The 57,671-nt window shown below is 51.4% G+C and carries 43 protein-coding genes (2 of these 43 cut by a window edge); 21 read left to right on the forward strand and 22 right to left on the reverse strand.

Going from position 1 to position 57,671, the window contains the following annotated elements; all coding sequences use genetic code 11:
* From B5D63_RS25810 to B5D63_RS25840, 7 genes are all read left to right on the forward strand, one after another.
* Window positions 1-66: the 3' end of a hypothetical protein gene (locus B5D63_RS25810; protein ID WP_078671743.1), read on the forward strand. Its footprint begins 132 nt before the window's first position; the window shows 66 of its 198 coding nt (coding positions 133-198); the start codon falls outside the window, past its left edge; the stop codon is at window positions 64-66.
* A gap of 205 nt (window positions 67-271) precedes the next feature.
* Window positions 272-817, forward strand: a complete 546-nt coding sequence (locus B5D63_RS25815; RefSeq protein ID WP_078671744.1) for an RNA polymerase sigma factor — start codon at window positions 272-274, stop codon at window positions 815-817.
* A gap of 42 nt (window positions 818-859) precedes the next feature.
* A complete protein-coding gene (locus B5D63_RS25820; RefSeq protein WP_078671745.1) occupies window positions 860-1,873 on the forward strand; it encodes a FecR family protein in 1,014 nt (337 codons plus the stop codon).
* 24 nt (window positions 1,874-1,897) lie between these two features.
* Window positions 1,898-5,401, forward strand: coding sequence for a SusC/RagA family TonB-linked outer membrane protein (locus B5D63_RS25825; protein ID WP_078671746.1), 3,504 nt, complete (start codon window positions 1,898-1,900; stop codon window positions 5,399-5,401).
* Between the two features lie 20 nt (window positions 5,402-5,421).
* Complete coding sequence (locus tag B5D63_RS25830; RefSeq protein ID WP_078671747.1) at window positions 5,422-6,801, forward strand: RagB/SusD family nutrient uptake outer membrane protein; 1,380 nt, start codon at window positions 5,422-5,424, stop codon at window positions 6,799-6,801.
* Between the two features lie 72 nt (window positions 6,802-6,873).
* Complete coding sequence (locus B5D63_RS25835; protein WP_159456165.1) at window positions 6,874-7,932, forward strand: TlpA family protein disulfide reductase; 1,059 nt, start codon at window positions 6,874-6,876, stop codon at window positions 7,930-7,932.
* Between the two features lie 5 nt (window positions 7,933-7,937).
* Window positions 7,938-9,194, forward strand: a complete 1,257-nt coding sequence (locus B5D63_RS25840) for an amidohydrolase family protein (protein ID WP_078671749.1) — start codon at window positions 7,938-7,940, stop codon at window positions 9,192-9,194.
* Between the two features lie 7 nt (window positions 9,195-9,201).
* Here the strand turns inward: B5D63_RS25840 and B5D63_RS25845 are convergent, their stop codons facing one another.
* The gene (locus tag B5D63_RS25845) at window positions 9,202-10,014 is read right to left on the reverse strand and encodes an AraC family transcriptional regulator (RefSeq protein ID WP_078671750.1); all 813 of its coding nucleotides are present in this window, start codon (window positions 10,012-10,014) and stop codon (window positions 9,202-9,204) included.
* 186 nt (window positions 10,015-10,200) lie between these two features.
* On the opposite strand from B5D63_RS25845, the gene B5D63_RS25850 reads away from it, so the two are divergent.
* On the forward strand, window positions 10,201-10,488 hold the full coding sequence (locus B5D63_RS25850; RefSeq protein ID WP_159456166.1) for a hypothetical protein: 288 nt from the start codon (window positions 10,201-10,203) through the stop codon (window positions 10,486-10,488).
* A 29-nt stretch (window positions 10,489-10,517) separates the two neighbouring features.
* Here B5D63_RS25850 and B5D63_RS25855 read toward each other — a convergent pair whose 3' ends face one another.
* On the reverse strand, window positions 10,518-12,323 hold the full coding sequence (locus B5D63_RS25855; RefSeq protein WP_078671752.1) for an AMP-dependent synthetase/ligase: 1,806 nt from the start codon (window positions 12,321-12,323) through the stop codon (window positions 10,518-10,520).
* 485 nt (window positions 12,324-12,808) lie between these two features.
* On the opposite strand from B5D63_RS25855, the gene nagA reads away from it, so the two are divergent.
* Both nagA and B5D63_RS25865 read left to right on the forward strand, forming a co-directional pair.
* Entirely contained in the window at window positions 12,809-13,912 is a 1,104-nt protein-coding gene (gene nagA / locus B5D63_RS25860; protein ID WP_078671753.1) for an N-acetylglucosamine-6-phosphate deacetylase, read from the forward strand.
* 27 nt (window positions 13,913-13,939) lie between these two features.
* On the forward strand, window positions 13,940-16,456 hold the full coding sequence (locus tag B5D63_RS25865) for a bifunctional glycoside hydrolase family 9 protein/polysaccharide deacetylase (protein WP_078671754.1): 2,517 nt from the start codon (window positions 13,940-13,942) through the stop codon (window positions 16,454-16,456).
* Window positions 16,457-16,492: 36 nt separating this feature from the next.
* Here the strand turns inward: B5D63_RS25865 and B5D63_RS25870 are convergent, their stop codons facing one another.
* The 3 genes from B5D63_RS25870 to B5D63_RS25880 all read right to left on the reverse strand — a co-directional run bounded on the left by B5D63_RS25870 (window position 16,493) and on the right by B5D63_RS25880 (window position 22,147).
* On the reverse strand, window positions 16,493-17,158 hold the full coding sequence (locus B5D63_RS25870; RefSeq protein ID WP_078671755.1) for a DNA-3-methyladenine glycosylase: 666 nt from the start codon (window positions 17,156-17,158) through the stop codon (window positions 16,493-16,495).
* A gap of 344 nt (window positions 17,159-17,502) precedes the next feature.
* Window positions 17,503-19,005 (reverse strand): RagB/SusD family nutrient uptake outer membrane protein, encoded by a 1,503-nt coding sequence (locus B5D63_RS25875; protein ID WP_159456167.1) that lies wholly within the window; start codon window positions 19,003-19,005, stop codon window positions 17,503-17,505.
* Between the two features lie 16 nt (window positions 19,006-19,021).
* Window positions 19,022-22,147, reverse strand: coding sequence for a SusC/RagA family TonB-linked outer membrane protein (locus tag B5D63_RS25880; protein WP_078671757.1), 3,126 nt, complete (start codon window positions 22,145-22,147; stop codon window positions 19,022-19,024).
* Window positions 22,148-22,627: 480 nt separating this feature from the next.
* On the opposite strand from B5D63_RS25880, the gene B5D63_RS25885 reads away from it, so the two are divergent.
* Entirely contained in the window at window positions 22,628-23,251 is a 624-nt protein-coding gene (locus tag B5D63_RS25885) for a hypothetical protein (RefSeq protein ID WP_078671758.1), read from the forward strand.
* Here B5D63_RS25885 and B5D63_RS25890 read toward each other — a convergent pair.
* From B5D63_RS25890 to B5D63_RS25910, 5 genes are all read right to left on the reverse strand, one after another.
* On the reverse strand, window positions 23,235-24,470 hold the full coding sequence (locus B5D63_RS25890; RefSeq protein ID WP_078671822.1) for an RNA polymerase sigma factor: 1,236 nt from the start codon (window positions 24,468-24,470) through the stop codon (window positions 23,235-23,237). The genes B5D63_RS25885 and B5D63_RS25890 overlap by 17 nt on opposite strands.
* Before the next feature lie 64 nt (window positions 24,471-24,534).
* A complete protein-coding gene (locus B5D63_RS25895; protein WP_078671759.1) occupies window positions 24,535-24,876 on the reverse strand; it encodes a YciI family protein in 342 nt (113 codons plus the stop codon).
* A gap of 142 nt (window positions 24,877-25,018) precedes the next feature.
* Window positions 25,019-25,384, reverse strand: coding sequence for a VOC family protein (locus tag B5D63_RS25900; protein WP_159456168.1), 366 nt, complete (start codon window positions 25,382-25,384; stop codon window positions 25,019-25,021).
* A gap of 110 nt (window positions 25,385-25,494) precedes the next feature.
* Complete coding sequence (locus B5D63_RS25905) at window positions 25,495-26,847, reverse strand: alpha/beta hydrolase family protein (protein ID WP_159456169.1); 1,353 nt, start codon at window positions 26,845-26,847, stop codon at window positions 25,495-25,497.
* Window positions 26,848-26,866: 19 nt separating this feature from the next.
* Complete coding sequence (locus tag B5D63_RS25910) at window positions 26,867-27,376, reverse strand: GNAT family N-acetyltransferase (protein WP_078671762.1); 510 nt, start codon at window positions 27,374-27,376, stop codon at window positions 26,867-26,869.
* A gap of 78 nt (window positions 27,377-27,454) precedes the next feature.
* On the opposite strand from B5D63_RS25910, the gene B5D63_RS25915 reads away from it, so the two are divergent.
* The 3 genes from B5D63_RS25915 (at window position 27,455) to B5D63_RS25925 (ending at window position 30,764) form a co-directional block, all read left to right on the forward strand.
* Window positions 27,455-28,879 carry an aminotransferase-like domain-containing protein gene (locus B5D63_RS25915; RefSeq protein WP_078671763.1) on the forward strand — a complete coding sequence of 475 codons (1,425 nt, stop codon included), beginning with the start codon at window positions 27,455-27,457 and terminating at the stop codon, window positions 28,877-28,879.
* 99 nt (window positions 28,880-28,978) lie between these two features.
* A complete protein-coding gene (locus tag B5D63_RS25920) occupies window positions 28,979-29,959 on the forward strand; it encodes a GlxA family transcriptional regulator (RefSeq protein ID WP_078671764.1) in 981 nt (326 codons plus the stop codon).
* Window positions 29,960-30,038: 79 nt separating this feature from the next.
* The gene (locus tag B5D63_RS25925; RefSeq protein ID WP_078671765.1) at window positions 30,039-30,764 is read left to right on the forward strand and encodes a metallophosphoesterase family protein; all 726 of its coding nucleotides are present in this window, start codon (window positions 30,039-30,041) and stop codon (window positions 30,762-30,764) included.
* Between the two features lie 5 nt (window positions 30,765-30,769).
* On the opposite strand, the gene msrB is transcribed toward B5D63_RS25925, so the two are convergent.
* Window positions 30,770-31,288 carry a peptide-methionine (R)-S-oxide reductase MsrB gene (msrB, locus tag B5D63_RS25930; RefSeq protein ID WP_078671766.1) on the reverse strand — a complete coding sequence of 173 codons (519 nt, stop codon included), beginning with the start codon at window positions 31,286-31,288 and terminating at the stop codon, window positions 30,770-30,772.
* Between the two features lie 56 nt (window positions 31,289-31,344).
* A complete protein-coding gene (locus B5D63_RS25935) occupies window positions 31,345-32,595 on the reverse strand; it encodes a Na+/H+ antiporter (protein ID WP_078671767.1) in 1,251 nt (416 codons plus the stop codon).
* Between the two features lie 517 nt (window positions 32,596-33,112).
* Between B5D63_RS25935 and B5D63_RS25945 the strand changes: the two genes are divergently transcribed.
* From B5D63_RS25945 to B5D63_RS25965, 5 genes are all read left to right on the forward strand, one after another.
* Entirely contained in the window at window positions 33,113-33,796 is a 684-nt protein-coding gene (locus B5D63_RS25945; RefSeq protein WP_078671769.1) for a response regulator transcription factor, read from the forward strand.
* Entirely contained in the window at window positions 33,793-35,103 is a 1,311-nt protein-coding gene (locus B5D63_RS25950; RefSeq protein WP_078671770.1) for a sensor histidine kinase, read from the forward strand. Before B5D63_RS25945 ends, B5D63_RS25950 begins: the two co-directional genes overlap by 4 nt.
* A 179-nt stretch (window positions 35,104-35,282) precedes the next feature.
* The gene (locus tag B5D63_RS25955; RefSeq protein ID WP_078671771.1) at window positions 35,283-36,677 is read left to right on the forward strand and encodes a TolC family protein; all 1,395 of its coding nucleotides are present in this window, start codon (window positions 35,283-35,285) and stop codon (window positions 36,675-36,677) included.
* Between the two features lie 66 nt (window positions 36,678-36,743).
* Complete coding sequence (locus B5D63_RS25960) at window positions 36,744-40,016, forward strand: efflux RND transporter permease subunit (protein ID WP_078671772.1); 3,273 nt, start codon at window positions 36,744-36,746, stop codon at window positions 40,014-40,016.
* A gap of 61 nt (window positions 40,017-40,077) precedes the next feature.
* Complete coding sequence (locus tag B5D63_RS25965; RefSeq protein WP_078671823.1) at window positions 40,078-41,214, forward strand: efflux RND transporter periplasmic adaptor subunit; 1,137 nt, start codon at window positions 40,078-40,080, stop codon at window positions 41,212-41,214.
* Window positions 41,215-42,107: 893 nt separating this feature from the next.
* On the opposite strand, the gene B5D63_RS25975 is transcribed toward B5D63_RS25965, so the two are convergent.
* Window positions 42,108-42,653, reverse strand: a complete 546-nt coding sequence (locus B5D63_RS25975) for a glycosyltransferase family protein (RefSeq protein ID WP_078671774.1) — start codon at window positions 42,651-42,653, stop codon at window positions 42,108-42,110.
* A 728-nt stretch (window positions 42,654-43,381) separates the two neighbouring features.
* On the opposite strand from B5D63_RS25975, the gene B5D63_RS25985 reads away from it, so the two are divergent.
* Complete coding sequence (locus B5D63_RS25985) at window positions 43,382-45,193, forward strand: type VI secretion system Vgr family protein (RefSeq protein ID WP_078671776.1); 1,812 nt, start codon at window positions 43,382-43,384, stop codon at window positions 45,191-45,193.
* A gap of 78 nt (window positions 45,194-45,271) precedes the next feature.
* On the opposite strand, the gene B5D63_RS25990 is transcribed toward B5D63_RS25985, so the two are convergent.
* The 4 genes from B5D63_RS25990 to B5D63_RS26005 all read right to left on the reverse strand — a co-directional run bounded on the left by B5D63_RS25990 (window position 45,272) and on the right by B5D63_RS26005 (window position 50,070).
* Window positions 45,272-45,763, reverse strand: a complete 492-nt coding sequence (locus B5D63_RS25990; RefSeq protein WP_078671777.1) for a MarR family winged helix-turn-helix transcriptional regulator — start codon at window positions 45,761-45,763, stop codon at window positions 45,272-45,274.
* Between the two features lie 19 nt (window positions 45,764-45,782).
* Window positions 45,783-48,230, reverse strand: a complete 2,448-nt coding sequence (locus B5D63_RS25995; protein ID WP_078671778.1) for a TonB-dependent receptor domain-containing protein — start codon at window positions 48,228-48,230, stop codon at window positions 45,783-45,785.
* Between the two features lie 161 nt (window positions 48,231-48,391).
* Window positions 48,392-48,862: a hypothetical protein gene (locus B5D63_RS26000; RefSeq protein ID WP_078671779.1), complete on the reverse strand. Its 471-nt coding sequence runs from the start codon at window positions 48,860-48,862 to the stop codon at window positions 48,392-48,394.
* Window positions 48,863-49,104: 242 nt separating this feature from the next.
* Complete coding sequence (locus B5D63_RS26005; protein WP_078671780.1) at window positions 49,105-50,070, reverse strand: tetratricopeptide repeat protein; 966 nt, start codon at window positions 50,068-50,070, stop codon at window positions 49,105-49,107.
* Window positions 50,071-50,398: 328 nt separating this feature from the next.
* Here B5D63_RS26005 and B5D63_RS26010 point away from each other — a divergent pair, with 328 nt between their 5' ends.
* On the forward strand, window positions 50,399-51,535 hold the full coding sequence (locus tag B5D63_RS26010; protein ID WP_159456170.1) for a cytochrome P450: 1,137 nt from the start codon (window positions 50,399-50,401) through the stop codon (window positions 51,533-51,535).
* On the opposite strand, the gene B5D63_RS26015 is transcribed toward B5D63_RS26010, so the two are convergent.
* From B5D63_RS26015 to B5D63_RS26035, 5 genes are all read right to left on the reverse strand, one after another.
* On the reverse strand, window positions 51,529-52,506 hold the full coding sequence (locus tag B5D63_RS26015) for a terpene synthase family protein (protein WP_143313099.1): 978 nt from the start codon (window positions 52,504-52,506) through the stop codon (window positions 51,529-51,531). The genes B5D63_RS26010 and B5D63_RS26015 overlap by 7 nt on opposite strands.
* A 95-nt stretch (window positions 52,507-52,601) precedes the next feature.
* Complete coding sequence (locus tag B5D63_RS26020; RefSeq protein WP_078671783.1) at window positions 52,602-54,419, reverse strand: hybrid sensor histidine kinase/response regulator; 1,818 nt, start codon at window positions 54,417-54,419, stop codon at window positions 52,602-52,604.
* Between the two features lie 518 nt (window positions 54,420-54,937).
* Window positions 54,938-55,735, reverse strand: coding sequence for a PhzF family phenazine biosynthesis protein (locus B5D63_RS26025; RefSeq protein ID WP_078671784.1), 798 nt, complete (start codon window positions 55,733-55,735; stop codon window positions 54,938-54,940).
* 28 nt (window positions 55,736-55,763) lie between these two features.
* Window positions 55,764-56,549, reverse strand: coding sequence for a hypothetical protein (locus tag B5D63_RS26030; protein ID WP_078671785.1), 786 nt, complete (start codon window positions 56,547-56,549; stop codon window positions 55,764-55,766).
* A gap of 288 nt (window positions 56,550-56,837) precedes the next feature.
* Window positions 56,838-57,671: the end of a tetratricopeptide repeat-containing sensor histidine kinase gene (locus tag B5D63_RS26035; RefSeq protein ID WP_078671786.1), read on the reverse strand. It continues 1,065 nt past the right edge of the window; only the last 834 of its 1,899 coding nucleotides appear in the window; its start codon lies beyond the right edge, outside the window; its stop codon occupies window positions 56,838-56,840.

Consider the following 57,671-nt stretch of genomic DNA (forward strand, 5'->3'; position numbering starts at 1 on the left):
CGAAGGGAGTGCAACAGGATTTCCTTTAACTCCTGGATCGCCGCTTCGAAGCTCCTTCTTACCTGATATTAAAAATTGACTTTAGATGTAAGGCTGGCATATCTTTGCCAGCCTTTTTTGTGATAAAAAAAGTATCATAATGACACCCGTTTTCTCTCCCGGGTGGAAGAATGGTAAACGTATAAGCGTCATAAAAACCGTTTTCTTTATTTCTTTAAATTAATATCTTTGGGCGCAACCAACTAATGATCGGCCGGGGCTTCCGGCTAATATGTCTGACGATAACGAAATCTGGAAACAATTTTGTGCGGGTGAACAGAGCGCATTCCGTGAATTATACGACCGGTATTATTCGCGCATGTTCGTATGGGGATGCCGCTGGCTGGAAGGAGAAACGGCCTTTGTGAAAGATCATTTGCATGATTTTTTTATTTATCTGTGGGAAAAAAGAGCGAATCTCGCGCGGGAGGTCCAGGTGTCGGCCTACCTGCTGACAGCCTTCAAACGGCGGCTGATAGAGCAGTGGGGCCGGGAGAAACGCCTGAAGGATCTCGGTGCCATGATCAGCCCCGTGGAGGATCAGCAGGAAGATATAGATCTTTTTACCCGGCAGTTCAACCGGATACAGGCCGCTCTGCAGTCACTCACTCCTGCCCAGCGGGAGGTAATAGAGATGCGTTTTTTGCAGAATATGTCCCTGCAACAGATCGCCACCGCCAAAAATACCAGTCTGCGGACGGTCTATAACCTTACCCATCGTGCCATTACACAGCTCCGCCAGGAAGTGGGCAAAATTTTTTTTTTATTTCTGTGGTAAATCTGTTTCATCGGTCCCTCTGTATAGTAAAAGTGCCTGCGGATGGATGAAATTTCGGTCGAGAAGTTAATAGGAGAGCCTTCTTTCATTAATTACTGCTTTCGCAACGGCGAGGTGGATACCGCTTATTGGGAAGCCTGGCAACAGGCTCATCCAGAGCATCAGTCTGTTATCCGGGAGGCTGCTGCGGCGGTGAAAATGGCCTCCTGGCTGCTACAGGCGGAAAAAGCGAAGCCTGCCGCCATGGAGGCACTGGATGAGTGGTTGTTGCAGGCCACACAACCCCGTGTCCGCCGTCGTTCATGGTATTATGCTGCCGCCGCTGCATTGCTGTTGCTTTTAGCTATAGCATGGTTCTTCCGGCCGTCGCCTTCTTCCCCACCGGCAGTGGCGGTTCGTCAGGATGCTCCCCGACTGCATTTCAGCACCGTGGGGCAGCCCAGGACAGGCTTCCGTTTGCCGGATAACAGCTATGTGCTGCTGGAAAGTAATTCAGTACTGGACCTTGACAGCGCTTTCGGTCAACAACACCGCCACCTGCGGCTTCGGGGCACAGCATGGTTTAAGGTGCAGCCCGACCGCCGGCGGTCTTTCGAAGTACAGGGCCAGGATTATTTTGTGACCGCTCTGGGAACCGCTTTCCGTATGACTGCGGCCAAGGGGAAAATACAGGTGTTGCTGGAAGAAGGAAAAGTGAAAGTGGAAAAACAGCTGTCCGGAGAAAGAAAGCTGTTGGCAATATTACAGCCTTCCGAAAGTCTGCTGATAGACCCCGTTGCGCCGGCCCATACAAAGAAGTCCATCTTCCCGCAGGAGGAACTGGGCGCCTGGAAAGCGGAGGAGATCGTCTTCGACCATACACCACTTCCGGAAGTAATACAGCAACTGGAGGCTTGTTACAATATACGTATCACCATCGCCGGTAACAATCTGCAGCAGGAAACATTTACCGGGAAGTTTAAACACGATGCGCTGCCCGCAGTGCTGGACATACTTTGTTTCACTTTAAATAAACAGTACCGATTCACTGATTCAACCAACGTCTTAATTCAGTAACCAACCAAAACAGGACCATTATTTATGCATGTATTCTCTTGCCGGTTGTCCCTGGGGACAACGATCAGGCACGCTATTGCCCTTACTGTAACGACGCTGCTGATGACTGCCGCAACACTCCGCGCACAGGAAAAGAAAAATGTCGCGATGGAGAAAGTCCCCGTCGAAAAAGCATTTAAGCAACTGGAAGGTATCTTCCATGTCCGCTTCTTTTACTCCGGGTCCGCGATGGACAAACAACAAACAATTAGCATTCCCGCGGATACAAGAACGCTGGACGACGTGTTGCAATACCTGGCCGACCGATACCGGTACGCTTTCCGGCAGCAGGATAACATGATCAGCGTGAGCCTGCGCCCCGCTGCCACCAAAGAAAACACCATCCAGGGACGCATCGGCCTCTACGAAGAGGATAACATCGTTTACAATGCCGGAGTGACCATCCGTGAGGATAATACTACCAACGCCGCCATCACGGACGGCAAAGGGTATTTTGCACTGAAGCTCTCCCGGCCCAACAGCCGCATTCATGTCACCTGTGTGGGATATGAACATACAGAACTGGAGGTGAACGCCAACACCATGGTGAACCTTACATTACAGCAATCACTGAAGTCCATCCCGGAAGTGGTCATCTCCACCGGTTACCAGCGCCTGGCCCGCAAAAACACCACCGGCGCCTATGGCAGTATCTCCTCCCGTGAAGTGGAACGCAGAAGCAGCCAGTCTATTACCGCTGTGCTGGAGGGAAGTGTTCCCGGTCTTACACTGGCCACCGGCTATGCCGGTACCTCTAAAAATCGCTACCAGAGCGGTATCAATTTACAAATCCGCGGCGGCAGCTCCATCGGTACCGACCGGGCAGCACCGCTGATCATCCTCGACGGTTTCCCGGTGAACCAGCTGCCGGACAACCTCAACGATGTGGACAAAATAGACGTGCTTAAAGACGCCGCAGCAGCTGCCGTTTGGGGCGCCCGCGCTGCCAACGGGGTAGTGGTGATCACCACCAAAAGAGGTAAAGAAGGTAAGATGCGCATCAACTACGCCAGTAACCTGTACTTCACCCAACGCCCGGATTTCTCCCGCCTCGACAGGGCCACCGGCCGGGACCTGCTGGACTTCGACAAGGAATCATACGATAAAGGATTCGTGGACCCCCTGTTTTTCGAAGGCTCTCCGGGCGGTTATTCCCCTTCCTATGATATCTTATTCCGCCTGAAGAAAGGCGAAATATCTCAACAGGAGTTCGACCGTAAACAGGATTCCCTCGGCGCCCTTTCAAATTCCTCCCAGGTCCGCGACCTGCTGATGCAGACAGGCCTCCGGCAGAATCACTACCTGTCCCTCGCCGGCGGCAGCGGTAAATACCGTTTTATGATTTCCGGATCGTACGACCATAATCAGTCCACCTATATCGCCGATAAATCACAGCTGCTGCAAATCAATATGCGCAATGACCTGGAAATCAGCAGCCGCCTGCGTTTTAGTCTCGATATGAACGGTACGTTCCAGGACTACCGGACAGGCCCCGCCCTCAATTCCGGTATCCTGCTAACACCACCTTATCAGCTCTTGCTCGATGGCGACGGTAAATACCTGTACGACTACAGCACATTCAACAAAGCGGAAAATGACCGCCTGCTGGCCAGCGGTTATTCTGACAATGGCCGTAACCTGCTGGAAGAAGCCCGGCTGGCAGACAACCGTCAGAAGAACTTTGGCCTGCGGACTAAAGTCGGTGGGGAATGGAAGATCCTCAAAGGCCTGACACTGAATGCTGATTTTCTCTATGACAAAATGAAACAAAGCGGCCGGAACCTGATCGTGGCCCAGTCCTACGACAGCCGTAACTTCGTGAATCAGTATGTGACGCTGGATGCCAACAACCAGGCGGTGTTTAACATCCCGAAAGGCGGAATCCTTAAAACCATGGAAAATACGGCGGCCAACTGGGCCCTCCGTTCCCAGCTCAATTACACCAACGTATTCCGCTCAGTACACTTCGTGAACTTCGCTGCCGGTATCGAAGTGAAAAAATATGTGACCGATGGCGCCACTGCCGCTAAATTCGGCTATGACGATGCACTGATGATTTTTCAGCCCATCGATCAGAAAACATTGCTCAAAGGCGGACAGACCGGCTGGAGCGGCCGTCCGATACCGCGCTTTGATCAATCGCTTTATGACAGGTTCTCCTTCAGCGACACCAGGGAACAGTCGTACTACGGTATGGCAACCTACACCTACGACGACCGCTATACCATTACTGCCAGCTATCGGGTTGACAAATCGAATCTCTTTGGTGTAGACCCTAAGTATCGCAATAACCCTTTGTGGTCGGTAGGCGGAGCCTGGGACATTGCACGGGAGAAATTCTTTCATGCCGATAAAATCAGTCTGCTAAAGCTCCGCGCTACGGTAGGGCTGACAGGCAACTACGATCCCACCACCACGCCACTGCTGGTAGCGAGAAAAATGTACCAGGCTGTGCTGGGAGATTACAACGCAAGGGTCACCAGCTATAACCCCAAACTGCGCTGGGAAAGAACACGCACTATGAACATGGGGGTGGACCTTGGGCTGTTTGACAACAGGTTACAGCTCTCCGCCGATATATACCGCAAATACGGTTATGACCTGTATGGCAATACCATCCTCGATCCTACAGTAGGGATGGCCACCATGAAGATCAATGCTGCAAAGATGCGTAACAACGGTGTGGAACTGGCAGTTCAGGGCACCGTGCTGGATACCCGCGGTTTCAGATGGACCAGCCGCCTGAATGCAGCCTACAACCATAATATCATTACAGAGAACAGGATACAGGACGGTAACCCGGAAATCAACCGGCCTTCCGGTACCACACAATATGTAGAAGGTTATGCCAGAGAAGCACTGTGGAGCTATCGCTGGGCCGGACTGGACAACAAAGGTAATCCGACCGTATATGGTGATAAAGAGGAGAAGGTGAAAGTACCGGTACTGTCTTCGTTGGTGTATAGCGGTACTTACCGGGCGCCGTACTCCGGTGGGTTCACCAATATCTTCTACTATAAAAATTTCTTCGCCAGCGTGATGACGGTATTCAACTTCGGCAATGTGCTCCGCCGGGAAATGCCTTCCATGAACGCCCTGGATTTTTCCAATGCTATGAACTACCAGATCCGGAACCGCTGGCGCAAACCGGGAGATGAAGCATCTACCGATATCGCGGGCATGACGCAGTCTTTTGAACCGGATGATTTTTATGACGGAAGAGAACGTGCTATGCAGTTTTCTACCAACAGCGTGATTCCCGGAGATTATATCCGCCTGCGGGAAATACAACTGGGGTATAATTTCCCCGCTAAGATGCTCAAAGGCTCTTTCCTCAAAGGCCTGCATATCATCGGTCAGATGAATAATGTGGCGCTCTGGAAGAAAAACAAATATGGTATCGATCCGGAAGCCATCGATCCGGTAAGCGGCAGCTACTATTTGCCGGAACCGAGGGTAACAACACTGACAGTAAGAGTGGAACTGTAAATTCTAAAAATGCGAAAGTCATGAAAAAACTGATAATATATTGCCTGGCAGGGGCAGCCATGCTCGGCACCGGCTGCAAAAAATTTATGGACGTTACGCCTAAAGGAGTATTCATCCCCAGGACAGTAGCGGAATACGAACTCTTTTTAAATGATGTGTTGCTGGCAGATGCGAGCTACGCTTACTGTGAATTGATGACGGATGATCTGGCCTTTACTGATGCACGGCTGGCCGCGGATAACCGCACCACCCGTTCCTATCTCTGGAAACAGGACCTGCTGAAGGCAACAGAAGACGACGGGGAATGGAACAACATGTACCGCAATATCTATAACTGCAACCTTGTCCTGGCCAATCTTTCTGCTGCGACAGAAGGTACTGCCGCGGAGGTGAACCGCCTCTCGGCAGAAGCCAAAATACAACGCGCTTATTTTTACTTCAACCTGGTGAACCTGTATGGCGCCGGCTATCAGGCTGCTTCTGCTGCTTCAGACCCCGGCGTGCCGCTGCTGCTGGCGCCCGACCTCGAAGCAAAGACAGTACGTGCCTCCGTTCAGGCGGTGTACGATCAGATCCTGAAAGATCTGCAGGAGGCGCTTGCCGTTAATGAGCTGCCGGTGACCGGAAAAACGTATGTGCATCCGGGTAAGGCCGCCGCTCATGCGTTGCTGGCAAGGGTATACCTGTATATGGGTAATTATGCCGGCGCACAACAGTCGGCAGAAGCAGCGCTGTCCCTGAAGAACACGCTGCTGGATTACAATACCTTCAGTTTCGTGAACCCTGCCCGCCCGCCTATTGGCGTCAACGGCAGGCCGGTGCCTGAAAACAACCCGGAAAACATCTTCTCTAAAACCAACGGTGGCAACGGTATGCTGTCCCGTTTTATGATCAGTCCCGATCTGCTGAATGTGCTCGGCGAAAAAGACCTGCGTTATGTATATACGTTTAGCCGCCTCGATAATAAAGGGCAGCCTGTTACCAGTCCATTTCCGGAATACTTTGCCAACAGTGTGAACTATAGCATCGGCGTACCGGAAATGATGCTGATCAAAGCGGAATGCCTTGCACGCAATAATCATCCTGCAGCAGCGGTGACATTGCTCAATACCCTCCGGCAGAAGCGCTTCAAACCGGCAGATTATGTGGCGCTGACGGCCACCTCCGGTGCTGAGGCGCTGGACCTGGTACTGCGCGAGAGAAGACTGGAGCTGCTTTATCATGGACTCCGCTGGTTGGACCTTAAGCGGTTGAACCGCGAACCCCGTTTTCAGAAAACACTGACCCGCACGTTTCAAAACAATACCTATACGTTGCCTCCTAATGATCCGCTTTACCTGTTGCAGATAGCACCCAAGATCATCGGTATAAATCCTGGTATCGTGCAAAACCCACGCTGAGTAAATCTTTTAAACCAATCATGCTAACAACGGGAGCGCCTGTACGGCGTTCCCGTTATCAAAAAGATGCATATGAAATCAATATCATTTATTATGATGGCAGCCTTGTTGCCGGCAGCCGCCGGCGCACAGCAGCTGAAACTCACTTCCGCCGTACATGCAGATCAGGGGAAAGTAACTATCTACCAGGAGTGGCCTGAACGCAGGGTGGTAGATACCCCGCGTCTCTCCGGTCACCAGGTGTCCTGCCAGCTGCCGCAGGCTGCGGCGGTCTACCGTGTGTCCCTCAGAAAACCATTTGCCGATGCTACGGTGCTGGCAGAAGAAGGGAAGCCCGTGACCATTACCATCACGAAAGATAGCCAGGTGGTAGTGCGGGGTGGTGTTCTCCAGCAGCGCTGGGACGATTTCCTGCAGTCCGTCGCCCCCGATGAAGCGGCATGGAGCGATGTAGGCCGCAGATATGAAAAGGCCACCGACCTGGACGCCAAATTGAAGATCGCCCGGGAAATGGACCATTACTCAGGATCGGTACAACAGGCACGGCTACACTTTGCCGTGCAGAACGCCGGTAATCTCGCCGGCGCCTGGATGGCCTATTCCTATGCTTTCGCCTGGACGCCGGAGTCGCTGAAGAAACTAACGCCCCTGTTCCGGCAACAGCCGGCTGCCAGCGCTACATATGCGGTATTGAAGGAGAAGCAGGCCGCTGCAGCGGCCGTCAGCATGACAGGCAAACAGGCGCCGGTATTCACCCTCAGCGCTATCGACGGTCAACAGGTGGCATTGGACAGCTTTATCCGTCAGCATCAATACGTTTTGCTGGATGTATGGGCGTCCTGGTGTACACCCTGCCGGGCAGGCAATCGTGCACTGGCCGCGCACTATGAAGAGCTGCAACAGAAAGGGATCGGCTTTATCTCCGTTTCTGTTGATGAAAACAAGGATCTCTGGAAAAAGGCTGTGGTGGCGGATAAGATACCGTGGACGCAATTGGTGAGCCCTCACGGGATGAAAAGTGATTTTGTCAATGCTTACAAGGTACAGTCACTGCCGGCTACTTTCCTGATCAACCGGGAGGGCACAATTATTCAGCAGCATATCGAGATCGAAGACCTGAAAAAACTATAATACACATGAAGAAGATTTACTGGATAGTAGGCCTGCTGGCTTGTGTTATCCATGGAAACGCGCAGCACAGCCGCACCCTGTTGCTGAAAAATGCCACCATCATCGATGGCGATGCCAGCGTTGCACCGCGCAAAGGCAATGTGTTGCTACGGCAGGGGATGATTGCAGGGGTGCTGTATGACAGTACTGTGGCGGCCGACAGCGTGATCGACTGCACCGGGAAATTCATTACGCCCGGACTGATGGACGCCCATGTGCACCTTGCCACAATGGGTATGGACCACCAGCAGGCGGCAGAACGGACCACCGATAGTATATTGCAGAACATGCTCCGTCACGGTATTACAACTGTCCGTGATATGGCGGGAGATGCCGTTTTCCTGGCCCGTTACAGCAGGCTGGCGGCTACCGGTCAACTGCTGTCGCCGGATATTTTTTACGCTGCACAATTCGCTGGTCCCGGTTATTTTGAACTGGTAGGCAAAGGCTCCCGTGAATCTGCCGATCTGGGCACTACCCCCTGGTACTGCGCCATCACCCCGCAAACAGACCTGCGGCTGGCCGTGGCGGCAGCCAAAGGCGCCGGGGTGACGGGCATTAAAGTATATGCTGATCTCTCCCGGGAGCAAATAGCCGCTATTACGCAGGAAGCGCACCGGCAAGGGATACAGGTATGGAGCCATGGCGCCGTGTTCCCGGCCAAACCGGCGGATGCAGTAGCGGCAGGGGCCAACAGCCTGTCTCATGCAAATGATCTCTGTTTTCAGCAGCTGCCGGGAGATACGCTGGAGATCTCCGGCGCATGGCAGCAGCTCTACAAAGGTTTCGTGCTGGATACCAGCGTACAGATCTCATTGCTGAAACAAATGAAGGAGAAAGGTATTTTTCTCGATCCGACCGTCTTCCACGCAGGTAATAATAAAATGGAAAACGCTTTTATCATCACCCGGCTGGCGCACCGTTTAGGTGTTTCCGTAGTAGCGGGCACCGATTGGATCTATCCCGCAAAAGCGGAGCCGGTGCCGCTCATGGAAGAAATGAAATTACTGGTAGCCCGTTGTGGCATGTCGCCTGCGCAGGTGCTGCAGTGTGCCACACTGAACGGTGCGCTGGTAACAGGACTGAAAGACCGTGGCCTGGTACGGGCTGATAAAAAAGCGGACCTGCTCATTCTCGACGCTGATCCATTAAAAGATGTGACGCGGCTGTTCTCACCGAAGATCGTCATCAAACATGGTATAGTGCTGAAAATACAGCCATAAGAAAGGGTTATACTTTAGCGAGACAAATATCTTCCTGGAATTTCAGGTACTGTTTAGGGCTGAGATGCAGATAATGTTGAAAGTCATGAATCAGCTGGCTCTGATCATAATAGCCACAGGCTTCAATCTGGTCAAACCAGTCGATAGGAGCGCCGGCAGCCACCTGTTGCTGTACCATCTGGACTGCTTTCAGAAACCGTTGGTACCGCTGGCGCTCCTTCATCGTATAACCGAACTGTTTTTTCTGGTGCAGCTGAACATTGCGCTCACTCTGGCCCGTAGCGTCGGCAATGGTTTTGACGGGATTCAGGTTTTCATCTTCGAAATTGGCCAGCTGTGCAGAAAGCAGATGCCTGTCCTGCAGATAAGGCCGGCAAAAATCGAGGATATGCATCACCTGCGCGCCGGGCGCAGGGATATGCTGCAGCGATTCCCACAGTGCTGTGAAGCAGTTGTCTTTCACCAGCTCATCCGGATGCCCCACCATGGTCGCACGTCCAAAAAAACGATAAAAAGCATCATCCTTGAAATTGGCCACCAGTATACTGGTCCCGGCCGGTAACGTGTAATCGAATGCCTGTTTCACCGGGCCCAGGACCATACACTGCGCAACCTCCAGCAGCGTTTCCTGCGCTGAATGCAGAACGCCTTTCCCGCCAAATACAAATACCATGATTGTCTGATAGGTAGGCAGCAGGGTTTTCGTTACCGAAGCACCGGTATTATTGACAGCATGATAAAAATAGGAGAATACAGCTTCATACTCCGCCGGAACAGGCAGGCGTGATTGCTGGTACCCCTGGTGAGTGTCCTGGTTCATGTGTCAAAGATACCTTAAATCAGGGTTAGATGTTAATCATTGCATTTTCACATTTGTGATAAACTAATGAGATAGGGATGGGGTAGTTTTGCTAAAGCCTGATCCAACGCCATAAATTTTCTTATATTCACGACGTTGCACTGTAACGGGAAACCTGGCAGCTATTCACTTTTTAATTATTCAATGATGACGACCCAGTTTTTTTACCTGGTGCTTAACCCAACAGAAAAGAAACTACCTTACTTGTATAGCCATGTTTTTAAGATCACCTACCGGCATCTGAAGGACCTGGTGGCACAACAGCAGCAACTGGAAGCAGCATTCAGAGAACATAATCGCCACCCGGAAGATTATAAAGCAGAATGGTCGGTGGGAGTGGACGGGGAGCCACAGGCGGCGGCGGATAGAAATGATGAGATACGGGCCTGGCAGATGGATGAAACGAAAGTTGTCCGAACGATCAATTGGCCCTGACAGCCATCGGCTGTCAGGGCCCGGGAATATTATTCGTGCTCGTTTTGGTAGATCTTGTCTATAGCACTTTTGTATTTTTCAAGCACCACTTTTCTTTTCAGGCTCAGCTTAGGCGTCATTTCACCGCCGGCAATGCTCCATTCTTCGGGCATCAGCTCAAAGCGTTTGATCTGCTCCACATGATTGAAGTGCTGGTTGTATTCATCGATCACTTTCTGATAGGCTTCCTGCACCTCCGGACGGGCAATGGCTTCTGCCTGCGTCGTGAAGGGGATATTCTGCCGGTTCATCCAATACTTCAGATACGGGAACGCAGGTACGATCAGCGCGCCGGTAAACTTATGGCCTTCACCCACCACCATGATCTGTTCAATGAACGGACTTTCCTTGAACTTGTTTTCAATGGGTTGTGGCGCCACGTACTTGCCGCCGCTGGTTTTGAAGAGTTCTTTTTTACGATCGGTGATTTTGATAAATTTTTTATCTACCCAGATACCGATGTCGCCGGTGTGTAACCAGCCATCCACAACGGTTTCAGCGGTGAGATCAGGACGTTTGTAATAGCCTTTCATCACCGTAGGGCCTTTCACGCAGATTTCGCCGTCTTCCTCCAGTTTAACTTCGATGCCATCGATAGGGGGACCTACCGTGCCAAATTTGGTGCCGCCGGGCTTCCTGCGGTTGACGCAGATCACCGGGCTGTTTTCGGTAGGGCCATAACCTTCGTATACCGGTATCTGCGCGGCGTTGAAGATACGCAGCAGTTTCTCCTGGCAGGCCGCGCCGCCAGTGACGATATAGCTGATATTTCCTCCCAGCGCTGCGCGCCATTTGCTGAAGACCAGCTTATTGGCGATGGATAACTGGAGGTTGTACCAAGCACCGCCGCTGATATTGTTGTCATATTTGCCGGCCAGGGATACCGCCCAGAAAAACAGCCGGCGTTTGATGCCGGTGAGACTGTTGCCGGTGGCCATAATTTTCTCAAATACTTTTTCCAGCAGCCGCGGTACGGTGGTAAATCCATCAGGGCATACCTCTTTCAGGTTCTCGCTAAGCGTGTCCAGACTTTCTGCATAGTAAATACCGATAGCACTGAAAAGATAGATGTAGGTAACCGTCTTTTCGAAGATGTGGTTCAGCGGCAGAAAACTCAGTACTTTCTGCTGTGGCGCATCATCAAAAGGGAAGCTCACCTTGGAATACATCACGTTGGAGGATATATTGGCATGCGTGAGCATCACGCCTTTGGGCGTACCGGTGGTACCGGAGGTATAGATAATGGTGGCCAGGTGTTCCGGATCAATCCCCGCTTTAATGGCTTCTACCTGCTCCAGCAGCGCAGGGGTGGCCATGTCCGGAATGGTGCTCCAGTGGGTGGCGCCGGGTATCTCGTCAAAGGAATAGATCTCCTTCAGCGTAGGAACGCCGCTCCGGAGAGCCTGGATTTTTTCCAGCATCTCTTTGCTGCTGACGAAGATATACTTCACGGCAGCGTCGTTCAGGATAAATTGTATTTCAGCCGGGTTGGTAGTGGGGTACAGGGGCACCAGCACGGCGCCGGTCTGCTGTACCGCCAGATCTGTAAACACCCATTCCGGCCGGTTGTTACTGATAATAGCGATTTTGTCAGCGCCTTCAGGCGTAAAATCATTGCCGCCCACGCCCAGCTGTAACAAGCCGGCGGAAAAGCGGTTCACTGTTTCACTGACACTGGCAGTACTGAATGTCTTCCAGCTGCCATTGATCTTGGCGGCCAGCATGTCCTGTTTGGGGAATTTCTCCAGCTGAAACTTTACTGCGTCGAATAGCCTGTGCCTCGGGAGCGTACTCATAAGGTAGATTTAGTGATGTAATAGGTACCAGTTCGTATTAAATATACTAAAAAATATATGTCAGTAAAACTGAAATTATTGGCAGCGGATCAACGCCCGAAACGCTCGCCGGCCCCACGAGCGGCCGATGCGCATAAACACTGTCTTTCCACGTGAAGACAATGTAGCCGATATGTTGCACAGCCAGCTTTTCCGTGATGAAATAGGTGTCGATATTCCTGTCCCGGGAGAGGCTTACCTTTTAGGGGAGCTGTATCGTCTCCTGTGCAAAAGAAGGCGCCTCCATCATCGTCCATGCATGTAGTAACAGGGATTCTGGCATATGGGTTATTGGTTCTGTTCCCTACAATATAGTCAATTTTCAGGCGTGATAAACACCGGGAATGTTAAAGTTATTAGCGCTGTGCGTTGCTTTTATGCTGATCTTTTCCTATTTTTTCTGCTTTACCGGACCATAAACGGCCAACCGGCCTTAAAATATAATTATGCTTACTGCGCTAACAAACGGAACGATCTACACCGGTGCACAGGTGATCAGGGATAAGACACTTTTAACAGAACAAGGAAAAATCACCGCGCTGGTCAGCCCCGCGGAAGTCCCGGCAGATGCTACGGTCGTAGACTGCGCCGGAAGTATCATCGCACCCGGACTGCTGGACCTTCAGATCTATGGCGGCGGCGGGTACCTTTTCTCCGCTAAACGTTCACCGGAAGCGCTCAACGCCATGGCGCAGGCGCTGGTTAAAAACGGTACGACCGGCTTTCTGCTTACCCTGGCGACCGACAGCCTGGAAGTGTTTGATGAGTGTATCCGTATTGTGCGCGACCACCCGCATCCGGCACTGCTGGGCATGCACCTGGAAGGGCCCTATATCAACCCCGCCAAAAAAGGCGCGCATCCTGTACAGCATATCAGGCGCCCGGTGCGCGAAGAGGTGGAAAACCTGCTGGCCGCCGCCGGTGGTGTGGTGAAGATGATCACCGTGGCCCCGGAAATGTGTGATCCGGCTATCCTGCGCTGGCTCGATGAGCAGGGTATCGTCCTCTCCGCGGGCCATAGCAACGCCACCTTCGCAGAAGCGATGGAAGGTTTCCAGAACGGGGTGCGGGCAGTAACACACCTGTTCAATGCCATGTCGTCCCTGCATCACCGCGATACCGGCCTCCCCGGCGCCACCTTCCGCAACGGCAGCGTGTATGCCAGCATCATCGCCGATAATATCCACGTGGATGACAACGCGCTGATCATCAGTAAACAAGCAATGGGCCATCGTTTGTTCCTGATCACCGATGCAGTGGAAGCCAACGACACCTGGCCGGCGCATCATGTGGCACAGGAAGACCGCTTTACGTTGCCCGACGGTACCCTCTCCGGATCGCGGCTGACACTCCTGCGCGCAGTACAGCGCTGTGTGGAATATGCCGGTATTCCGCTGGAAGAAGCTCTGCGCATGGCTACCGTATACCCGGCCACGCTCATGGGCCTTAAAGACCGCGGCCGTATTGAACCAGGCTGCCGGGCAGACCTGGTGGTGTTTGATCATCAGTATAAAGTGCAAAAAGTATTTGTCGCTGGCGCACAACAGTGAGCTGCAGGAAAATGTTAATACAGGAAGATGAAAAACAACTGTCTGACTATCATAACCACCTTGTGGCTGACCGCTCTCTGCGCGTCCGATGCCATAGCGGCCACGGAATCCTGGATACGGATCAACCAGCTCGGGTATCTGCCCGGAGGCGTTAAAGCGGCCGTATGGGCCAGTAAACATACAGCCATACCCATGAAGTTTCAACTGGTGGACTCCGCCAGCGGTAAGCCGGTCTTTACCGGTACCGTCAAACCTTTCGGACAATACGGTCCTTTCAGGACCACCGCCCGGCTCGACTTCAGCAGCTGGAAGCAAACAGGTACCTTTTACCTGGTGGCAGGAGAGGCGAAGTCGCCTTATTTTCGTATAGCCCCCAACGTATATGCCGGCGCGGCGGACTTCGCACTGCGGTATATGCGCCAGCAAAGGTCGTTTTTTAATCCCTTTCTGAAAGATTCCTGTCATACCCATGACGGCTATACGTTATATGGGCCAATGCCCGACAGCACCCGCATCGATGTGGCCGGCGGATGGCACGATGCGAGCGACTACCTCCAGTATTCCACTACATCGGCCAACGCTACCTACCATCTGCTGGCGGCCTACCGCGATTTCCCGCAGGTGTTCGGCGACCGGTACGCGGCCAACGGCCTGGAAGGCAGTAACCATGTGCCGGATATCCTCGATGAAGCACGCTGGGGGCTCGACTGGCTGTCGAAAATGCATCCGCGTGACAACTGGATGTTCAATCAGATCGCTGATGACCGTGACCACAACGGCATGCGGCTGCCTAAAGAAGATCCTTTTTATGGCAAGGGCTTCGAGCGGCCGGTATATTTCTGTTCCGGCCAACCACAGGTGCGGGGTAAATTCATGAACCAGACCACCGGCGTGGCTTCCACAGCGGGCAAATTTGCCAGCGCTTTCGCACTGGGATATGACCTGCTGAAAGACAAAGATGCCGCTTACGCCGGTATCCTGCGCCGAAAAGCACTCACTGCTTACAGTATGGGCCGCCGGCAACCGGGTGTCTGCCAGACCGCCTCGGTAAAGTCGCCCTATATCTATGCGGAAGACAACTGGGTGGATGACATGGAACTGGCTGCTGCCTCACTGTACCGGTTATACGGAAAGGATAGTTGCCGGCAACAGGCACTGGACTATGCCGGGCAGGAGAAGATAACACCCTGGCTGGGGAAGGATACCGCCTATCACTACCAGTGGTATCCATTTATTAACCTGGGGCACTATGAACTGGCGCGGCAACTAAAAGGCGCCGCCCGCCAAACCATCACCGGCTACTACCAACAAGGTATTGATCAAGTATGGCAACAGGCAAAAAACAATGCCTTCTACCGTTATATTCCTTTTATCTGGTGCAGTAATAACCTCACCACCGCCTTCGCCATCCAATGTTACTGGTACCGGCAGCTGACCGGCAGTAATGCCTATGCCGCACTGGAACAGGCTAATTTCGACTGGCTCTTTGGCTGCAACCCGTGGGGCACCAGTATGGTGTATGGTTTACCCGCTGCCGGCGACACACCGGAAGATCCGCACTCGGCCTTTACCCATCTGGGCCACTACCCGGTAGATGGGGCGCTGGTAGACGGTCCCGTATATACGAATATCTACAAAAACCTGATCGGGATACAACTGTCTAAACCAGACGCCTATGCGGCGTTTCAAAGCGACCTCGCCGTGTACCACGACGATTTCGGGGACTACAGCACCAATGAACCTACGATGGACGGAACAGCTTCGCTGATCTACCTGCTGGCTGCCATGGACCATGAAGGCGGTAACCATCCCGCTGCTGCTACGCCGGCTAACAGCAGCGCATATACGTACGCCGCCGGCGCCGTTATCCGCGGCGATACCAGCCGTAAGACGCTGACGCTCGTTTTTACCGGCGATGAGTTTGCTGACGGGGGACGGACAATACGCCGCGTGCTGCAGCAACAAAAAGTGCCGGCGGCCTTCTTCCTTACCGGGAAGTTCTATGCCAATCCTGCTTTTCAGCCGCTGGTCAAACAACTCAAAGCTGATGGCCACTACCTCGGCCCGCATTCCGATCAGCATCCGCTGTATTGCGACTGGCAAAAACGGGACAGCCTTCTCATCACTCGCGACGCTTTCGATAAAGATCTCGCTGCCAACTACCGCAGGATGAAGACCCTCGGCATCTCCCAAAGCGCGGCATCCTATTTTCTGCCGCCCTACGAGTGGTACAATGACACCATCGCTGCATGGACGAAGGCGGCAGGTCTGCAACTGGTGAACTTTACACCGGGAACACGTTCCAATGCAGATTACACCACACCGGCTATGAAAAGCTACCGCTCTTCGGAAGAAATTTACAAGTCCATACTGCAGTATGCGGACACGCAGCCGGCCGGACTGAATGGCTTTATGCTGCTGCTGCACATCGGCACAGACCCGGCACGCACAGATAAATTCTACAACCGCCTGCATGAACTGATCACAGACCTGAAAAAGAGAGGGTACCGCTTTGTAACCATCAACCAGCTACTGCATACATAAATAGAAAATCCCCGGGCAGAAGCCCGGGGAGCTGTATTACCACAATCTGCCGCTCGCGTATGCATCGTACTCAACAGGCGATAGGGGATCTTCCGGGTGATGTATCAGGTACCGGCGCGCTTTCTCGCTCTCCTTATGCGGCAGGTAGAGGAAGCTGAGAAAACGGTATGGACGGCCGCAAAAAATTTCTTCAGGGTCTTTGGCGGAGTTCAATGCCACACGGGGCACAGCAAACAACCGCGCTCTATCGATGCTGTTATGCGTTTTGACGGAAGATATGTTTTCCAATCCAAAATATAACGGCTCTTCCCTGAGCACACTGCCGAATTGTTTAAATACCTCACTGCATACTTTCAAAGGACCGGCTATGGTGCGCGTCCGGGAGGGAAGCTGCTGGCTGTCCGCCACCGGTGCAATGCCGCGGATCAATATGCCGCCGAAGGTCTGATCGGTGGAAAGGGTGATATCCATCCCTGTGCCATGAAAATACCATTCCCCGCTGCTGCTTTGGATACGCTCGCGCGCATGGGCATAAGGGTCGTTGTGGGTATCACTGCAATAATAAAACTCACAGTCTACTATCCGGTAACGATTGTCGCCTGCCCGCAGCAAATGATCGTTCATGATCGTGTCCGCAATCTTTCGGAAAGAAGTGATACAGGCGTCGCTATCCCTGTCGTCTATGTAAAGGAAGTCTGTCATGTCTTCTTTTAATGCAAAGAAAATGCACAAAAACAAACGATGGGCATCTATCAGAAATATCGATGTGAATCAGATTGTAATGATGATAGGGAGGGTGCTACAGGAGATTTTTACAATGTAATTATGATATTTGATTTGTAAGCAATCCTAACTTTATTGTTGATGTCTGGCAACGTTCTTAGAGGTTTATTGTCAGCTGTTGTGTCCAATCCCCGAAGCCATCGCCAACTATTTCAATAAAATTTTTATTGACCGGGGATATACATGGACTGTTTCTGCTATCGTTATTCCGCAACGGAAAATGAACCGGTTGACAGGCCTTTCCTGCCAACCGGTTTCAGCATTTATGGATTCTGGTCTTCCGGGTTGATTTTATCGTTCGCATCAATTTCTGAAAGCGGTATCTGTACCAGCCAGCGGGGATCAGCCGCTGGAACGTTCAGTATATAAGGATGATTACCGGTACGTACCAGGTCACGCTGATAACGTTTCAGGTCAAAATAATAGACGCCCGCTTCTCCGTACATTTCCTTACGACGTTCCAGCAGTATCAGGTTGATCAGGTTGTCTTTACCGATGGACGCCTGCGGTTTCACGGCGGACGGGTCGCGCAGGCCCTGGATGGCGAACAGCACATCGATGGCTTCCTGCAGTTTTCCCTGCTGCGCAAGGCCTTCCGCTTCTATGAGATACATCTCTGCTGCGCGCATGACCAGGATGTCGCCGGTAATGGAGGTGGTCAGCCTTGATCTGTATTTGCGGCTACCCCATTTACGGGCCGGCGCCGCCGGATTATCGCCAAAGTCGGTGAACAGTGCCCGGCGGGTATCGGTAGCGCTGTATTTGCCCACAAAATCAGCGTTGTAGTAGATATTACGGTAATAACCGCCGGAGAGGTCCATGAAGCTGTATTGCGAATAGTAGGTAAGGCTCTGGTCTTCCGGTACAGGGAAACCCCACATCCATTCGGCATTGCCCAGGTCGTTGAACCCGGCGGCATAACTGGTGTTGGTCATCAGCGGGAAGCCGTTGCGGGCGGCTTTGGCGTTGTCGATCGCTTTCTGCCACAGGGTACCGTCGGCCATGGCTAGTTCCTGGTAAACTTCTGCCAGGATGCCTTGTGCCACGTTCCGGTTGATACGGAATTTGCCGCTCCGCTCATCGGTCAGTTTGGTAGTAGCTTCTTCAAGGTCAGACAGGATCAGCTGGTACACGTCTTTGAGGGGCGCCCGCGGGTTGCCCTTGCTGTCTTTGGAGGCAGGCTCGGTATACAGCGGCACGCCGCGTGCATTGGGATTTTTGGCATAGGTGTACTGGTAGGACCTGGCCAGCCAGAAATAGGAATAGGCGCGGATCGCTTTCGCTTCGGCTATCAGCGCTGCTTTCTCTGCGTCAGAAGCGCCGGTGATAGCTGGCGTGTATTTGATAATAGCGTTGGCATTGTTGATTGCTTTGTAAAACATATCCCATATCTGCCGGGTACGGCTCCCATTCTGGATACGGCCGTTGGCGTTTTCTTCCCACGCGGTTTCCCAGCGCCACCAGGAACGCAACGCTTCAAAAACATCGTTGCCTCTCACTTCAAAGAAAAACATGGTCGTTTGTAGTCCTCTGCAGGTGAGGTTGCCACTGTTGTTGGGGTCGCCGCCGTAACCATTGTAGTTTTCAGAACGGAATATCCAGTAAATGCCGGTCATCGCACTCTCTGCGCCGGCCTTACTGGAGAAGATAATATTATCGGTCAGGTTGCCGTCTTCCGGAGACGGTGTATTAAGAAAGTCCTTCTTACAGGCGGAAAATACCAGTAATGCAAGGATCGCAGGCAGGATGATTCGAGATAATTTCATGATCATGGTTTTAGATTTACAGCCCTACATTGATACCGATGGAGAATATTTTGCTGGCGGTGGTATTGTTGCCACTGGTGGCGGCATTGATACCGGCTTCAGGGTCCGCGCCTTTAGGGCCGCCAAAGAGGGTGAAAGCGTTCTGGAGGTCTGCAAAAAAGCGGGCATTGCTGATATGGGCGCGTTTCAACAGCCGCTCTGGCACACGGTATCCCAGGGTGATGTTACGGATACGCATATAGCTCAGGTCATACAGAAAACGGCTGGAAACGGAGCTGCCATTGTCGGCGGTAGTGCTCAGCTTCGGCGTAAGGCCGTCGCCGGGATTTTCAGGGCTCTGCCATCTTTTATAGATGTCTGTGCTGGCGTTGTTGCCGAAGTTAACCATGCCGTTACGCAGCCCGGCATAATCAGCATCATAGAATTTACCGCCAAGCGCAAAAGACGCCAGTACCGTGAAATCGAACTGACCGTAACGAAGCGTGTTGGTGATACCGCCGGTATAGTCCGATAATCTGTTGCCCAGATGATAACGGGTGGCTTCACTGTACTTTTTGGTGGTCACCTTATGCCCGGCGTTGGCTGGGTCGTCTTTATACCACATCGGTTTGCCGTCGGATGCATCTACGCCGGCATATTCCTGTATGAACCATTCATACCAGCTGCCGCCAACGATTTGGTTGGTGCCCGGTGCCGCTTCGGTGATAACATTTTTCAGCCTGGTCACGTTAACGGACGTACGCCATTCCAGTTTTGAGGTACGGATGTTCACGGTGTTCAGCTCTATTTCAAACCCGGTATTTTTAACACCACCCACGTTGTCTGCAATGGAATTAATGCCGGTAGAATTGGGCAGGGGCCTGTTAAATAACAGGTCGGCGGACTTCCTGTCGAAATACACAAAGGAGCCCATGATGCGGTCTTTCAGCACGCCGAATTCCACGCCAAGGTCCAGTTGCTTTTGTGTTTCCCAGCTGAGTGATGGGTTGGCGACGGTATTGATAACGGAGCCGGGTGTAGAGCCTACATTGGCGCCGGCGGAATAGGTGCCCAGGTAAGGGAAACTGCCGGGCAACGCCTGGTTGCCGCTGGTACCGTAACTGGCCTTTAGTTTGAGCTGACTGAGGAAGTCTACGTTTTGCATAAACTGTTCCTTGTCCAGGTTCCAGGAGGCACCTGCTGCATAGAACACGCCCCAGCGTACATCTTTGGCAAAGCGGGTGGCGCCGTCGGTACGGACGGAAAGGCTCAGGTGATATTTATCGGCCAGGTCATAGGCAGCGCGTGCAAAATAACTCTGCAGCCGGAACACTTCCTTATAACCGTCAGCGGTGGAAGTAGTGCCATAGCTGGGCTGCGTAGGACGTGCGTAGGTGAAGCCGGTACGCTGGGAGGAAGTGACTTCACTCACCCGGCGGAAAGCTTCCGTACCGGCGACTACGTTTACGTGATGCTGCCCGAAGGTATTGTCGTACGTAAAGGCATTGCTGAAGTTCTGGGCATACAGCAGGGTGACGGCGCGGTAGCTCAAACCACCACTGGTAGTGCCATCACCATAGAAAGGGTTCCAGAAGGTGTTGTTATCTACCTGGTTGTAGTCGATAGAATACTGTGACCTGAAGCTGAGCCCCTTGAAAAGGTCAACGCCTGCATAGGCGTTACCGTTGGCTGTCAGCCGCTCATAGGTAATAGGATTGATACTGGTAGTACCGGAAGGGTTCTGGCCCTGGTTGAAAAGCCTGTTCTGCGCCGCAGGACGCAGCACGCCCAGCTCCGTGGTGTTGTTGCCGTAGTCGAACACCTTATTGCCGGCGCCATCCAGCAGGAAATCGCCGGTCTTCCAGTCACGCAGGTATACCGGATAGATCGGTGCAATGGTACGGGCAAACCCGATGCCGTTGGATGCGGCGGCGTTGCCCTGGTAGGGGTAGTTCTGACTGGAGTAGGCGAGGCTGCTGTTAACACCCACCTGCAGCCATTTTACGGGCGTTGCATCTATCTTGGCCCGGCCGGAATACCGTTTGAATTCAGACTCTTTCTGGATACCCTGGTCCTGGATGTAACCACCGGAAAGGTAATACCGGATAGTGTTGGCGGGATCGCTGCCGGACACGTTCATATTGAGGTCGTGCCGGACGCCGGTGCGGGTCATCTCGTCCATCCAGTTGTCGTTCCACAGCATCGTGGCGTTAGGGTCCAACTTACCGTTTTCACCGACGGGAGCCGCTACGTTGAACGGATTGTACACCAGCCGCGGTACCACCTGCTTGCTGGCATAAGCTTCCGGCGTAGGCACGTTGAACTGTGTCAGCAGGGCGGGGTTGTCGCGGGCGTCGTTGCGCAGCGCTTCCCATGCCATTTCATAGTACTGGGAGGCATTGAGCGTAGGATATTCTTTCACGGCCCTGCGGGAGAAACCGGTCAGACCGGAAAATTCGAAATGACTTTTGCCTTTGCCTCTTTTAGTGGTGATCTGAATGATGCCATTGGCGGCGCGGGAGCCATAGATAGAGGTGGAGGAGGCGTCTTTCAGGATGGTGATGGTCTCCACATCGCCGGGGTTGATACTGTTGATACTGCCGCTGTACGGTGTGCCGTCCAGCAGTATCAACGGATCGTTGCTGGCGTTGAATGAACCGATGCCGCGGATGCGGATGGTCGGGTTTTCACCCGGCTGGCCGCTGGAGTTGATCGCCAGTACACCGCTGGCATTACCCTGCAGCACACCGGTAACGGTAGACACCTGCAGGTCTTTGAATTTTTCGTTGCTGATTACGGCGGCTGTACCGGTGAACGCCTGTTTCTTTGTGGCGCCATAGGCAGTGATCACCACCTCGTTCAACTGTTTGTCTTTGTTCTTTAACCGTACAATAATACTGTCCTGCGCCCCGGTACGTACCTGTTGCGGTTCGTAGCCGATGGCGTAAAATTCCAGCAGCGCACCGGAGGTAACGGCAATGGTAAAACGTCCCTGTACGTCGGTGGGTACGGCTTTACCGCCTGGTTGTCGGACAGATACGCCGGCCAGCGGGTGACCGTCATCAGCATCCCTGACGGTCCCGGATATGTTTTTTGTCTGAGCGATGGCCCCTGTGCACAGACACACAAGGAAAGCCAGCATGAATAGGCATTTTCTTTTCATGAGCTATGAGGATTTGTTCGGGAATACACTACAGGTAAGGGCTCCGTGACGGCCATAACATCCCCGGAACACCGGTAGCGGTGCTCGTGACAGGTGTGGTATGAAGACATGCGGGTGCCGTTTCGTTACTGGTTGTAACGTAATAACGGTAACCCTTATACGGGAATTAGCAGCCGTAATTTCCGGAAGCCCGTGGTTGTTCTATAGCCCTGTACAGCCGGCTTTTCGGCCGCAACGGGGTGGTGGTACGATAACTGATTTTGATTGATAATTATAGGTTATACAGGTGCTTGTTCCATTGTTCTGTCGTATATATCGTTGTTGCTCATCGAGGTGGAACTACAGACACTCTACAGATCAAGTATACAATATTTTGAGAAGGATGTATCCGACGGGACAATATTTGTACGCATTCAGACAATAATGATTAAATGTGTGATAAGTTGAGGTACGCGTGAAATACGTTTACTTTGTATAACGATGGACCACGAAGAACAATTAAAACAATTACGGGAACAGGTGCCTGTAGGTCTGCGCCACGCGGCGCTCTTGCTGGAAAAAGCCGGGGGTGATGTAATAGCCGCCCGGCAGTTATTTATACAGGAGGTGCAGGCTATTATGCTGAGTAAAACAACAGCGCCGCGTGAAATGGTACTGCAACTGCTGGAACAGCATCACTATGATATACCACGCACACTGACCGCCATAGAAGCGGCATTGTATACAATAACGGAAAGGATACTACGAAAAATAGGAAACAATCCGGAGGCGGTTATTGACAAAGTAGCCCTGGCGGTGGAGACAGCTACGCCACTGCACAGGAACTACTGGCTCCCGCTGGACACCATGGCGCTTCCCAATTCCTGTCAGCAGACTTTTATGGTGGTGCATGAATGGCTTTCCTATGAAGGCTATGAGGGGTTTGACAGTGCACTGTATTTTTACCGGGAGCTGGCCGGTACTACCCTTCGGGACAGACTATCGTGCGCTGAAGCAGCCGCCGCCATCCGGGAGGGCGACGCCGCTGCTTTTGACCTGCACCGTGAATCGGTGATACAACAATTGTATCAACTGGTGGTGAACAATATCAGTCAGTTTCCGTAAGCTGTTGTATTTTCTGAGTGATAATTTTTTTGTCGGCCGCCGAATGGCTTAGTGCCATCGCTTTTTCAAGTGAACTGCGGGCAGCACGATTGTCAACCCCGGCATATAATTCCCCCAGCAACAGGTGGTACTGGTAATGGTCATTGAGGGACAGCTTTTTTGCTTCCTGCAAAGCGGCCTCTTTACCGTTGGCCCTCGACAGGGCGTAAGTCCTGTTGAGCGCGGCAACAGGAGAATACTCCACGGTCAGCAGCAGGTTATAGAGCTGCAGAATATTTTCCCATTTCTCCGGCGTGTCTGCCTTGATGGTATGCCAGTAAGCTATACCGGCTTCATAATGATATTTGGAGGCAACGGTCCCTTTGGAGGCAAGGTTCAGGAAATACTCCCCTTGCTGCACCAGGTCGTTATCCCACAGCCCCGTGTCCTGGTCGTCGTATAAAATGGTGTCTCCGCTGGCGTCGGTACGTGCTTCAAACCGGGAAGCCTGAAAACTCATCAGTGCTATCAGTGCATTCACGGCCGGGGTATTGGTAGCCTCGTATTCGGTCAGCAGAAAAGTGAGCCGCATGGCTTCCAGGCAAAGGTCCTTACGGAGGGAATGGTCATGGCTGGCGGAGAAATAGCCTTCGTTGAACAGCAGGTAAAGGGTACGCAGCACTGCTTCCAGCCGGTTAGGAATTTCGCCGGTGGCTGGAAATGCGATGGCGATATTTTCTTCGCGCAGCCTTTCCTTGGCCCTCAGCAACCGTTTGTTGATCGTATCCTTGCTGGTAAGAAAAGCATCCGCGATTTCTTCAATGCCAAAGCCGCACAATACCCGCAGCGCCAGCCCTATCTGCGATTCCAGGGAAATAGCAGGGTGGCAGACGGCAAACATCATCTGCAGCTGGCTGTCCTTAATGTTCCGGGCAGACAGGTCCAGCTCCGGCAATTCGCTGGTCGCAGCCTGACTTAATTGAACGGATACCTTTTGCTGAAAAACGGCCCGGTGTTTCAGATGGTTCTTCGCTTTGTTCTTCGCCACGGTATACAACCAGGCGGCAGGGTTTTCCGGCAGTCCTTTCAGGCCCCATAGCTCAGAGGCCGACAGAAAGGTCTCGCTGGCGATGTCTTCTGCAATATCCAGGTGTTCGAACCCCAGCAGCTTACACAATACAGCCGTAATTTTGCTGTATTCCGTTCTGAACAGGTGGGGGAGCAGTTCTTTTTCTTCCATAATATAAAAGCCTATGTAATACTGCAATATTACATAGGCTCTGTGATTTTATCCCTTGGGGAGATTATAAAACGCTGATTTCCCTGATTTCCACATTACCGCCAAATGCCAGTATCGGACAGCCCTGCGCCAGTTCAGCGGCTTCTTCCAGCGAGCTGGCCTGAATCACGGTATAGCCACCGAGTGTTTCCTTGATTTCTGTAAAAGGACCGTCGGTTACCACATTATTGGGCCTTACTACCTTGCCGGCCTGTTCCAGGCGGTTGCCGCGGTCGGCCAGTTTGTTCTGCGCAGCTATACCACCGATCCAGTCCATCCACATTTTTGTGTTGTTCTGCATTTCTTCCGGAGAACGCTGAGCTGCGGAAGAGAAATCTGATCTGTAGAGAAATAAGAAATTTTTCATGGCAATAAATTTAGTTGTTTATAACTGAATAACAACTATGCTGTCGGGAATAAGACAATTTTTGGCCAAAATTGCTGATTTTTTTATAAGATATTTAAAACCAGTATTTTGGGAGATGATTGAGCGGCCTTTGGACCTGCTTTTAATAGCTGAACTGATGGATGCTTAACCCATTAAGATCAGGGTCCTGCAAAAAGAACACCTTTCCGAAAGCGGATTCGCTGATGGCTGAAACGGCAACCCCTTCCTGGTGTAACCGGTCCCTTTCCCTGATAATATTGTCTGTTTCCAGCACCAGCCCCTGTAAGGCGCCTGCCTGCATCCGGCCGTAGGGCCATTGCCGCACCAGCGAAATGGTGGTGACCTGGTTCCGGAATCCCAGCTGTATCCAGATGTCGCCGTCAGGCATCGTCACTTCTGCCAGCAGCTCAAAGCCCAGGAGCAGATAAAATTGTTTGGACAGCTGTTGATTGGTGACTGGTACGGCAATGTTTTCAATGGCTCTCATAGAAATGAACACTTGCAGCAAAGGTACCCCCACGGGCATAAACAGCAGGGTAGGGCTGCGACAATCGCCAAGGGGTATTCCGACAATTCACCTCACCCTCGGCCCCTCCGTCAGCCACGCTTAAACTCCGCTAACGATTGCCCGTCGCTGTACCGTTTACTGACCTGGCGATGCAGGATCCAGTCGCGCAGCAGGTCAAAGTAGCCGGCGGAATACCGCAGCAGTACCGGGCCGTCCGGACCATGCGGACCGTCCTGCACATCAATGATGCCATGGTCTGCATGGGGGAAAATTACGACGTCAATATTTTTTCGGGTAACGACGGCCTTTTTTAACACATCGATAGTGCCGCCATTGGGAGCTTCGGTATCCTTCCCGGCAATCACCCACAGCATAGGCGCTTTTACGCGACGGAACGTTGGCACGGGATCGTAATCCAGCGGAATATCCGTCGGGAAAATCTGTTTCAGGGTGTCCAGTTGCGCACGGCTGGCCTCCAGTATCGGGCCGGTATAATCTCCCTGTAATGCCTTAAACCACGGTTCTTTGCCATACAGCGCCTTAAGAGCGTCAACGGCCTCCATGCCGCCATTGAAGCCGGTCCGCACCACCTGGTCGGTAGCCGCTACCACCTGCATGGCTTTCGCGATGTCTGCTTCGCTGTAATGTCCTTCCTCCAGATCATGCAACGCTTCCTGCCGGTTCTCTTCCCGCGGCGGGATGAGCAGGCTGTAGCTGGCGATAACAAAATCAACCGGCGTCAGGGTGGCGGTCAGTGGTACAATCCACCCGCCCTGGCTTTCGCCCATCAGGCCTGTAGGAATGCCCTGTACGGCGGGCTGCTTTTTTACAGCTTTTACGATGGTCGCCATATCTTCGGCCAACAGGTGAAAATTGGCAGACAGTTTCCCGGTAGATTTACCCGTGCCTCTTTTATCATATACCAGTACAGCGATATGGTTGAGCGGCAGCATATACTGGAGAAAGTGCGTAGCTACGGCAGAAGCGCCCCCTGAGCCAAAATGCAGTACCACCAATGCCTGCGGCCTGCGGTCTGCAGGCAGGAACAGCTCTCCGTACACCGACGCTTCCTTCACGTCGAACCGGAGCGGGATAACGGGGAGGGGTATACGTTTACCGGTAAGCGTTTTACCATCCTGCCGGAAAACCAGCGCCGCCTCAGCGCACCCACTAAAACGCGCGAATATATTGGGGTCTTTGGCGTTGGCCCAGCCGGGGCCCGACAGGTAAGTGCTGTCGGCCTGTAAGTACAGGCGGCCGGTAGTGCCGTCCAGGCGGCGGTAACGGAGGTCGTTGTCCATGGAAGGACTGATGATCAGCTGGCTGCCGTCGCTCATGGCATAAGCGCCGTTCCTGCAGTTGGAAGGAGCTGCTGTGTGCTGGGCGGAAGCGGTGCCGGTAATAAAGGCAACCATGAGCAGCGATAGGAGATGTGTTTTCATATAGTCGTTAAGGTAGATGTCAAAGGATAAGCTCAAAAGTAGCAAAGCCGCCATCGCGGTAGTGGGCAGGCAATCCCTCCGGATCGGGAATGGAAACCACGCCTAGATAGGTAAAGCCGCAGCTGACGTAATAGTTGTTCAGCTTTTCATTACCGGCGCCGGTGTCCAACCGCAGATACCGCCGGCCGTTTTCCCTTCCGTACTGTTTGGCCCAGTCAACGATCTGTTTCACAAATCCACGGCCCCGGTATGCCGGATGGGTGGCAATACGATGAAGATAGAGGGAAGGTTCGTGGTCCTTTTCTCCCCATATCAACGGATCACTGAAGGTAGTGACAAATACGCAAACCGTCTTGTTGTCCACCACCACTTTCCACTGCCGGTTTTCTCCGATTTCCTGTTCCACTACAGACCGCTCAAATCCTTTCCAGTAACGGTTCGTTCCCTGCTGTCGCTGATATTTGGTGCCTTCGTCATATAGGTAAAAGATATCGTCTATGTCTGCAACGGTGCTGTTGATTATTTCCATGGCGCAATTGTTTCTTCAAAATTATTTACTTTGCGGGTACTGTAACAGATACAGATTTTGAATATTTTAGTGTAACAGATGAAGGACTTTCAATACATAGAGATAGCGAACCGGATAGAGGCCATGATCAACAATGAGACTTATCCGCTGGGCGAGAAGCTGCCCTCGCTGCGTGCTGTGAGTGAACATTTCGGGGTGAGTGTGGGCACTTCGTTAAAAGCCTACTCTTTATTGATAGATAAGGGGTTGCTGGTTTCCCGGGAAAAATCGGGCTATGTGCCCCTGCGCAAATCGATGGGGCATACGGAGCAGCCGGTGGCCACCACAGCAGCCCCTGCCATCCGCGAGGTCAATGTGAGCCGCATCATCAGCAAAATGCCCGTAGACGCGGGACCTTATCCACCGGGGTTTATCTCCTTTTTTAATGCTTCGCTGGAAACACATATGGTGCCGTTTAACGCGGTGCGGCGCAGTTTACAGAAAGCTTCCCGCGATCTTACCGGGGCGCATCTGCAATATGAATCTACGCTGGGCAATGGACTGCTGCGGGAACAGATTGCGCGGCTCTCTTTTTACTGGAACGGCAGCCTCTCGGCCAACGATATACTGGTCACCAACGGCACCCTCGAAGCACTGAGCCTGTGCCTGCGGGCTGTCACCAATCCCGGCGATGCGGTCGTGGTGGTATCTCCCTGCTACTACGGCATCCTGCAATGCCTCGAGCAGCTGAAGCTGAAAGTGATAGAACTGCCCTGCGACCCGGAAGACGGCATCAGCCTCCGCCAGCTGGAAGAAACCGTCGATACCTACGAGATCGCCGCCTGCCTGTTCATCTCTAACTTCAATAACCCCAACGGGGTCGTGTTGTCGGACGAAAAGAAAAAATGGATTGCTGAACTGGCCTGGAAAAGGCAGCTGCCGGTCATCGAAGACGATGTCTATGGTGAACTGCATTTCGGTCCTACCAGGCCCTCTACCATAAAAACATATGACAGGTACGGCTGGGTAATGTTATGTACATCATTCTCCAAAACGGTAGCTTCAGGCTTCCGCGTTGGCTGGTGCGCCCCGGGGCGCTTCATGGAAAAAGTAGCGCAGCTGAAAGCGACCACCAATGTGGCCACCGCTTCGGTGCTGCAACTCTCACTGGCCGACCTGCTGGCCAGCGGCACCTATCAGCGGCATCTCCGCAAACTGCGGCCGCTGATACATAAACAGGTACTGCTGACCACCCAATACATCGAACAATATTTCCCCTCCGGCATAAGGATCAGTCAGCCCGACGGCGGTATGGTGCTCTGGGTGGAACTGCCCAGGCAGGTAGATGCCCTGAAGCTGCAGAAACTGGCACTGGAACATCATATCAATATCGCACCGGGCCCGCTTTTTTCCAGCACCGGCGGCTACCGTAACTATATCCGTATCAGTTGCAATAAGCACTGGAACAGGCAGGTGGAGCAGGCGGTACGTAAACTGGGAAACCTGGTCAGAAGCATGTGCTGACGGCCGCTCGCTGTCCGGGGGAACAGGGCTTTCATCATTCTGATAAATATTTTATCTTGTGATGGAATGAGAAACCTGCAAACTTTATAACGCTGTCTTATGAAGCACGTATCTATTGTGATTCCACTCGGTGCCGCTATGACCGGTATTGAAGTCGCCCGCCATGTCTTTACAGAAGTGAATGATTTTCTCATCAGCCAGGGCAAAGCTCCTTTGTTCCACGTGCAGCTCGTAGGCGCCTGGCGCGCTGTTCAGCTGAACAACGGGCTGTTTACCATCCAGACGGATGCAGTTGTTCACGAGTTGCACAAAACGGACCTGGTTATTATTCCTGCATTACATAAAAATGTGGAGGACAACCTGGCAAGAAACGGGGAGCTGGTAGCCTGGATACGTGAACAATATGAGAAAGGCGCAGAAGTGGCCAGTCTCTGTATCGGTGCCTTCCTGCTGGCGCAGACGGGGCTGCTGATCGGAAAAAAATGTACCACGCACTGGAAAGCAGCGGCGCTGTTCCGCGATATGTTCCCTGAAGTAAATCTTGTCAAGGAAAAAGTCATTACCGACGAAAACGGTATCTACTCCAGCGGTGGCGGCCTTTCGCTGGTGAACCTGCTGGTATATCTCGTGGAGAAATACGCCGGCCGCGACGCGGCTATTTACAGCGCGAAGTTTTTTCAGGTGGACCTGGAACGCTCTGCCCAGTTGCCTTTTATCATTTTTCAGGCGCAGAAGGAACATGATGACGAGCCGGTGAAACAGGCACAGGAATTTATCGAGAACAACTTCCAGCAAAAAATCAGGGTAGACGCGCTCGCCGAAATGCTGGCCATTGGCCGCAGAAGCCTGGAACGGCGCTTCAAGAAAGCTACCTCCAATACCATGAATGAATATATCCAGCGTGTGAAAATTGAGGCTGCCAAAAAACACCTGGAAGACGGCGACCGTAAAATAAATGACATCATGTACGACGTAGGATATTCTGACACCAAAACGTTTCGCAATTCCTTCAAACTGGTGACGGGCCTGTTACCACATGAATACCGCAACCGGTACAATAAAAAGATGGCTGAAATATAGCAACGTATAACCGTTGCCGTATTTTGACATACAGGTGACCGGATAATGCGCTATATTCAGCAGTAAAACTTACCTCAATATGACCCGTTCATTCGCTTTTGTCACCGATATGCATCTGGATGATGCTTTTACCCGCGGCCAACAGGTGCCTGCGCGCGAAAATCTGCTATTGCTTTTACAGGAAATTGCCGGCAAAGGTATCCGGGAAGTGGTAATAGGAGGGGATATCGGAGAACCGTCTGCACATGCTTTCCTTTTTGATGCATTAAAACAATATACGCCGGAGTACAATATCATACTGGGTAATTTCGACAAACTGGAAGATGTGCGGCAGCACTATCCGCCACCGGGGCTGGTTGACGGGACGATGTGTTACAGCGCAGACAGAGATGGTTTCCGGTATATTTTCCTGGACACCGCCAGCGAGGCGATCACCGATGCGCAGCTGCAGTGGCTGGAAGCGGAACTGAAAACGGCGGGTAAGGTGTTGTTGTTCCTGCATCATCCGGTGGTGGAAATACCGGTGTTCCTGGATGGCCTGCAACCGCTGCAGGGAAGGGAAAAAGTAAAAGCGTTGTTATTGGACCATCCGCACGCCGTATACATTTTTTGCGGGCATCTTCATGTCACCGACCAGCGGGAGGAGAAAAATATACATCAGACGGTAACGCCAGCCACCGGCGCACAGTTTGTGAAAGAAGCGACCGAGGTGCAGGTAGACCTGTCTTATTTTGGATATAGTATCGTTACCATCACCGGCGAGGAGGTGAAGGCAGAAGTGATACGTCATGAGCGTGACCGCTGACAGGATTACTGCAGCGGTTCAAAATCGAGCGATACGGAGTTCATGCAGAAGCGTTTATGCGTAGGTGGCGGACCATCGTCGAAGATGTGGCCGAGATGTGATTCACATCTGCCGCACAGTACTTCTGTCCGGTGCATACCATAGGAATTATCTTCCTTATAGATAACGCTGGCCGCCCGGATAGGCTCGAAGAAGCTGGGCCACCCGCAGCTGCTGGCAAACTTGGCGTCAGAGCGGAACAGCGCGTTGCCACATACGGCACAATAGTAGGCGCCTTTGGTGTCGGCATCCCAGTATTTTCCCGTAAAAGGCCTTTCTGTAGCCGCCTCCCGTGCCACCGCATACAGTTCCGGCGGCAGTACCTTTTTCCATTCGGCATTCGTGACATGCAGTTTCTCGGTGTCTGTCCGTGAATAATACGGATTGGCGGGCGCATCGCTTGTCATAGGCTGCTGTTTTTTCTGCTGGCTCTGACAGGCAGAACCGGTGATCAATATCGCCAATAAAAAAGTCAGTGCTTTCATATCAGTGTTTTCGTAGTTGTAAGTTACGAATAACCGGCGACATCACCGGACATCCGTTATTTACTGAATTTCCGGACCACCCAGGGCAGCGACAGCCCCTGGCCCAGCAGGGAGAATAATACCACGGCGATGGAAAGAAAGATGATCTCGTTGCGCATCGGGAAGGGACTCCCGCTTTCCAATACCGTCGGCAAGCCCAGCGCGATGGCCAGCGAAACAATTCCCCGCATGCCCGACCAGGTAATAATAAAACTTGTCTTCGAATCAAACAACGCATGCTGGCTGACACGGCGCTTACCCTTACCCTTGCCCAGAAAAGCCTTTTGAAGGTTGAACTGCTGCAGGTACACCCGCACCAGCCGGATACCCAGCGCCACCACCGCAATAATGGCGGCGTAACCGATATAGGGCCATACTTCCGCCTCCTGCATCTTTTTTAGTACCAGCGGAAACTGCAATCCAATCAGCAAAAAAATCAGGCCATTCAGCAGGAAAATGATCACATCCCAGAAATGTTTTGACTGATCGCGGAGCGCTTCCGGCAGCTTCATCCTGCTCAGCCTTGACATTCCCAGCCCCAGCGTCACCACGGCGATCACTCCGGATACCGCAAAGTGCTCAGCGACCACGTAGGTGACAAAGGGCATCAGCAGCATCAGGCAGATAACCACCATATCGTTGGTACGGAAGAAACGCAGCACGATGCCCAGCAGCTTCGCCAATATCACGCCGATCACAAAACCGCCGCCCAGCACCAGGCCAAACTGCAACAGCGCTTTCCAGGTAACGAAAGCCACGCCTGTTACCGCCGCTACGGCAAACCGGTAGGCTACCAGCGCAGAAGCATCGTTGACCAGGCTTTCTCCTTCGAGGATGGTGACCGTGTTATGCGGCAACCCCAGTCCCTTGGTGATACCGATGGCGGCCACCGCATCGGTGGCTGAAAGAATAGCGCCCAACACAAAAGCCAGCGGCCATGTCATGCCGGGTATCAGATAGTAGGCCACCACGGCAATACCGCCGGTGGTGATAAAAACCAACCCGATGGCCAACGTGCCGATGGTGTTGATATTGAGCCGGAATTCCCGAAAGGAAATGTTAAACGCCGCATCATACAGCAACGGCGGCAGGAACAGCAGCATGATAATTTCCGGGTTCAGCTCAATGCCAGGCATACTGGGCAGAAAACCAATCGCAATACCTGTTGCCAGCAGCAACACGGGAATAGGCAGTTTTATCTTTTCCGCAATACCGGATACACCAATCATGATCGCCATGATCACTAACAGGACGGTATAATTTTCCATCAGTAGATAATTAAAAGTTAGATACTATGCAATCGACCCTGATGGGAACATTAAAAAAATCAACTGCACCGTTTTGGGCTCATCAACATTCATATGAAAGAAAGATAAGTCTGCAATACTTCGACAAGAAAATAAAAATATGGGTTCTTATCCTAAATAACAATTCAGGTGGACGCTCGTGCGTATACCATAAATATTTTGTACCTAAAACCGATGCCACAAAAATTCAATTCCCCCTGCATCGTGATGGTCATGATTGTTACCTTAGCGCTCGCTATTGACCATAAAATTGCGTTAATTTTGCCCTTCGTTTCGCTTCATTTCAACATGGCTAATATATTGTTTTATTAATTAAATATAATATTTATTGATGTGTTTTGGATTGAAAGGTAATATTTAATAAAGATAAACAGGGGGTGATCACCCGTTGATCTTCCTGGATCAGGATCGTCAGTTACAATCCTGTACATCAGCGGTTCAAGATTGCTTCAAAATTTGCCTATACATTAGCTTTTATATGAAAGTGTTAGTAGTAGAAGATAGTAAAGAAATTGCCAGCAGCATTCATGATTTTCTCTTCAGGGAAGGGTACATCTGTGAGCTGGCCTATAGTTTTGATGAAGCGCAGGAGAAGTTATTGCTGTATTCATATGACTGTGTATTGCTTGATATCATGTTGCCCGATGGGAACGGGCTGGAACTGTTGAAATTTATGAAGGAACAGGGCATCCAGAGCGGCGTGTTGATCATCTCCGCCAAAGATGCCATGGACGATAAGATCAGGGGCCTGGAGGGCGGGGGAGACGACTATATCACCAAACCCTTTCATCTGCCGGAATTGCATGCCCGCCTCAGAGCGATCTACCGGCGTAAAAAGCTGTCCGGCAGTAACATCATCACCTTTAACGAGATCACGCTCAATACCGATACGCTGGAAGCTTCTATCAATGGGCTATTGCTGGACATCACCCGCAAGGAGTTTGACCTGCTGCTGTACCTGGTGGTCAACAAAAACAGGGTGCTCTCCCGGCAGTCGATAGCTACCCACCTGTGGGGCGACTATACCGATAATTTAGCTAATTTTGATTTCGTATATCAGCATATCAAAAACCTTCGTAAGAAAATCAGCGCGGCAAACGGAGCGGATTACATAGATACGGTGTATGGACTGGGTTATAAATTTAATGCTTCCAAAGTATGAAACTGGTTGATAAATTTACATTGTGGTTTATTGGCGTGATTGTGGTCACCACACCCATCACTTCCTATATCTGTTTGAATAATATAGAAAGAAAGATAGATGATGTGGAGATTGCCCGCCTGAAAACGGTCAACATAAAGGCCGCCGCCCGTATGACCGATGGTTCGTCGGTCAACATACCACGGGACGCTTCCTTTACGACCTTCACTTCATTACCGGTCCTGCCGGCGGACAGCTTCCGTATCCGGAAAGACCCCGACCCCGACGGCAACCACAAAAGCCTGGAGAGCCGCCTCACCGTCAGTACCTTCATGACGATTAACGGTAAGGCCTATGAAGTAACTACTTCCAGCTACGTCCCGGCATCCCGGCAGATCCTCAACGCCATCCTCGATACCGTGGCCTGGAAACTGCTGCTCATCATTATCTGTGTGGCGGTGTCCGCGCGTTTCCTGTCGCAGCACATCCTGCATACACTGCGGCTCACCATGAAGAAAATCCACAACTTCGACCTGAAGAAAAAGATCACTTTCCCACAGACCAATACAACGGAATTCAAAGAACTGAATACCTTCCTGAAAAAAATGACTGACCAGGCAGTGGAAGAATACACGGCGGTAAAACAGTTCAGCGAAAATGCTTCCCATGAGCTGCAAACCCCGCTGGCAGTGATCCGCGGTAAACTGGAACTGCTCAGTGAAACCAATATTGATGAATGCCAGGCCACCTTGCTGGCTGATATGCATCACGCTATCGAAAAGCTGTCGAAGATCAACCGCTCACTTATCCTCCTCTCTAAAATGGAGAACAATGAATTTGCGGTGACGGAACACATCAAATTCTGCCGTGTAGCCAAAGACGTGCTGGCGGCATACGAAGACAGGCTGGAGATGAAAAATATTGAAGTCAAAAGAGAACTGGACAAAAATATCCAGCTCAGGATACATCCCGTACTGGCAGACATGTTGATGAACAACCTGCTGGGCAATGCTATCCGTCACAACGTACAGGACGGCATGATCCACATCATTCTGAAACAACAAAAGCTGGTGATCAAAAATACCGGTCTTCCACCGGAAACCCCGCCGGAAGAGCTGTTCGAACGTTTTCGCAAAAGTAACCAGTGCAGCGATAGCGTAGGTCTCGGGCTGGCTATCGTAAAACAGATCTGCGAAGTATGTGACTTTAAAGTGTCTTACCGGTACAAAGCCCCGCTGCATATTTTGCAGGTAGACTTTTGTCCGGAAAGTGTCATTAACGAGGCGGAACAGGATAAATTTGAAACAGCAGCGGTAGTGACCGCATAATAACAGTATCCCACGGATACGCTGAAACCTTTTAGGGGCAAGACTTCTCGTCTTGCCTTTTTTTATTTTCCCCGGCAGGAGAAAAAAATGACTACTTCAAAATTGCTTCAAAATGATGGCGTCTTTTTGTATCCGGATTAACAACTTTAGTTCATACCATGCTGCAAAATTCTCCCTACATGATTGGAAATAAATACTGGCTGATCCTTCTTTTTCTGATTGGTGTTCATTCAACTTCCGTGAAAGCCCAGCAGGTACTTACATTGAAAGATGCTATTCAAACAGCGATTAATAATTACGGTACCATCAAGGCGAAATCCAACTATGCTGCTGCTTCCAAAACGAGCATAGACCAGGCAAAGAGAGATTATCTGCCTAACCTTAACGTCTCCGCGCAACAGGACTACGGTACCATTAATGGTCAGAATGGTCCGATGTACGGCTTTGGCGGCCTTGCAGCCGCTTCCTCCGGCGCTCCGCTGCCGGAACAGAACTGGAACGCTGCTTTCGGTGGTCTGTACCTCACTAACATTAACTGGGACTTCTTTGCTTTTGGCCGCGCCAAAGAAAAAATAAAAACAGCACAAGCAGTTGCCGCCCGGGATAACAAAGACTGGCAACAAGAGATTTTTCAGCACGAAGTAAAGGTGGCAGCTGCTTATTTAAATCTCGTGGCCGCGCAGAAACTGACATTGTCCTATCAGAAGAATCTGAACAGGGCAGATACTTTCCGACAAGTGGTGGTGACCCGCGTTAAAAACGGCCTGAGCGCCGGTGTGGACTCTTCACAGGCCAACGCTGAAGTGTCCGGCGCCAGGATCGCCCTCACCAAGGCCATAGATTTTGAACAAACCCAGTCCAACCTGCTGGCCCAGCTGATGGGCGTACCTGCAGGCCACTTTGCACTGGATACTTTCCTCGTGTCCCGTGTGCCGGCAATGCTCAACGATACTGCCGCTGTTGAAAGCCACCCGCTGCTGCAGTGGTACAAGAGCCGTATCGCCCTGAGCGATGAGCAGTCCAGATACTACCGCACCCTGATGTACCCTGCCTTTTCACTGGTGGGCGTACTGCAGACCAGAGGTTCCGGTTTTGATGCCTCCTATGGCGCACAAAACCTTAACGCCTATACGCACGCATACTGGGATGGCGTAAAACCTACCCGTACCAACTACCTGATCGGTGTGGGCGTTACGTGGAACCTTACGCAGCCGCTGCGTATCTCCCGGCAGGTGAAAGCACAACAACAGATCAGTACAGGCTTACAGGCCGAATATGATCTGGCGGACCAACAGCTGCGTGCCCAGCTGCAACTGTCGGACACTAAAATCGCCAACGCGCTGGACAACTACCACGAGGTGCCGGCACAGGTGAAAGCCGCTTCTGACGCCTATCTTCAGAAGTCGGTCCTGTACCGCAACGGCCTCACCAACCTGGTGGACGTGACACAGGCGCTGTATGCGCTCATCAGGGCGGAGACAGACCGCGACATCGCCTACAGCAACGTATGGCAGGCGCTGTTGCTCAAAGCCTCCGCTTCCGGCGACTTTAACATGTTTGCAAAAGAACTCTAACGGATGGATATAGGTGGCCGGCCGGTAACGGCCAGCCACTCAGAACAATGACATTAAACAGATAGTATGAACCTGATTCGTTTCGCACTTCGTAAACCAATCACCATCATGGTGCTGGTTGCCGGCTTATTCTTCTTCGGTATCAAAGCGGTCACCACGATCAAAATTGATATCTTCCCGAAGCTGGACATGCCGGTGATCTATCTTTCACACCCATTTGGCGGATATACCTCCACCCAGATGGAATCCTTTTTCGGTAAACAATACATTAATATCCTCCTGTTCGTGAACGGGGTGAAAAGTGTGGAAACAAAGAACATTCAGGGGTTGACACTCATCAAGATCAACTTCTATCCCGGTACCAATATGGCGCAGGCAGCCGCAGAAGTGAGCGCCTTCTCCAACCGTATCCAGGCCATCTTTCCGCCCGGGTCCAACCCGCCTTTTATCATCCGTTTCGACGCCTCTACACTGCCGGTAGGACAGCTCGTCCTCAGCAGCGATAAACGCAGTAACAACCAACTGCTCGACCTGGCCAACGTATACGTGCGTTCTTCCTTTACTTCCATTCCAGGTCTTGTAGGCTCCACGCCGTTCGGCGGTAACATGCGTACCGTGGTGATCAAAGCGGACCCCGAACTGCTGCGCTCTCATAATATGACACCTGACCAGCTGGTGGAAGCCCTCCGGCTCAACAACCAGACGGCGCCCTCCGGTAACGTTCGTATCGGTGATAAAAACTATCTCACGCCTGCCAACACCACGATCAAGACCATCAGGGACTTTGAAGATATTCCGCTGTTCAAAAGCGGCGTGCAGAACCTCTACCTCCGCGATGTGGCCACCGTGGAAGACGGTGCGGACGTAAGCACCAGCTATGCGCTGATCAACGGCAAACGTTCCGTATACGTGAGTATCGCGAAAGCGGCCGACGCCTCTACCTGGGAAGTGGTGCAGAACCTGAAGAAAGCTTTGCCCAGGATTCAGGCCCAGCTGCCGGAAGACGTAAAACTGAGTTATGAATTTGACCAGTCCACCTATGTGATCAATTCCGTTAAAAGCCTGTTGTCTGAAGGAGCGATCGGCGCCATCCTTACCGGTCTGATGGTATTGCTGTTCCTCGGCGATGCCCGCGGGGCGCTGATCGTGATCCTCACCATTCCCACTTCCATTATCTCCGGCATCCTGTTTTTGAGCTTGTTCGGACAGACCATCAACATTATGACGCTGAGCGGTCTGGCGCTGGCCATCGGTATCCTCGTGGACGAAAGTACGGTGACGATTGAAAACATCCACCAGCACTTCGATCTGGGCAAGCCCAAATCGCTCGCCATCTGGGATGCCTGTAAGGAGATCGCTTTCCCGAAACTGCTCATCCTGTTTTGTATCCTCGCCGTGTTCGCCCCTGCCTTTACGATGGGCGGCATCCCCGGCTCCTTGTTCCTCCCGCTGGCCCTGGCCATCGGTTTCAGCATGATCGTGTCTTATTTCCTGGCACAAACATTCGTGCCGGTGATGGCCAACTGGATCATGAAATCCAAACACCACCATAAAAAAGACGGCAGCGTGATGACAGATGCCGAGGAGTTTGCCGCCGCCGGCCTCAACCCACATGGTGAAGGCAATACCTGGGAACAGAAAAAAGCACTTGTAGAAAGGGAAGACAGTAACCGTGACGGTAAAATCAGTCGTTTTGAAAAAATCCGCCAGCGTTATCTGCGCTTTATCGACCGCATGATGCCTTACCGTAAAGTGATTGTGACGGCTTATCTCGTTATCAGCGCGCTCATTGTGGCGCTCCAGATGAACATCATCGGCCGCGACGTACTGCCGAAGGTGAACAGCGGCCAGTTCCAGGTAAGGCTCCGCCAGCCGGACGGCACCCGTATCGAACAAACGGAAAAGAAAACCATCGCGGTGATCAACGCCGTCAATGATATCGTCGGTAAAGAAAACGTGTCTATCACGTCCGCTTTCGTGGGCACCCATCCGCAGCTGTTCTCCACCGCGCCTATCTTCCTCTGGATGGCCGGTCCGCAGGAATCTGTATTGCAGGTGGCGCTCAAGGAGGGCTACCATGTGAACCTCGATGAGCTGAAAGATAAAATCCGCGACCGTGTAAAACAGATCGATCCGGTGATGAAATTATCTTTCGAACCGATTGAACTGACCGATAAAATCCTCAGCCAGGGTTCCCCCACACCGATAGAGGTGCGTTTTTCCGGCAGAAATAAAAAACTGAACCTGGAATACGCGATGAAGATGATCGATAAACTCAAACAGGTCCCTTACCTGCGGGATGTGCAACTGGGCCAGTCGGTTAACTATCCGGCGCTGAACATCAATATCGACAGGGTGAGAGCAGCGCAACTGGGGGTAGACGTGGGAGACATCTCCCGGTCCCTGATCGCCAGTACCTCTTCTTCCCGTCTGACAGAAAAAAATATATGGGTGGATGAAAAAGCAGGCATCAGCTATAACGTACAGGTGCAGATACCAGAAAGCAAACTGGCTTCCCAGAATGACATTGGTGAAATACCTTTGCTGAAAAATTCGTCCAGGCCTATCCTTAGCGACGTGGCCACTATTACCCCCGAGAGCACCTACGGAGAGAACGACAACCTCGGGGCAATGCCCATGCTAACGGTTACGGCTAACCTGAACAACACTGACCTGGGCACTGCTTCCACGGAAGTGAAGAAAGCCATTAGCTCCCTCGGAGAGCTGCCGCGCGGGCTGAACGTAGACCTGATTGGTCTCAGCAGCACCCTCATTGATACGCTGGGTAGTTTGCAAAACGGTCTGCTGGTAGCTGTAGTGGTGATCTTCCTGATGCTGGCGGCCAACTTCCAGTCTTTCAAAGTGTCTGCTATCGTATTGGCCACGGTGCCCGCCGTACTGCTCGGATCACTGTCTTTGCTGATGATGACCGGCTCCACGCTGAACCTGCAGTCCTACATGGGAATGATCATGTCAGTGGGCGTGTCTATCTCTAACGCGGTGTTGCTGATCACCAATGCAGAGCAGATCAGGAAGACCAACGGCAACGCGCTGGTATCCGCCAAAGAAGCCGCCGCGCTGCGTATGCGTCCTATCGCTATGACCGCCCTCGCGATGGTGGTGGGTATGATCCCGATGGCCAGCGGGCTGGGAGAAGCCGGCGACCAGTCATCACCGCTGGGTCGCGCCGTTATCGGCGGACTGGTAGCTTCCACTTTCGCCGCCCTGTTCATCTTACCGCTGGTATTTGCATGGGGACAAGGAAAAGCAACTACACAAAGTGTTTCGCTCGATCCGGAAGATGAAGAAAGTACACATTACATTCCCATGAAAGGATAAACCGGAAAAAGCAGTCAGCATAAATAATACCATGAGAATTACAGGAAATAAATATCATTTTATGAAACCAGCATCAAAATTTGCCCTCATATTTTTATCCGTTGGTGTGTCTGCCCTGGCGATGCAGAGCTGTAGCTCCACAGAAGCGAAGGATGACAAGGAGCACAAGGACAGTGCGGCGGCCGCACCAGCTTTGGAAGCGTTTACATTGCAACAGGGACAGCTGTCTACTTCCATAAAAATTCCCGGTGAATTGGTGGCTTTTCAACGGGTAGATCTGTATGCGAAGGTGAGCAGCTTTGTAAAAAAGCTGTACGTGGACGTGGGTAGCGAAGTGAAAGCCGGCCAGCTGCTGGTGACCATGGAAGCGCCTGAACTGAATTCCCAGTTGTCCGGCGCAGAGTCACGCCTCAAGTCACAGGAAGCGATCTATCTTTCCAGCAAAGCCACCTACGACCGCCTGCTGGAAACCAGCAAAACGCCCGGTACCGTTTCCCAGAACGACCTGGACATCGCTTACGCCAAGCAGAAGTCAGACCTGGCACAGCTGGACGCCGCCAAAGCTTCTTACCGCGAAGTGGGAGATACCCGTAACTACCTGGAGATACGGGCGCCTTTCAGCGGTGTTATCAGTCGCAGGAACGTGAGCGCCGGCGCTTATGTAGGTCCGGCCGGTAAAGGCTCCGATCTGCCTATTTTTACCCTGCAGGAACAAAAGAAACTGCGTCTGGTGGTAAGTATCCCGGAAGCGTATAACAGCTACCTGAATAATAACAGCGAAGTGAAATTCACCACCAAGTCTATGCTCAACCAAACGTTTACCGCCAAAGTAAGCAGGTTGTCCGGCGCGCTCGACGAAAGACTGCGTTCCCAGAGCATCGAAATGGACGTGATCAATGAGGACAAACAACTGTTGCCCGGCATGGTGGCCGAAGTGGCCATTCCGCTCACAGGAAACCATACCAGCGCTTTTGTGGTGCCGTCCAAAGCGGTGCTTAATTCCACCCAGGGCGTGTATGTCATTAAGGTGGTCAACGGCATGGCTGTTTGGGTGCCCGTAAAGACCGGCCGCAAAACAGATGAGCAGACAGAAATATTCGGCGATATCGCGCTGAACGATACCCTTATCAAAGTAGCCAGTGAGGAAATAAGAGACAGCTCGGCGATCAAACACGTAAACGTGACAGGCGCTAAGTAACAGCATGGCATTTCACTGGAACATTGTAGCCCTCATGCGATGCATGGGGGCTTTTTTATGAGTGGGTGGGAGGGAGGTGGTAGCGGCGGAGAACGAGGTCTCTAAAGAGCATTCTCCGAAGTTCCTCCTGAGTATACGGTATCAGCAGTAATTCGTCGAAAGCAAATTCATGAAGCCGGTAACGTTGGGGAAACTGAGACCATGTGACTGCAGAGCAGGTGATATATATAATGCATCGGGGGTGCATCCTGCGTATTGTGTGTGTTGCTGTTATCACAATATCACTGTCACCATTCCGGTTGTGGCAATGTAACAGTACAAAGTCCGGAAACTCCTGCAAGAATCGGCTTTCAAAGTCCATTGACACTTCCGTGAGCTTTATATGAATACCGATTTCTGAAAGGGACTGCTTAATCAGTTCTCCTGCAAGGTAGTCGACTGCTACCATCCCCTTGATGGAGTTTAGTTTTTTTAGTTGTCCGACCACTTTTTTACGCGTTAGCTGTTGTAGCCAGCGGAGAAACAGTTTCTCAACCAGTGCAGGAAATGCACCTGGTTCAAGGGTGTTGCCAAATGAAACATTGCCGGATAAGGGCATTATCGCAGCAAGTAGTTTCGAAATCGGCTCGGGCGAGCATCGGTATAGGAGCACGAAGCAAGTGGGTGAGGACTTCCGAAGCAGAAGGGAAATACGCCTCGTTTTTACCGTCTGCAGCCATGAGCGGCTGTTCCATGGCAGCAAGGCGATTTCATATTGACCGGTTAAAATCGTCCGCTTTAGTTGCTGGTGATTATGTACCACGACCGTTGTAAACGGGTAACTCCTGAGGCTCTCAACATAGTGGCTATAAGGTATGGATGTCTCGTCCGGATGAAAGCAAAGTACACGCATATCAGGAATGGGCTTGTTGAAGGTTTTGCTGCATCCGTGAAACCGTTCGGTGTATACCTTGGGTAAGATGCTCCTGGTCAGATGAAATAAGGTTGATCGCTTCCAGCAGATCTTCCGGGTTGTAGGGTTGTAATGATTCCAGTTTCAGAATAACGTTAAGTAGTCCATGTTTAACAATATGGGCGTGACCACCGTAGGGAGTACTGTCAAACAGGGTGCGGTAGTCCGCATAGTGGTCCAGCAACTTTTCGCGCAGCTGGTGAAGTGCCGCAAGCTGTTTACTTCTGCTCATATTGTGGGAGGTGTAGATGTGTACTCGTAGCTGGTCTTTGGTACGCTGTACAATCGTGATATATTTTCGCAGAATATCTTCAAGTTGGGTAATGTTGGCGGTATGCGCATTGAAGATAAAATCACTGACCTGTAGTTGTTGTTTACTTTTAATCCTGCGTATGAAGGACCTGCGCTTGTTGATCGCTTTGTATACGGTCCTGAAAACGGAGGCGACGCTTTCAATGGCAGCTGTGCAGATTTTGATGAATTCCATAGTATAACAGTTTAGCGACAGCGCTGCGGATGACTAAAGTAAATACGCATACGGTCTATTTCTGCGTAAACAAGGGGCAGATGTGCCAATATTTCCAGTTGTATGCGATGAAAGGAAGCTATAATATCGTTAGCCTCAGCGGAAAAGGAAATTTCGTCATCCGGTAGCGAAAGGAAGATTGCCTTGTTAATACGTTGCCCTATTTTGTGTAGTTCTTCTGAAAGGTGTGTTCTGCGGACTATTAGTATGGCGGACTTTAATCTGTGTATATCCATTGCGGCATTTCTCCAGTCAGACACTTCCATGGAATTCCGGATAGCGTTTATGCACAGAGGTACGCTATCGCAATAGGTTTCAAATACAATCAGTATTTCATCAATGCTGCTATACAGATTTCGCAGGTATTCCCCATCAAAATGCTCACTAAACTCGAATACAGGATCATGACTCATTTAATATCAAATTGACACCAGCAATATCCTTTTTAGCGGGCATTTTTCTGTTTAACAGATCCAAAAAGAGGAAGATTAACAAAACAGATTTAATATTTATATAATGTGATGATCGTTTCCCGAAAAACCTTATCTTAGGATTCCGAAGCAGTACCTGTTTTTGTTAAACCATTTCTCTATGACAAAATATTTGCCTTAACCCTGCAGATTGTTTGTTGACAGCTGGCACACGAATAAGCTGCTTTGTATCATATCACCTTATAAAAACCGCGGCACATGTCTTTATATACCCGAACCACTTTCACCATTGGCGACAGTCGCTTCTCTTCTTTTCATTCCCTGAAGCTGTCCCAGACCATCGACGGTCACCATACTTTTGAAATACAGATCAGCTACGACTGGCTGTCACAGCTGGGCAAAGGCCTCTTTACGGCCGGCAGGGAGTTCCTGGGAAAAGAGATCAGTATCACCGTCACCGGCGTAGAGGCGGCAGCGGCCCAGAAACCATTGCAGTTCAACGGCGTAGTCACCGGTATCAACGCCGGCAAAGAGAGCGACGGTACCCACGGCTTCTGCGTGATAAAAGGTTTCAGCCCTACCATCCTGCTGGAAGACGACCCTCACATCGCCACCTTTGAAATGCAGTCCCTCCGGGAAATCGTAACGCTGGCTATGAAAGGCGTAAGCCCCTATGGCAGCGCACCAGCCGTACAACCAGCCAATACCGACCCGCTCAAATACATCGTGCAGTACAAGGAAAGTACCCATCACTTTGTCAGCCGCCTCGCGGCCCGCTACGGAGAATGGTACTTCTACGATGGCCAGAAGATCGTCTTCGGCAACTACTCACCCAAAGAAATATCCCTGACGCACCAGGTAGACCTGATCGACTTCGACCTCGGCTTCCAGGTGCATCCCAATAATACCCGTTTTACGGGATATGAATATCGCCGTAACCAGGTAGTGGAGAACGAAACTTCCGCGCAGGCAGCGGGACAGATGAACAATTACACTGCCCACATGCAGGATGTCAGCGATAAACTGTACCGCAAGCCTTCCCTGCATAAACTCAACCACGGCTTTAGCAGCGCGGCCAAAGAAACGGTGGACGACTTCACCCTGCTGCAGAAAAAAGGCCGGCAGGCACAGATGGTGGTCCTCAAAGGCACCAGTCAGCACACGGCCCTGCGCATCGGAGATATCATCTCCATCAATGAAAGCGTCTTCGGACAGGCCAACCACGGCCGGTTTGTGGTCACCCATCTCGACCACCTCTGCACAGAAAACGGACGCTATAAAAACACTTTCGAAGCTATACCCGCTGATACCGCCATGCCCCGCGTGGATTTTCGGCCGCAGACCGGCTGCGAGCCGCAAAGCGCTGTCGTCACGGACAATAACGACCCGAAGGGACTGGGCCGCGTACGCGCCCGGTTCCGCTGGCAGCAACAGGGATCTACTCCCTGGATACGCATGATAGCCCCCCACGGTGGCAGCGGCAAAGGGTTTTATTTCGTGCCCGAACTGGGAGAAGAGGTATGGATAGGCTTCGAAAATGGCAACCCGGAAGCGCCCTACGTGATGGGAACGGCCTATAACGGCGACGCCAAAACGGACTACGGCGATCCGCAGAACAACATCAAAGCCATCCGCACCCGCAGCGGCCATACCATCCGCCTCGATGACACGGAAGGCGCCGAAAGCATCACCATCACGGATAAAAGCGGCAACACCATCCAGCTGGATACGGCCGGCAAAAATATCCATATCACGGCTATGGAAACCATCGACCTCACCGCGAAGAATATCAACCTGAAAGCTTCTGAAAGCATTACCGTAGACGCGGGAGAGAACGTGGAAACCACCGCAGGCTCAGATGTCAGGGTCAAAGCCGGCGACGCCTATACATGTCAGGCGATCAACATCACGGAAGAAGCATCGGAAGATATCGTTCAGACAGCCCAGGACGCCATGAAACTGCGCTCCGGCACCATGAGCCTTTATACCACGCTCGGGGATATCAAAATTATCGGCAGCGGCACCACCGTATTACAAGGCAATAAAATGGTGAAGATCTCCAAAGGTTAACACATTCCTCTTTCATACAAATGCCCGGCCACCATTGTCGTGACCGGGCATCGTCTTTTTCATAGCTTACGATCGGGACTATTGGTCTGACTGCTCCAACAAGCTGATTTTTACCCGTTTGTACATACTTTTTTCATCCAGCGATTTTTCCAGTTCTCCGAGTACGGTCAACAGGCTGGCGCTGGCCTGTTCCAGCCATTTCCGGTTCTCCTCCCGGATGACTTCCAGTATGGGACTGATCTTGCGGTGCATCTGTTTGCCGGCGGCCGACAGGGATATCAGCCGGCGACGTTTATCCCGGCTGTCGGGCGTTGTTTTAATCAATCCCTGCGCCAGCAGCTGGTCGGTAAACTGCACTACGGCAGGGTGGGTTAGCTGCAACGATTCGGATATTTCGGTAACGCTCAACTGCTTTTGCCGCACCAGCAGCTCCAGTATCAGGAACCACCGCGCTTCAAACTCCAGCCCGGATTCCTTATATATCTTGCTTATGTCCTGAGACAGGCGCTCACTGAGCCTTTTGAGCCGTGTAGCCAGCGCCAGTTCTTCCAGTTCGTTCACCAGGTTCATGCAGCCAATTTACCAAAAATTATCCGGCCCGGCGCTTTTCTTCTTCAGCCCCGCCAGCTTTTCTGTTACCGCCGCCGGAAGTACTGCCGCCGAATTTGTAATTGAAGGTAAGCGTCAGCACCCGGCTGTCCCTGCGCTGGAAAAAGGTCTCGCCATAGCCGGTCAGCCGTGTGATAGCGTTGGTATAGTTGGTAAAAAATACATCGGAGAGGTTGAGCCTCAGGGAAGCTTTCTTTTTCCATAACTGCCGCTGTGCGCCTATACCCATAAACCATACGCCTTTTACATCCAGGAAGCCATAATAGGTACGACTGTTGTAGGTGGCCGTTACTTCCATGGAAGTGTTGGGATCGATGGTGATGCTGTTGATACTGTTAAGGTTAAATGAAACCCTGCTGGCATTCAGATGGGTGTTGGCCAGATCGCCTTTGTATTCGCCATAATAGGCCAGTGCTTCGTTGCTGCTGTTCAGCCATTTTCCTACGGAGAAGGGTACACTGAAACTAAGGTTGTAATAGTTATACCGTGCCAGGTTATGCCCTGTCTGAATAACGCTGTTAGGCTCCTTGTCCGGCGACAACACCGTCAGGATATTATCGGTGGTAGTGCTGAAGCCGATCTTGGTGATGTACTTCTCCTTATAGGTATGCGTCAGCTCAAAAGCGTTGGTGATCTCCGGTTTCAGATAGGGGTTACCGGTAGAATAGGTCAGCGGATCGAGGAATACTTTGAATGGGTTCAGCTCGCGATAGGAGGGCCGGTTGATACGACGGCTCACCGACACGCCCAGGTCGTGGGTTTTGTTGAACATATAACCCACGTACCCGCTGGGGAAGAACTGTGTGTAGTTGCGATCGAAATTTTCCTTATTGGTGACCTGTAATCCTTTGGCTATGGTGTTTTCCACCCGCAGCCCCAGCTGTACGCTCAGGTGCGTCCATTTTTTCGACGCGTTGAGATAGGCGGCGTTGATGTTTTCATCGTATTTAAAACGATTGCTTTTGCCGGTATCGGGAATGTCTGTTCCGCTGCTCCGGTCATAGAACTGCACATCGTTATCAGCTTTCACCCAACTGCTTTTGATGCCGGCTTCCAGTTGAGCGCCGATACCCTTCAGCGGCTGGGAGTAGTCAGCCTTTAAGGACTTGATGCTCAGGTCGCCCGACAGGTTGCCAAACAGCCGGTAGTCCGGTTTGGCGGGCGTCTGCTGCAGATCGAAATAGGAAGTGTGGTAGTTTTGCAATTCATCATTGCTGAAGCGGGCATAGTCCAGGTCTACCGACAGTTCTTTCCCGCTGGTGTCCAGTTTGTGTTTATAATTCAGGTTGATGCTGCCGTTGTTGCGTTGCGGATGGTTATCGCCTTTGGTGACAAAAGAACTGGTGGGCTGCTGCTGTACGTCGAAAGACTCCGCCAGGCTGCTGGAGCGGATATCGCCCTTGTTAAAGATACCATTGGCCACTATGCCGATAGTAATATCCGGGGAGACGTTATAGTCAGCGCCAAGCCGGGCGTTGTGGTTATTAAAACCAAGCTTGAAAAAATTATCATAGTTGATGCCTCCGGAATACTGGTCCGCGGCATTGTAAAACTGTCGTTCAATATCGAGGTCATTCATCAATTCCCGGTAGTTATAGCTGTAGGAACCGAATATGTTCAGTTGTTTGCTTTTGCTGTTGAAGTTGAGGGAGGGCGTAATTTTAGGATAGATCCCCTGGCCGTAGCTGAGCGACATATTACCACTGGTGCCGCTTTGATGGCTTTTGCGGAGCCGTATGTCGATAATGCCGGCATTGCCGGCAGCGTCGTACCGGGCGGATGGATTGGTGATCAGGTCGATCTTTTCAATCTGGTTGGCCGACAGGTTGCGCAACAAATTGGCGAGCTCCTGTCCGGACATGGGCACCAGTTTCCCGTCCATCATCACTTGTACGCCTTGTCTGCCGCGCATAGCGATGTTATCGTTCTGGTCGATGGTGATGCCCGGCGCTTTTTCGAGTACTTCCAGTGCGGTACTGCCCGCGGCAGATATAGACCCCGCCACGTTGAGCGTGGTTTTATCATACTGTTGCTGAATGAATGGCTTGCTGGCGGTGACGGTGGCTTCCTTAAGGGTGGTAGTAGCGGGCTGCAACCGGAGGATGCCCAGCTGCAGGTGTTTGTTGAGCGTGACGGCAGCCGACAGCCACGGTGCATATGCCATGCTCTGTGTCGCCAGCAGGTATTGCCCTGCGGGCAGATGGTCGAAGGAGAAGTTCCCCTGTGCGTCGGTGTATTCCAGTTTGACCAGTTTCTTGTCCGTTGCCTGTAATAGTTGTACCACTACGTCCCTGGCCGGGGTATTATCTGCCGTAGCGAATGTTCCTTTGATGCTGTAAAACGTGTTGCCCGTCTGGCTAACTGCCTTATTTATGTAAGTAGTAACGCAAATCAACAGGGCAAAGGTAAACATGTATGACCTTTTCATTTGGGGGTTTTTAAAGCAAAAATAGAACTATTGTTCCCCTCTGTCTACAGGTAATGGTAAGTACTTACATAAATTTTTATTGCCGGCTACCGGCCTTGATGAGTGGAAGCGGGGGGCGGTTTCAGGAGGTTTAAAAGGGGATTCTGCAGAAGCATGGTCTGCTATTGAGCAGCAGCACCGTCCTCCTCGCATTTGTCCTTGCGGCGGGTATCAATGATGTATTGTATTTTCCATTCTTTTCCCAGCTTCACCAGTTGAAAGGAGTTGACGCCGCAATGGTGGAACTTTCCCTGATGATAAAAGCGGTAGGGCGTCCATACGGAGGCGAGGCGGTCGTCTATCTGTACAGGGCCATAGGTAATACGTTCCTCCAGGTCTCCTTTGGGCGTACCGGCGATCACGGAGGAGAAACGCTCAACGGAAACATTTTTGACAGTGGTGTTGCCTTTATGTTCATCGATGGTATGGAAGACAGCATTGGAAGAAAAACACTCCCGGAGCGCAACGCTATCGCTGTTATGCATAGCGGTAAACATCTTATCTATCGTCTGTTTTACGCCGGCAGTGTCGGACTGGGCTTGCAGGGTATTAGCGGCAAAGAGGCCCGGCAGGATAAAATACAGATAGCGCATCTTTTTAAACCTAAAATATTAAATCTAAAATATTAAATCTAAAATACATTATTTGGTCTGTTTCTGATGCGCGGCTTTGAAATGATGCCGGATATGCTCCACGAAATGCTGTATCAGCGAATTTTCCGGTCCAGGCATGCTGCTTTCCAGGTCCGCTTCCGCAGCGGCGTTTGCAGTGGCAGGGTAACGAGGTCCCTGTTTTTAAGGTACGGCGCAATAGCCCAGGTAGCAAATTTCTTTTATTACGTACTGGTTTTTAAATAAGATTGCAGAAAATCTTTATACTGCTGCGCTTCATTTTCAAAAAGTTTTTCTCCTCCCAGCGTATGTGCGCGCAAGAGGTATTCCCGGGCGTCTGCATGTTCTTCCAGTTCCAGCAATACTTCCCCGAGGCGCAGCAATACGAATGCGTTGACCTGCCCGTTTTCCGCTATGTTGGCTTTGGCGGCTTCGAGGTAGGGCAAGGCTTGTTGATAATCCCGCAGGAGAAAAAAGGCGTCGCCGATAGCGGCGTTCAGTGTGAGGCTTTGGCCGAATTCGGATTGCGGTTCGGGTATTTGTTTCAGCGCCCGTATCCAGGCGCGGGCGGCCTTTTCATAGTTGCCTGCTGCAAAGGCGCTGTGGCCCTGCTGTACCATGGGCGCCATATAGTCGATGAGAAACGGGTGTAGTTCTACCGCTTCGATCTCCGGCAGTTGACGCTGCGGTTGCAGCACCTCCTGCTGAAAACGTTCCATCACCACGGTATCCTCCATTTGTGTATTGATAAACAGGTCCCAGTAAAGCGCCGGCAGTCCTTTGAAATCCGGTTTGCGGGCGCCGTAGCTGCGGGTCATGCGGATAATGGTTTTGGCAGCTGTGGGTTTGTTGAGATAGAGGAGGGAAGCCGCGAAGAGCACATATGGCCGTAGTTCGCCTACCGGTTCCTGGCTGGATTCTATGTCTGCCACCCAGCGTCCTGCGATGTTGCTGGCTTCCTGTATGCGGCCGGCATCCAGCAAACGCAGCAGATGGTCATTGAGCACCATCAGCGTGCAGTTCGTGTTGAACTTCGGCTCCGGCACCAGGGCCCAGGCGGCCGCGGTTTTATCGGCCGACAGTTGTATGTCTGTCTCCTTTAATGAGGCGGCTTCCTGCAATATTTCATCCAGCAGGCGTTCGAGCGCAGTAGGTACCGGTACTGTCTTTCTGGTTTTTCTGTTTACCATAGATGATGTGTAGGTGTAAAACAATAACTGAAGTTAACACATTAGAGATGTGCTGGTTGTCAATTACGATCAGCGGTAAATCAGCATAACATGCGCTTAACAGGGCTTACTCGTAAAAGTGATGTGATTAACGCTCGGTTAACACTGCGACTATTATGCGTTATATAGCAATACAATCCGTATTTTGTTTATTGTAACGATATACTGTTTATCACCGTTTTTTTTGTTTTATCACCGTTATTTATGTACCAGCGGTCACTGCATGTGATGGCCGCACAAACGATTGTCACTTATGATTTCTCCTAATTCAATTCCCTGGTTTGCAAAAATGAGAGCTGAAAACCCGGTGGTGTATGATCCGGAATTTGTTTTTTATTACGGCGTGAAAGGAGCATGGCAGATTTTTTCGCACAAGGAGGCCAAGCAGGTCCTGGGCGATTACAATTCCTTCTCCAATCTTTTTATCCCTAACCTGGGGCAGAATATTATGGGCAGAAACCTGAACCAGAGCGATCCGCCAGACCATAAGAAACTACGCTCGCTGGTGGCGAAGGTATTTGTGCCGTCAGTGATTTCCAGGCATGCGGACTGGATCAGGCAGCAGTGTGAAGAGATTATTGAGCCGTTGCTGGAAAAGGGAGAGATGGACTTTATCCATGATTTTGCCATTGCATTGCCTAACCGTGTCATTGCGCAGCTACTGGGTATTCCGGCGGAAGACCATGCACAGGTGCACAGCTGGGTGACCACCATTGTTACGAATGTAAAGACGATGGAAGAGATGCAGGCTTCTTTTGCAGCGCAACAGCAAATTGCGAACTACCTCGACAAAATGATAGAGATGCGCAGGATAGAACCCAAAGACGACCTGATTTCGCATCTGCTGGCGTCGGAGGTAAATGGCGAAAGGCTGAACAACGAAGATCTTCTGGGTACAGTGGTAGGTATGTTCCTCGCCGGTTTTGAAACAACATCTTCGCTTTTGGGGAATATCGCCTATACTTTCTGTCATCATCCGGAGGTGCTGGACCACTACCTGGAGCATCCGGAAGATTTTGATAATATCATCAATGAGGTACTGCGGGTATTGCCTTCTGCCAAGTCCATGACGCGGGTGGCCAAACATGACCTGGAGCTGCGGGGCCAGCAGATTAAGAAAGGAGATTACCTGAATATCTGGCTGATATCGGCCAATCATGACCCGGAGGTGTTTCCGGAGCCGGATAAATTCGATTTCCGCCGTCCGAACCATTCAGACAGCCTGAGCTTCGGGCATGGCATACATTATTGTTTCGGAGTGCCGCTGGCGAAGATGGAGACAGAGATAGCGTTAAAGGTGGTGTTTTCCCGTATCAGGAAGCTCCGGATCAAAGAGGGGGCCCGGATTGAGATGACGCCGAGTACAATTATTACAGGCTTTACGAGGTTACCGGTCACGTTTTCAGCCGTGGGCGTATATCAGTAAGGGTTATAGCGGGGAGTATCGGTAATGCTCCAGTAGAAGAAGCCGGCAACCATTGTTTCCAGTCCATCCAGATAGACCTGTATCCTTTTATTCAGTTCTTCCCCGAAGTCAGGAAATGCCGCCCTGCAGGATACAAATTCTCCGATTTCATTATCATGAATAGATGCCGCCATCAACACTGCCTCTTCAAGGGTAGTGTTGTGGTGGTATTTGAGCATCATCACCAGATTGTGCTCGTCGCCATGTTCGAGCTCCTTGCGGAGAGAGAACAGGTCGTTGGCCCAGCATACCACTCTTCTGGCCAATGCGGTCAGATGTACCATGTCCGGATGTTGTAATACATACATAGGTAGCCATACGCCGGTGGCCAGCTCGTTGATGTCGGTGCCGATATTGGCGGCGGAGAAGAACAGCCGCATATGCATGTACTGCGCCACCGTCGGATGTTTTTCCCTGTTTTTGTTGTTTTTCGCCTCCCATATCGCGGCTTCGAAAGTCGCCTGCACGCTGATGAGGAATTGCGACTGCCAGCTGGGCCTGCTCAGCGCGTCAAGGCGTACGCAAATGTCGGCCAGCGCATGGAAGAATTTGTTGTCGATCGGCGACACCTTGTGTTTGAGCACATAGGAAAAACCATCTATCAGCTGCTGCAGGTAATTCTCTTCGCGGATGTAGGCGGTAGACGGCTTTACGTGGTCCAGCTGTTCGTCCAGTACAAAGAGCCAGCTGTAAAGGTTGTCGATGCAGCACAGCAGCTCAAAGTTTGCCTTAGGCATCGTCCGGCAGGTCATCCAGGCCATTTTGTAGCGGGCGAAATAACGTTCTTCTTCCGGACTGTCCAGCAGCTGGTATTTGTGCAGGAAATCGAAGGTGTTGGTCGCTACCAGTTCCACAAACGGACTGACACTGGTAGGGAACGGGCAATGCAGCCTGGGAATGACAATCTTCGCAGTAGTTTCAGTTTGGTTCATAAACATTGTGACAATCGGTGATAAACAAAAGGTACCTTTCGCGCCGGTAGAGCGCGATAAAAAAGAAATGAAAAACGGTTGATATCTGCTAAATACTAATTTTTAACGATTGCTCCTGTGAGTAGATTTTTGACCAGTACATCGATCAGGATATGGAAATCGATTGGCTTGATCATATAGGCGCTGGCCCCCTCCAGCATTATTTCATCAATATTGGTTTCATCGGTATCGGCAGATGCGGCGATCACCGGGATGTGTCTTAAAGCAGGATTGGCTTTTAGTTCTTTCAGTACATCTTTGCCTGATTTGCCCGGCAGGCTCATGTCCAGAATGATGGCATCCGGATGATTATGTGCTTTGAGCAGCGCTTCCTGGCCATTGTCGGCATGCATAATGGAGAAGCCACGTTTGCTCAGCAGCAGCGACAGATAACGCTGGGTCATGATGTCGTCTTCTACCACGAGTATTTTTTTACCTTCAAAAGAGATCAGGTTGTTTTCTTTGATGTCGATGGTGGCGGATTTTATTTCGCCGGCAAAGGGTACTAACGGCAGCGATACTACGAATTCTGTACCCTCGTCTATTTCACTGTGCACTTTGATGGTACCACCCAGAATACGAACGAGGTGATGGGTGATGTTGAGGCCCAACCCGCTGCCTTCCGCAAAGTTGATGGTGGTACGGGTAAATTCTTTAAACAACGTGGCCATCCTGTCCGGTGAAATACCGGCCCCCTGGTCTTTTACCGCTATGTACCAGTGGGTGTCGTCCCGATAAATACGCAGGAGAATGGCAGTATTGCTACGGGTGAATTTGATGGCATTAACGAGGATATTGTTAACGATCTTGGTCAGTTTGATACTGTCTTCCACAATGGCGTCCGGGAAAGACTCCTGCACTTCCAGTTCTATTTTTACCCGTTTTTCATTGGCGAAATACTGGTAAATGTTGACGATGTTGGTGATCCAGCTGTAGAGGAGAACATGTTCTTTCTTGATTTCATCAAAGTTGCCGGCGTCCAGCTTGCATTTGTCCTGCGTATTGTTGATCAGCGTCTGCAGGTTGCGGCAGGCGATGAACAGGTCCTCGTCCACTTTTTTCTCGCTTCTGCTTTTTTCCTTGCCGGACAGCAGTTTCAGCTGCGCAATGCTGTAGATCGCATTCAGCGGGGTCCTTAGTTCGTGGGTCAGCTCGCGGACATAAATATTTTTGGCAGTAACCGCTTTTTCCAGATTGGCCGTCCGGTCTTTTACCTGTTGCTCCAGTCTTGTGTTACTGGCGTGTAATTCCTGGTTCAGGTCCGTCAGTTGCTGATTGCGCACCGTAATGGTATGAAACAGTTTGGCGTTGTAATGTACCAAAGTCACCAATGAAATAGAAGTCAGCGTCATTACTGTAAAAGCCGTACAATAATAGATGAGGCTCAGCATCTCCGGGCTGAAGTCCATCGGCGGCAGGATATGGATAGCGCGGTTCACTTCCAGGAACAAAAGGGTAGCTGCCGAAAACATCAGGCAGTAGGTCTGCGCCCTGCCCACTTTAATAAAGGAAAGACAGGAGATCAGCAGGAAAAGCGTCAGCCAGATAGGGTCTACCGCTACAGAAAGAATGCTGCCGAAATAAAGCGTCGATAAATTGATCGTTACCTGGAGCGCCACACCGGCCGCCACATGTTTCTTCTTTTTATTACCATATAGTACAAGCGCGAACAGGACATTGCCCAACATTGTCGCAATCAGGATACTCAGATAGCCCGAGGTGAGCCAATATGTCAAACCGAAGATCGAGCCTAGTACGATCAGCAAAAGCGCGACAATATTGATCTTGGTGATCCGGTAATTCAGCTCTTTTTCGTAGAAGTTACTCCTGCCTAAATGAGTGAGCGATCGGATAAAGACATTGAATGCTTTCATCTGGATTGTAAATTTTTCATGTGAGGTTACGCTCGAGAAACGTCTTTTAGTAATGGTTACTCTGGGTGGCTTTGGACTGGAACCGATGATTAACTTCCATCCCGCATTTAGCTAAATTTAACAAAAACCTGTTAAATAAATGATAAATATTTCCACATATTTAAAGATTAACAAATAGCTTTTGTAAACATAACATCCCAACCTGAATAATCTGATGTAAAAATACAATATGTTATTGTAATAAACTGAAAACCAAAATTTTATTTTTATGTCGGGAGATAAAAAGAGCCGCCTCGGGAGCAGCAACTTGCTCCGGAGGGGAAAATTTACGCCCTGTTAAGGGAGAATTGCGACGAAATCAGGTATCCGGACCAGCCGATATCGGCCGGCACAGCTGTCGTTTATTTTTTTAGCGGACCACCGGGTTTGCTGAAAGACCTCGTCAAACTTTTCTACTACCAGCACCAGCCGGCGTTAGAGGAACGCCCGCAGCGTGCCAGGCAGGGGGGACTTATTGCCTACTGATTGCCCGGCACCTCGCAGGTGCCGGTGAAATAAGTGCGGGCGTAACCCGCCATCTTCACAGTAGCGCCTTCATCGGTACAGTACAGCGTACCACCGCGGTCCGACAGCTGCCGGGCCAGCAGCTCGGTTTTATGAAGACGTTCCCGCCAGTAGGGAATGAGCGAGCAATGGGCCGAGCCGGTAACCGGATCTTCGAATATGGAAGCCTGCGGTGTAAAATAACGGGATACAAAGTCACAGTCTTCCCCCGGAGCGGTCACCACTACGCCACCGGGATCAAGGTTAATGCGGTCCAGCAACTGACGGTTGATCTGTATCTGCCGTATATCCGTTTCCGTGTTATACACCAGTACGTAGTCCCGCGCCTTTAAGACCGCCACAGGCATACGGTCCAGCGACTCCGCAATCTCCACGGGCAATGTTGCGGGTGCCGGTTTGCGCGAGGGAAAGGAGAGGGCGTAGCGTTCTCCTTCAAACGTCACCTTCAGCAGGCCGCTGCGGGAATGGAAATGCAGCGTGTCACCGTTATACGCATGGATGGTGCGGATGGCGTGGGCGGCCGCCAGCGTGGCGTGGCCACAGAGGTCCATCTCAATTTCAGGGGTAAACCACCGTAAGGCAAACCCATCTCCCTGTGGAATAAAAAAGGCAGTTTCAGCCACGGCATTTTCCCGGGCTATCTCTAACAGCAGCCCGTCTGGCAGCCACTCCTGTAAGGGCATCACGCAGGCGGGGTTTCCGCCAAAAAGACGGTCGGTAAAGGCATCTATCTGGTAAAGCGGCAATTGCATAGTTTCTTTTTTGTTAAATGATGACGGGCTATTTTGTTTTTGTTCCTTTATTCATCAGCCAGACCAGCCCGCCAACGGCCAGCAACAAAAGTGGTGTGATGATGAGCAGCGCCATCAACGCTTTCAGCCAAACAGGCCGGAAGTAGCCGAGGCTGTAGGTACCGGCCGCCAACAACGCCAGACTGAAAACCACCCAGCAACCGATCAGTATCCTGTAGCCGGTGGACAGTGGTTTGGCGGGCAGGCTTCGCTGCTGGTAGTCCACGATCTCAGGTGTATTCCGGTAGTGCCCGGAGTAAGTATAGAACTGCTTCCTGCCGATGGCTTCCCAGCCGGTGGTGTCAGAGATCGCCGGCTTAAAATAGGCTTTGTTGGCAGATACATGCTGGTAAAAATCCAGCAGCTCCTCCAGGAAATGATTTACATTGGCATAGAAGCCACTGAATTCCTCCAGGTCGATGTACAACAACTGGTCGTGGGAAGGGACGGAGGCGAGATACGTCCGCCAGTCATCATAAAGCGGCAGTAGCGATGGATACACCTTTTCTATATAGGGCCGGTGCGCTGCGGCGTTGCTGAGCGCTTCTGCCAGCGGTATCCGGATGTCAGTATCGACATAGGTGTCTTCCTGCTCCTCCGCTGTTTCTGCGGTGTCCCCGGCAGCATACAGGGTAAGAAAAGCAGGCCTTACCTGTTCTACATCTTTCTTTTTCAGTAACAGTAACCAGAAGTAAGCGAGGCTGTTGTTGCCTTCAAACAATACCTCCTGTTGCTCAGGAGCGGTCCTGATGGTTAAATAGGTCCTGTTGCCCATGTGTGTACATTTGTCTTGGGTTTTATGCTATCAGCATGCAAAAATCATCCGTCCGGGGTGTAATCCGGGCTCACCGTACCAGGCTGTAAGGATACTACACTTTTCTATGATAAACAATGTTTTTTGGGCGCCTTCCCGGCTATCTGCTGTATGCGTCTTCCCAATAGCTGTTCATATTATAATATAAGTGGTAAACCCCGGGTTTGGTTCACTTGCGTGGAAAATTGGCGCGTTTGACGGCATCATGGCCTAATTTCCACCTGCATCCCTTTTGCAGGTATCCGCTGATTAACATCGCTGGGTGGGAATGATCATGGTAACGCGAACGCCTGTACGTCCTTCGCCGGCTTTGTCGGTGATGGTGAGGGAGGCCAGTTTACCCGTTTGTATGCTCAGTATTTTGAGGCGCTCCTGTGTAATGATGCTTGACAGGGAATTTTTGTCCTTATTTTTGGCGGGCTGCAACCCCTGGCCATTGTCTTCGATAATGCAATGCAGCCGGTCGCCCTGCAGCTGCAGCGTAATAGAGATATGGCCACGGTGCGCTATATTACGCATGCCGTGCTGGATGGCGTTTTCCACGAAAGGCTGCAGGAGCATTGGCGGGATACAGATACCGCTGCTTTCTTCCGCCGGGATGTCATGGATCGTATAGCCGAAGAGGTTGTCGAAGCGTACGGCCTGCAGGCTGAGATAGTTCTCCAGCGCTTCGGTTTCCTGTTGCAGGCGGACGAGGTTGTGCCGGGAGTTTTCGAGGTTAAGGCGCAACAGCCGCGCAAATTTATTGAGGTATTTAACAGACTTTTCTTTTTCATCCCGCCGGATGAAGCTTTGTAATACCGACAGGGTATTGAAGATAAAATGGGGTTCCATCTGGCTGCGCAGCAGCCTTTGTTCCAGCTCTATGCTCATTTTCTGGGTCACCAGCTTTCGTTGCCGTATCAGCAGGAAGGTGATCAGCAGGCCAAGGACCAGCAGGATGGTGATGATCAGCAGGATGACCTGCTGCTGACGCACGATGATGGCCTGATTGTTATACTGCCGGCTCAGGTCCGTTGTTTTATGCTGCTGTACTTTCAGTTCGTTGAGCGCCTGTATCTCCACAATTTTTCTCAGCTGCCT

Origin of the sequence: Chitinophaga eiseniae, from assembly GCF_900167135.1 — a bacterium.
Classification (GTDB): domain Bacteria; phylum Bacteroidota; class Bacteroidia; order Chitinophagales; family Chitinophagaceae; genus Chitinophaga; species Chitinophaga eiseniae.

Coding starts and splice junctions, on each gene's coding strand:
- B5D63_RS25815 (WP_078671744.1), top strand. CDS start 272: ATGTCTGACGATAACGAAATCTGGAAACAATTTTGTGCGGGTGAACAG.
- B5D63_RS25820 (WP_078671745.1), top strand. CDS start 860: ATGGATGAAATTTCGGTCGAGAAGTTAATAGGAGAGCCTTCTTTCATT.
- B5D63_RS25825 (WP_078671746.1), top strand. CDS start 1,898: ATGCATGTATTCTCTTGCCGGTTGTCCCTGGGGACAACGATCAGGCAC.
- B5D63_RS25830 (WP_078671747.1), top strand. CDS start 5,422: ATGAAAAAACTGATAATATATTGCCTGGCAGGGGCAGCCATGCTCGGC.
- B5D63_RS25835 (WP_159456165.1), top strand. CDS start 6,874: ATGAAATCAATATCATTTATTATGATGGCAGCCTTGTTGCCGGCAGCC.
- B5D63_RS25840 (WP_078671749.1), top strand. CDS start 7,938: ATGAAGAAGATTTACTGGATAGTAGGCCTGCTGGCTTGTGTTATCCAT.
- B5D63_RS25845 (WP_078671750.1), bottom strand. CDS start 10,014: ATGAACCAGGACACTCACCAGGGGTACCAGCAATCACGCCTGCCTGTT.
- B5D63_RS25850 (WP_159456166.1), top strand. CDS start 10,201: ATGACGACCCAGTTTTTTTACCTGGTGCTTAACCCAACAGAAAAGAAA.
- B5D63_RS25855 (WP_078671752.1), bottom strand. CDS start 12,323: ATGAGTACGCTCCCGAGGCACAGGCTATTCGACGCAGTAAAGTTTCAG.
- nagA (WP_078671753.1), top strand. CDS start 12,809: ATGCTTACTGCGCTAACAAACGGAACGATCTACACCGGTGCACAGGTG.
- B5D63_RS25865 (WP_078671754.1), top strand. CDS start 13,940: ATGAAAAACAACTGTCTGACTATCATAACCACCTTGTGGCTGACCGCT.
- B5D63_RS25870 (WP_078671755.1), bottom strand. CDS start 17,158: ATGACAGACTTCCTTTACATAGACGACAGGGATAGCGACGCCTGTATC.
- B5D63_RS25875 (WP_159456167.1), bottom strand. CDS start 19,005: ATGAAATTATCTCGAATCATCCTGCCTGCGATCCTTGCATTACTGGTA.
- B5D63_RS25880 (WP_078671757.1), bottom strand. CDS start 22,147: ATGAAAAGAAAATGCCTATTCATGCTGGCTTTCCTTGTGTGTCTGTGC.
- B5D63_RS25885 (WP_078671758.1), top strand. CDS start 22,628: ATGGACCACGAAGAACAATTAAAACAATTACGGGAACAGGTGCCTGTA.
- B5D63_RS25890 (WP_078671822.1), bottom strand. CDS start 24,470: ATGGAAGAAAAAGAACTGCTCCCCCACCTGTTCAGAACGGAATACAGC.
- B5D63_RS25895 (WP_078671759.1), bottom strand. CDS start 24,876: ATGAAAAATTTCTTATTTCTCTACAGATCAGATTTCTCTTCCGCAGCT.
- B5D63_RS25900 (WP_159456168.1), bottom strand. CDS start 25,384: ATGAGAGCCATTGAAAACATTGCCGTACCAGTCACCAATCAACAGCTG.
- B5D63_RS25905 (WP_159456169.1), bottom strand. CDS start 26,847: ATGAAAACACATCTCCTATCGCTGCTCATGGTTGCCTTTATTACCGGC.
- B5D63_RS25910 (WP_078671762.1), bottom strand. CDS start 27,376: ATGGAAATAATCAACAGCACCGTTGCAGACATAGACGATATCTTTTAC.
- B5D63_RS25915 (WP_078671763.1), top strand. CDS start 27,455: ATGAAGGACTTTCAATACATAGAGATAGCGAACCGGATAGAGGCCATG.
- B5D63_RS25920 (WP_078671764.1), top strand. CDS start 28,979: ATGAAGCACGTATCTATTGTGATTCCACTCGGTGCCGCTATGACCGGT.
- B5D63_RS25925 (WP_078671765.1), top strand. CDS start 30,039: ATGACCCGTTCATTCGCTTTTGTCACCGATATGCATCTGGATGATGCT.
- msrB (WP_078671766.1), bottom strand. CDS start 31,288: ATGAAAGCACTGACTTTTTTATTGGCGATATTGATCACCGGTTCTGCC.
- B5D63_RS25935 (WP_078671767.1), bottom strand. CDS start 32,595: ATGGAAAATTATACCGTCCTGTTAGTGATCATGGCGATCATGATTGGT.
- B5D63_RS25945 (WP_078671769.1), top strand. CDS start 33,113: ATGAAAGTGTTAGTAGTAGAAGATAGTAAAGAAATTGCCAGCAGCATT.
- B5D63_RS25950 (WP_078671770.1), top strand. CDS start 33,793: ATGAAACTGGTTGATAAATTTACATTGTGGTTTATTGGCGTGATTGTG.
- B5D63_RS25955 (WP_078671771.1), top strand. CDS start 35,283: ATGATTGGAAATAAATACTGGCTGATCCTTCTTTTTCTGATTGGTGTT.
- B5D63_RS25960 (WP_078671772.1), top strand. CDS start 36,744: ATGAACCTGATTCGTTTCGCACTTCGTAAACCAATCACCATCATGGTG.
- B5D63_RS25965 (WP_078671823.1), top strand. CDS start 40,078: ATGAAACCAGCATCAAAATTTGCCCTCATATTTTTATCCGTTGGTGTG.
- B5D63_RS25975 (WP_078671774.1), bottom strand. CDS start 42,653: ATGGAATTCATCAAAATCTGCACAGCTGCCATTGAAAGCGTCGCCTCC.
- B5D63_RS25985 (WP_078671776.1), top strand. CDS start 43,382: ATGTCTTTATATACCCGAACCACTTTCACCATTGGCGACAGTCGCTTC.
- B5D63_RS25990 (WP_078671777.1), bottom strand. CDS start 45,763: ATGAACCTGGTGAACGAACTGGAAGAACTGGCGCTGGCTACACGGCTC.
- B5D63_RS25995 (WP_078671778.1), bottom strand. CDS start 48,230: ATGAAAAGGTCATACATGTTTACCTTTGCCCTGTTGATTTGCGTTACT.
- B5D63_RS26000 (WP_078671779.1), bottom strand. CDS start 48,862: ATGCGCTATCTGTATTTTATCCTGCCGGGCCTCTTTGCCGCTAATACC.
- B5D63_RS26005 (WP_078671780.1), bottom strand. CDS start 50,070: ATGGTAAACAGAAAAACCAGAAAGACAGTACCGGTACCTACTGCGCTC.
- B5D63_RS26010 (WP_159456170.1), top strand. CDS start 50,399: ATGAGAGCTGAAAACCCGGTGGTGTATGATCCGGAATTTGTTTTTTAT.
- B5D63_RS26015 (WP_143313099.1), bottom strand. CDS start 52,506: ATGAACCAAACTGAAACTACTGCGAAGATTGTCATTCCCAGGCTGCAT.
- B5D63_RS26020 (WP_078671783.1), bottom strand. CDS start 54,419: ATGAAAGCATTCAATGTCTTTATCCGATCGCTCACTCATTTAGGCAGG.
- B5D63_RS26025 (WP_078671784.1), bottom strand. CDS start 55,735: ATGCAATTGCCGCTTTACCAGATAGATGCCTTTACCGACCGTCTTTTT.
- B5D63_RS26030 (WP_078671785.1), bottom strand. CDS start 56,549: ATGGGCAACAGGACCTATTTAACCATCAGGACCGCTCCTGAGCAACAG.